The sequence below is a fragment of the Pseudomonas sp. FW305-25 genome (assembly GCF_017351415.1).
GTDB lineage: Bacteria > Pseudomonadota > Gammaproteobacteria > Pseudomonadales > Pseudomonadaceae > Aquipseudomonas > Aquipseudomonas chlororaphis.
In genome coordinates, this window is the sequence record NZ_JACNDE010000029.1 from 1 (window position 1) to 56418 (window position 56418).

Below are 56418 nucleotides of genomic sequence, written 5' to 3' on the forward strand. Positions count from 1 at the left end.
TCCGATAACCACCGCCAAAGCCAGCCCTGGCGGGCTTTCAGGGCTTATCAGACAAATCTGATGTCATTTCAGTTGCTGACGCCTCGAACCGGCCTTAGACTGCCGCCCCTCGTAAATTGAGTGCCGGGTGGCGCTTGGAATGTATGGCGCCTTTCCGATGCCCCGAAAGGGGGCACGGAAAACAGCTTTAATTCGCCTTAATGCACGTATTTTTTATAGAGAAATCAATGACAAAGGAAAAGTTGCTGGCCATGCCGGCGGATGACTACATGAACGCCGAGCAGCTGGCTTTTTTCACTGAGCTGTTGCAGGCCATGAAGGTCGAAACCCACGAGCGCATCGAACAGAACCGAATCGCCATTGAGAGCCTGGACACCCCGGCCGACCCTGCCGACGCGGCTTCCGTAGAGGAAGAGCGGACCTGGCTGGTCAACGCTATCGACCGCGACCAGCGCATGCTGCCGCAGCTGGAGCAGGCCCTGGGCCGTATCGGCGACGACAGCTTCGGCTGGTGCGACGACAGCGGCGAGCCAATCGGCCTGAAACGCCTGCTGATCAGCCCGACCACCAAGTACTGCATCGAAGCTCAGGAACGTCACGAGCAGATCGACAAGCACCAGCGTCAGGCCTGATCGCCAAGACTTCTTCCCCTCGCGGGCAAGCCCCATCCCAAGGTCGTCGAGACGCCTGGGATCGGAGGCTTGCCCGCGAGTCGTTTGTGGGCATCTTTAAAGCCCGCGCATTTCTATTGATCTGCTGCAAAGCTGCGACTAATGGACCATGGATAATGGCTTTTTAGTGGCGTTCAATGCAGACCAAATAATTAGAAAAGCGTGGGGTAATCCAGATGACGCAAGACGGATCTTCGCCGGCTGCCATGGCGCAACCGCTGCCAACAGGCCAAAACACCCGGCGCTGGCAGGTTCCAACCCTGCAAAGCAGCGCCTTGCTGCTAGTGCTGTACGTCCTGTCCCAGGGGCTGCTTTCTTTCTACCTCGCCGTGCCGCTGATGCTGCTGATCGTCTGGCTGCCGCTCTTGCGCAGGTCCAAGGCAGCAGTGCCGGCGAGCAGCGTCGATAACCGCGAGATCGCCGCGCTGACGCGCGACCTGTCCTGCAGCACCAGCCATAACGCGCTGTCGGCCGCTGGCGTGGCCTATTCGGTCCGGCAACTGGCCGGGCGGGTGCAGTCGCAGCTGGACTCGGCGGCGCGCATCGTCAGCAGCGCCGAGGCGATGATCCACACCGAGCAACTGGCCGCGCAGCTCAGCCAGCAGGCCCTGAGCGCCGCCAGCGAAGCCCACCGCAGCAGCGCCGAAGGCAGCACAGTGCTGGGCGAATCGATCACCCGCATGCACCGCCTCAGCCAAAGCGCCAACGACAGCCGGCAACTGATCGAAGCCCTGAGCCAGCGCAGCGAAGACATCCAGCGGGTGGCGCTGGTGATCCAGTCGATCGCCAGCCAGACCAACCTGCTGGCGCTGAATGCCGCCATCGAGGCGGCGCGGGCCGGCGAGCATGGGCGCGGGTTCGCCGTGGTGGCCGATGAAGTGCGCGGCCTGGCCGGGCGCACGGCCACCGCCACCGACGAGGTCGGGGTGATGGTCGGCGATATCCAGCAGCGCACGGCCCAGGTGGTGGAGCAGATCCGCCAGCTGTCCAGCGACCTGAACACCGGGGTCGAGCAGGTCGAGTCCACCGGCCAGCACCTGCAGAACATTGCCCGGCTGGCGGCCGGGGTGGAAAGCCAGGTCGGCGAGATCGCCCGCGGCGCCGAGACCAATCGCCAGCAACTGGACAGCCTGTTCCATGCCGTGGAGCAGGTGCGCGGCGACCTGGCGGTGAGCGACCAGCAGACCCGCCGCCTGGCCGAGGCGGCGGTGCAGATGGAAGGGCAGGCGGAAATCATCAGCGAGCGCCTGGCCGAGGTCGGCCTGGACGACTACCACCAGCGCATCTACGACCTGGCCCAGGAAGGCGCCCGACGTATCGCCGAGCAGTTCGAGGCGGATCTTGCGGCCAACCGCATCAGCCTCGACGATCTGTTCGACCGCAGCTACCAGCCGATCGCCAATACCCAGCCGGTGAAATACCAGACCTGCTTCGACCGTTACGCCGATCAGGTGCTGCCGGCGATCCAGGAACCGTTGCTGGCGCGTCACGAAGGCCTGGTGTTCGCCATTGCCTGCACGCCCCAGGGCTACGTGCCGACCCACAACCAGGCGTTTTCCCGGCCGCTGACCGGCGACCCGCAGGTGGATACCCTGCACAACCGCACCAAGCGCAAGTTCGAGGACCGCACGGGCCTGCGTTGTGGCAGCCACCAGCAGCCGCTGTTGCTGCAAACCTACACCCGCGATACCGGCGAGCTGATGCACGATTTGTCGGTGCCGATCAGGGTCAAGGGCCGGCATTGGGGCGGCCTGCGCCTGGGCTACAAACCGGAGCAGACCGCCGCGGCCGCGCGTGGCTGAGCCTGGACAGGGGCCGGCCATTGTTACCGGCCCTGCAACGGAGCTGTGCCAGGGATGGCTTTTTCCCAGCATGGGAACTCATTAGTATGAGCGACATTGTTAGCTAGCTAACTAGTTACCAGGAGAAGTCCTCATGCAAAGCAAAGTCGATGTCGCAGTGATGATTGGTAGCGGTGTACCGGCCACCTTTCGCGCGGTCGGGCTGAATGTGTGCTGGGTCGTGCTGGTCAATGGCGAGCGCCGCGGCGCGCCGTTCGCCAGCCGCGACGAAGCCCTGGAGTGCCAGGCATCGTGGCTGGCCCAGCTGGCGCTGGACAGGGTCGGGCACCCGCTGTTCAGTCGTTCGGCCTGACGGCGCGGGCCCCCGCGCCTTCAGACCTCGCTGCCGATCACCGCGCTTTCGGCCTGGAACAGCGCCACCTGGGCCATCGACAAGGCGCTGCTGGCGGCCTGCGCCTGGGCCCGGGCGGCGGACAATGCCTGCATGTGCGCGTCGGTTGTGCGATGCCGGGCGGCGCTTTGCACCATCGCCAGGCGCTCGTTGGCCTTGCGCAGCCGTTGCTGCAGCTGTTCGATCTGTTTGCGCAGCAGCTTGATGCGTTTCTTTTTCGCTTCGAGCACGCCGTCGGGCGCGGCATTGGTCGCTCGGGTGATCGCGGTGCGCAAGTCAAACGGATCGCTCGCCGGGCTTTCGCTGGCCACCGCGCCGGGCAGGGCGAACTCGCCCAGGGAAGGCAGGCGGGCAGGTGGGTTGAGGTCGATCATCATGGCGCTCTTTATCGGAAGGCTCGCCAATATGTCGGTCGGGCGCGGCAATCCTTTATTGCCGTTCAGAGGTTCAGGGCACCCTGGTCGACGGCCTGCTTGAGGGCGCGGGCGGCGTCCTTGGCGGCGGCTTCGGCCAGTTCCGCGGTCTTGAACCAGCGGTCCTTTTCCACCTGGTGGCAGCGCACGGTGCGCAGCGGTGGCTTGGCGCGCATCACGATCACGGCCTGGAACTCGCCCTCGACATCCCGGGCCTCGCCATGGATGAAAAACTCGCCTATATCGAATTCCGTCACGTCCGACTTTCCCCTGGAAATTATGCTGGTGAAGCCTGGCCGGTGGCCGGCTTCAAGGTCGCGGCAGTATGGCAGTTGTTGCCGGTCGATGGCTGAGTTAAGTCACGCAAGTGGCTGACCGGCAGGGTGAAAGAGGTTTTTTCAGCGATTTGCTAACGCATGGGTTGCTCTGAATACATAAAGTTGCTCTAGAATTGCCCCGGCAGTCAGAGATTGATGTTTACCTGCAGCACTCCCGTCCCATTAAGGGTGACGAAAGGATCGTGAGGTTTTCCGATCGACAGTGAGTGCGCAGCTTTCTCGGCGGGCTGGAACCACTTCTTCTGCGCTTGATGCGGGCCAAACGGTCCGGTAGTCCTTCCGGTTTCTCTGGGGAGGGGCGCTCCGGTGTTTGCGCCTACGCGTTGGCGGGTGGTGCTTTTTCGGATTGTTTTCATGTGGAGTCACGGCGCCGGTTCGGCCGCCTTTTTCTGCTGTCCGTCGTTTACGCGGGCAGAGTCATTTTCAGTTTCGGGGATCTTTCCTTGGCAGTAAGTAATCTTGATATGCACGCGTTGTTCGTCCTGGGCGACTTGCGCGCAAAGTTGGTCAAACAGTTCCAGTCGCGTTTCGTCTACATCACCGAACAGACGCCGGAAGGCATTTACGTCGCCGAAATCGACACCGAGACGGCGCTGGTCGTGGACGACAAGCCGCGCCTGGAACTCAAGGTCGGCGACCATTTCCGCGCCGCGGTCCTGCCCAGCCGTGAGGGCGGCAAGTTCGAAATCCGGTTTCGCGAGATCAAGCTGGCCGTCTACGGCCTGGGCGAATACGCCTTTGTCAGCACCGCCGACGGCCACGCCATCCTGTTCAAGGAAGGCCACAGCGTGGTGACGGTATTCGCCGCCAACCAGCAGTTGCAGGAAGGCCTGACCAAGACCCTGAAAGCCGTGACCGGCAAGGCCGCCAAATGGCGCAAGGGTGAACTGGTGAGCTTCAAGGCCAGCGAGTGAGCCGCGCCGAATTTCACCAGCAGCATCTTGCGCGCGCCCGCGCCGAGGCCCAGCGCCTGTTCGAACGCAAGGCCGTGCTGCAAGGCGCCTGGCTGGCCTGGGTGGCCTCGCAGCTGTATGTCCTGAAGCCGGCGGAATACGCCAGCATGGTGCGCCGCGAGTTGCAGCGCCTGCAGGAGCAGGGCGAAAACTGAAGTCCCCGTCGAAAGCAGGAACCTCTACTACAGTCAGATGACTCAATTAGTCAGAGGCTTGCGGTCCCAAACCGCGAGACCATCCTGCAACGCTGTGAACAGCCAAAGGGGCACAGGCATGAAAGGACTGCGGACACTGCTGGGCGGCGCGCTGCTTGGCTTGGGTATTTTGCTGGCGCCCGCCGGCGCCTCGGCGGCACCGTCGGTACAGCCGGCACAGGCGCCGATCCACTTCGCCGACCTGAACTGGGAAAGCGGCAGCCTGATCACCGATATCCTGCGCACCATCGTCGAGAAGGGTTACGGCCTGCCGACCGACACCTTGCCGGGCACCACCATCACCCTGGAAACCGCGCTGGCCAATAACGATATCCAGGTCATCGGCGAAGAGTGGGCCGGACGCAGCCCGGTGTGGGTCAAGGCCGAGGCCGAGGGCAAGGTGGCGGCCCTGGGCGACACCGTGAAGGGCGCGACCGAAGGCTGGTGGGTGCCGGAATACGTGGTCAAGGGCGACCCGGCCAAGGGCATCAAGCCGCTGGCGCCGGGCCTGCGCAGCGTCACGGACCTCAAACGCTACAAGGACGTGTTCAAGGACCCGGAAAGCCCGGGCAAGGGGCGCTTTCTCAACAGCCCCATCGGCTGGACCTCGGAAGTGGTGAACAAGCAGAAGCTCAAGGCCTATGGCCTGACCGACAGCTATGTGAATTTCCGCAGCGGTTCCGGCGCGGCGCTGGACGCCGAGATCACTTCATCGATCCGTCGCGGCCAGCCGGTCCTGTTCTACTACTGGTCGCCGACCCCGTTGCTCGGCCGCTTCAAGCTGATCCAGCTGGAAGAGCCGCCGTTCGATGCCGAGGCCTGGAAAACCCTGACCGACGCCGAGCACCCCAACCCACGCCCCACGCGTTCGCTGGCCTCGAAGCTGTCGATTGGCGTGTCCACACCGTTCCAGCAGCAGTACCCGCAGATCGCCGAGTTCTTCGGCAAGGTCGACTTGCCGATCGAAGCGCTGAACAAGGCCCTGGCCGAGATGAGCGAGAAGCACACGCCGCCCCGGGAGGCGGCGCGGGCATTCCTCAAGGCGCATCCGGACGTGTGGCGGGCGTGGTTGCCCGGGGATGTGGCGGACAAGGTGAGTGCCAGCCTGGATTGAGAGATTGAGGTGAGAGTGAGATCGCTATCGCGAGCAAGCTCGCTCCTACAGGGTTACGCGAACTGTAGGAGCAAGCTGGCTCGCGATGCCTTTAGAAGCGGCTCTGCACCGCCAGCTCGAAGGTCCGCGGCGTACCCAGGTAGTAAGCCGGCGACACATGGGCGAACTCGGCGTAGACCTCGTTGGTCAGGTTGCGCACCCGCCCGGTGATCGAGGTGTGGCTGTCGAGCTGGTAGGTCAGGAAGGTGCCGTACAGGGTGTAGGAAGGCACGGTCATGGTGTTGGCCGTGTCGGCGTACACCGAGGCCACATAACGCGCATCGACCCCGGTCTGCCACTGCGGCGCCAGGTCATAGGTCAGCCACAGGTTGCCGACCCGGTCCGGCACGTTGGTCGGGGTATTGCCCTTGCGGGACACCACCACGCCCGCGGCGTTCTTCTCGGTGAACGCGTCGTACTGCGCATCGACCCAGGCGAAGTTGCCCTCGAGCAGCAGCTTCGGGGTGACCCGCAGCGAGCTGGCCACCTCGATGCCCCTGGAGGTCTGCTGGCCCACCGGGATGCTCAGGGTCGGGTCCAGCGGGTCGGTCACCGCGAAGTCCTTGCGCTCGATGCGGTAGGCCGCCAGGGTCGCCGAGCCGCGGCCGTCCAGGTAATCGAACTTGCTGCCCACTTCCCATTGCTTGCCCGTGGAGACATCGAAGTCCTGGGTGGCGCTGTTGGGCTGTTCGGCGGCAGTGCTGTATTGCACGTAGACGTTGGCGCTGGGCAGGAACTGGTAGGCCAGGCCGACCCGGCCGGTGACCGGCTCCCAGCTGCGCTTGAGGTGCCGCGGGTTGCTCGCCGTCACCTGGCGATGGTTGGTCACGTCCAGGTCGATATGGTCGTAGCGCAGGCCGCTGAGCAGGGTCAGCCGGTCGGTCAGGGCCAGGCGATTCTCGACGAACAGCGCCTGGGTGGTGACCTCGTTGGTCTTGTCGGCGACAAAGCCCTGGCGGGTGCCCGGCAGGTCGTAGAAATGCCCCGGCTGGTAGTTGTTCGGGTCGACGCTGTTGGCCGCCTTGACGTTCAGCGGCGAGTTGGTGGTGCGGTTGACCTTGTACTCGAAGCCGCCGGACCAGGTTGTGTCGAGGCCGAAGAGCGAGCTGTCGTGGCGCAGTTCGAACTGGTTGCCGTTCTGCTCGCCCTGGTGCCGCACCTGATAGGCCGTGGAGCGGTTCACCGCGCTGTTGTCAGCGTTGTACTGGTAGGTTTCCAGGTTACGGTAATCGCGCTGGCTGTCCAGGTGATAGAGGGTGTTGCGCAGGCTGGTGCTGTCGTTGATCCGGTAGTCGACGATCGAGCGCACCCAGATCGTGCGCTGCTCGTAGCGGCCGTCCTCGACGTTGTAGTTGTTGAAACGGTTGTGCTTGTCGATCTTCAACTCGCCGGCCTTGGGGTTGAGCACCGGGGTGCCCCAGTACGGGCTGTCCTCGTGTTCGTCCTGGTATTCCACGGCCAGGGTGTGGGACAGGTTCGGCGTCAGGTCGCTGAGCAGGGAAAACGCCAGGCTCCAGGCATCGCGCTGCTGGCGGTCGATGTAGCCGTTGCTGGTGTTATGGCTGACGTCGAGGCGGGCGTAGTGCTGCACCTCGTCGCCGGCCTCGCTGAGGGCGTGGTTGAGGCCGAAGGCGGTTTGCGTGGTGTCGTAGCTGCCGTAGCTGACCCGGCCCTCGATGGCCCGCTCCTGGCGATCGGCCAGCTTGGTCACGTAGTTCAGCGAACCACCCACGGAGCCTGCGCCGTTGACCAGCGAGGAGGGGCCGCCGAGCAGTTCGACCCGGTCATAGATCCAGGCGTCCACCGGTCGCGCCAGACCGCTGGACACGTTGATGCCGTTGAACATCTGGGTGATCTGGCTGTTGGTGAAACCACGGTACGAAACAAAGCCGCCGAACCCCGGCGGGGCGCTGGCATTGACCCCGGGCAGGCTGTTGGCGGCGTCCTGGAAGTTCTGCGCGCCGCGCCGCTCGATATCGTTGCGGTTGGCCACCGCCACCGAGGCCGGGGTTTCGCGGACGCTCAGGCCCAGGCGCGAGGCCATGCCGCTGGACTGGTCGAGGGCCAGGCCGGGTTCGGCGGGTTGCTCGCCGTCGATGGTGATCGGCGCCAGGTCGACGCTGGATTGCGCCCAGGCGCTGACGGACAGGCAGCCGCACAGGCTGGCCAGCAGGGGAATGTGTTTCATCGGTAGATCCTGAATTCTTGGCTAGGAAGCAGCCCACGAACAAACACCGTGGGTTAAGGCACGGGGCGGGCTGATGACAAGGGCGAAAGACTCAGGCGAAGGCGGGCGGCGCGCGCGGGTGGGCCGCGGGCCAGGTGAAGCGGGTGGGGACGTCGGCGGTGGCGCGCGGCGGCAGCGGCGGGCTGTGGTGCTGCGGCAGGATCGCCAGGGTCAGGCTGGAGTTGAACGCCGGGCCCATGCCGCCGGTGGAGCACAGCGGGCAACCGAAGGCCTTGGACAGGGTCGGCAGCGATTCGTCGACCGGGTTGGAGGAGGCCGGCGCCTGGGTGCGCGGGTCCACCGTACAGAACTGGCCGCCGATACCGTTGAGCTGCTGGCCGACCATTTGCCCGTGGCCGATGCTGCAGGCGAACACGTTGAACAGGACGCAGCAATAGAGCATCCAGGCAACGAGCGAGCGATCGGTTCGGGTTAATTTCATGGGGCGGCACTTTACCATCGCAGGCGACGAACGTACTTACAAAAACGTGCGGGTGGGTCCATTCTTCAGCGACATTTTTTTGCCATGGACGTTTGCATATGAATGTTTTGATCGCGCAAGGGATGGCCGGAGCCTTCCTGCTGATCAGCCTGATCCACCTGTACTGGGCCGCCGGCGGCAAGCGTGGCAGCGACGCGGTGATCCCCCAGGTGCCGGGCAGGACGCCGGGCAAGCTGGAGCCGGCGTTCAAGCCCTCGGGGTTCGCCACCTTGCTGGTGGCGGTGGGCTTGCTGCTGATCGCGATGCTGGTGTGCCTGCGGGTGGGCCTGTACCTGCCGACGGTGAGCCACCCGGCGCTGCAATGGGTGATCAGCGCGATGGCCTTGCTGATGTTCGCCCGGGCCATCGGCGACTCGAACCTGGTGGGGTTCTTCAAGGAGGTCAGCGGGTCCAGGTTCGCCCGGCTCGACACGCTGTTCTATTCGCCGCTGTGCGTGGTGCTGGGGGCGGGGTTGTTGGTGGTGGCCTGGAACTGAGTACCCTGTAGGAGCAGCCGGTCGATGCTCGATTGCTCGCGATAGCGGCGCCCCTGACACTCCGCAGGGCCTGCATCGCCAGCAAGCTGGCTCCTACAGATGTATTGCGATCTGGCAGTGGATCAACTGCCGCTTTCGCTGCGTCGGCTGCTGACCTCCGCCGGTACATCGTGGCCGGCCATGCGCTTGCGGAACAGCGCCGCCCGTGCCAGCAGCAGGGTGGTCACCGGCACGGTGATCGACAGGAGGATCGGGATCAGCCAGGCGTGCAGCACCGGCCCCGACTTCATCCCCGAGAAATACAGGATCGACGCCAGGGCCACGCACCAGGCGCCCAGGGTCGAGGCCAGGGCCGGCGGGTGCATGCGCTGGAAGTAATCCTTCATGCGCAGCATGCCCAGGGCGCCGATCAGCGCGAAGCTACTGCTGAGCACCAGCAGGATCGCCACCGGTATCTCTATCCACCACGACAGTTCACTGACGGCATTCATTCGATCACCTCGCCACGCAGGAGGAATTTGGCCAGGGCGAAGGAGCCGACGAAGCCGAACAGGGCGATCAGCAGCGCCGCCTCGAAGTAGGTGTCGCTGGCGTAGCGGATGCCCAGCACCAGCATCATCAGCATCGCCAGGATGTACAGGTAGTCCAGGGCCAGGACCCGGTCCTGGGCCGAGGGGCCCTTGAACAGCCGGACCAGGGTCAGGACCATGGCCACGGAAAACAGGAACAGGCTGAACAGGATCGCGTTCGTGAGCAGGGCACTCATTCGAAGATCTCCATCAACGGACGCTCGTAGGTCGTCTTGAAGTGCTGGATGAAAGCCGCTTCGTCGTCCAGGTCGAACACATGCAGCAGCAGGATGCTGCGGTCCAGGGACAGCTCGGACCACACCGTGCCCGGCACCACCGTGGTGATGGTCGAGAGCGCGGCCAGGCCGTTGGCGTCGCGCAGCTCCAGGGGGATCTTGACGAAGCGCGAGCGCGGCGGACGGCGCCTGGCGTTGAGTACGCCCCAGGCCACGGCCAGGTTCGACAGCAGCACATCGCGGCCGACCACCAGGAGCAGGCGCAGGATGGTCGCGGGGCGGCGGATACGGATCGGCAGCGGGCGCAACGGCCGCATCATCAAGGGCGCGCAGAACCCCAGCAGCGCGCCGAGCAGCAGGTTGCCGGGGCTGACGGACAGGTTCAGCACCAGCCACAGCAGCCACAGCGCCAGCGACAACCAGGGGGCGGGGAACAGGCGCTTCATGGCTGTACCTCCTGCAACGCCGCCTGGGCCTCGGGGCTGGGGACCGCCCGGGTGCCGAGCACGGCCATCACATACTGCTGCGGATCGTTGAGGTTGTCGGCGGCGGCCTGGGTAAAGCGCAGCAGCGGCTCGGCCTTGACGGTCAGCAGCATGCACAGCCCGAGCAGGGCGATGATCGGCACGCACTCGAAGCGCCTCAGCAGCGGCGAGGGCCGTTCTTCCGGGGCCCAGAAGCGCCGGATGCCCAGGCGCGAAAAGGCGATCAGCGACGCCAGGCCGGAAAGGATCAGCAAGGCCAGTAGGCCCCAGGCGGCGCCGGACAGCGGCGCATCCGTGGCCTGGCCCAGCCCCAGCGGGTTGAGCAGGGCGCCGATCAGGCTCAGCTTGCCGATGAAACCCGACAGCGGCGGCATGCCGATGATCAGCAGCGCGCAGGCGATGAAACTCAGGCCGAGGAAGGCCATGGTCCAGGGAATCACCTGGCCGACCACGGCTTTGCGCTCGTCGTCGAGGTTGGTGCCCGGTGGCGGTTGCAGCGACTCCTGGGGCCGAGGCAGGGTTTCGACTTCATCCTCCAGGGGGATCTCGTTGGCCGAACGCGAACGCTCGATCAATTCGGCCAGCAAAAACAGCGCACTCAGGGCCAGGGTCGAGCTGACCAGGTAGAACAGCGCGCCGGCAATCAGCCTGGGCTGGGCGAAGCCGATCGCCGCCAGGAGGATCCCGGCCGAGACCAGGATGCTCAGGCTGGCCATGCGTTCCAGGCGTTGCGCGGCGAGGATCGCCAGGGCCGCGCCGACGATGGTCGCCATGCCGCCGTAGATCAGCCAGTCGCCGCCGAAGTAGGCCGAGGCCCCGGCCTGGCCGGAGAACAGCAGGGTCCACAGGCGCAGCAGGGTGTAGACCCCGACCTTGGTCATGATCGCGAACATCGCCGCTACCGGCGCGCTGGCCGAGGAGTAGGCCGGCACCAGCCAGAAGTTCAGCGGCCACATGCCGGCCTTGGCCAGGAACGCAGTGGCCAGGATCGCCGCGCCGGCGTGCAGCAGGCCCCGGTCGGCTTCCGGCACCAGCGGGATCTTCAGCGCCAGGTCGGCCATGTTCAGGGTGCCGGTGACGCCGTAGATCAGCGCCGCGCCGATCAGGAACAGCGACGAGGCCAGCAGGTTGATCGCCACGTAGTGCAGGCCGGCGGACACCCGCGCCCGCCCCGAGCCGTGCAGCATCAGGCCGTAGGAGGCGGCCAGCAGCACTTCGAAGAACACGAACAGGTTGAACAGGTCGGCGGTCAGGAAGGCACCGTACAGGCCCATCAGCTGGATCTGGAACAGCGCGTGGAAACTGGCCCCGGCGCGGTCCCAGCGGGCCATGGCGAACAGCAGGGCGCTGACGCCGATGATCCCGGTGAGCACCAGCATCAGCGCCGACAGGCGATCGACCACCAGCACGATGCCGAACGGCACCTGCCAGTTGCCCGGCAGGTACACGCCGACGGAACCGGGCACGCCGGTCTGCTGGGTCCAGCACAGCAACAGCACGGAAATGCCCAGGCCGAGCATGCTGGAGAACAGGTTGATCCTGGCTTTGAGCGGGCGATGTTTCTCGCCGAGCATCAGCATCACCGCGGCGGTCAGCAGCGGCAGCAGGATGGGCGCGACGATCAGGTGCGGCATCAGGTTCATTCCTTGGGCTCCCGGCCATCCACATGGTCGGTGCCGGTCAGGCCCCTGGACGCCAGCAGGACCACCAGGAACAGCGCGGTCATGGCGAAGCTGATGACGATCGCCGTGAGCACCAGCGCCTGGGGCAGCGGGTCGGTGTAGTGCAGCAGGTCCTGGGGCACGCCGTCCTTGATGATCGGCTCCTTGCCGATGAACAGGCTGCCCATGCTGAAGATGAACAGGTTGACCCCGTAGGACAGCAGGCACAGGCCCATCACCACCTGGAAGGTCCGTGGCCGCAGCACCAGCCAGACGCCGGAGGCCGCCAGCACACCAATGGCGATTGCAATGACTTCTTCCATCAGGCGGCTCCTGGCTTGGCTTGGGGTTTGACTTGGGCACGCACCGACTGGTGCGCCAGCGCGGTGAGGATCAGCAGGGTCGAGCCGACCACCACGGCATACACGCCAATGTCGAAGAACAGCGCGCTGGCGATATGGATATCGCCCAGCAGCGGCAAGTCCAGGTGCAGGGTATGGGTGGTCAGGAACGGGTAGCCGAACGCCAGGGCGCCGAGCCCGGTCAGGGTGGCGAACAGCAGGCCGGTGCCCATCCAGCGCAGCGGCCGCAGGCTCATCTGGGCCTCGACCCACTGGGTGCCGGCGACCATGTATTGCAGGATGAACGCCACCGACATCACCAGGCCGGCGACGAAACCGCCGCCCGGCAGGTTGTGGCCGCGCATGAACAGGTAGAACGACACCACCAGGGCGATCGGCAGCAGCAGGCGCACCAGTACCGCCGGCACCATCATGAAGCCCAGGGCGGTGTCGCTGGCCTGGCGCGGGTTGACCAGGTCGGTGACCACGTCGGGCGCCAGCAGGCGCTGCTGGGCCGGCAGCTGCATGCTTTCCTTGGGCGGGCGGAAGCGTCGCAGCAGGGCGAACACGGTCAGGGCCACGGCCACCAGCACGGTGATCTCGCCCAGGGTGTCGAAGCCGCGGAAGTCCACCAGCATCACATTCACCACATTGCTGCCGCCGCCTTCCGGCAGGGCGCGGCTGAGGTAGAACGAGGAAATGTCGTTGGGGGTCTGGCGGGTCAGCATGGCGTAGGACAGCACGGCCATGCCCAGGCCGACGGCGATCGACAGCAGCAGGTCGCGCAGGCGGCGGGCACGGGCCTTGGGCAGGCTGCTGGGCAGCGGCGAAACATCCTCGATCCGCCGGGGCAGCCAGCGCAGGCCGAGCAGGATCAGCACCGTGGTCACCACTTCCACCACCAGCTGGGTCAGGGCCAGGTCCGGCGCGGAGAACCAGACGAAGGTCACGCAGGTCATCAGCCCGCAGACGCTGACCATGGTCAGGGCCGCCAGACGGTGGTACTTGGCTTGCCAGGCGGCGCCCAGGGCGCAGGCGATGGCCAGCAGCCAGAGGGTGACGAAGACGATGGAGCCCGGGATCTTCGGCCGGTCGCCCCAGCTCAGGCTGCTGTAGAGCATCGGGATCAGGCCGGCCAGCACCGCCACCAGCACCAGCAGGAACAGCTGGGTCTGCAGGCGCTGGGTGCTGATCCGCCGTTCCAGGCGCCGGGCCAGGCGCATCATGCTCACCAGGCTGCGCTCGAACAGGCGCTTGCCGTTGAAGCGGCCGATCAGCGGCGGATGGGCGAAATCACCGCGCACCAGCGGGGCACGCAACAGCAGGTAGAGCACGATGCCGCCGGACATGGCGATCAGGCTCATGATCATCGGCGCATTCAGGCCGTGCCAGATCGCCAGGCTGTACTCCGGCAGCGTGCCGCCAACCACCGGCTGGGCGGCCGCGGCCAGCAGCGGGCCGACCATCTGCGCCGGGAAGATCCCCACCAGCAGGCAGGTGAACACCAGCAGTTCCACCGGCGCGCGCATCCAGCGTGGCGGCTCGTGGGGCGTGTGCGGCAGGTCTTCGGCCGGTTTGCCGAAGAACACATCCACGGTGAAGCGCAGGGAGTAGGCGACGCTGAAGGTCCCGGCGATGGTGGCGATCACCGGCAGGGCGGCCTCGACCCAGGCGGTGGAATTGATGAACACGGTCTCGGCGAAGAACATCTCTTTCGACAGGAAGCCGTTGAGCAGCGGCACGCCGGCCATGGAGGCGCTGGCGACCATGGCCAGGGTCGCGGTGAACGGCATCAGCTTGATCAGGCCGTTGAGCTTGCGGATGTCGCGGGTGCCGCTTTCGTGGTCGATGATGCCGGCGGCCATGAACAGCGAGGCCTTGAAGGTGGCGTGGTTGAGGATGTGGAACACCGCGGCCACCGCGGCCAGCGGGCTGTTCAGGCCCAGCAGCAGGGTGATCAGGCCCAGGTGGCTGATGGTCGAGTAGGCCAGCAGGCCCTTGAGGTCGTTCTGGAACATCGCGCAGTAGGCGCCCAGCACCAGGGTCGCGGCCCCGGCGCCGCCGACGATCCAGAACCATTCCTCGCTGCCGGACAGCGACGGCCAGAGGCGGGCGAGGAGGAACACCCCGGCCTTGACCATGGTCGCCGAGTGCAGGTAGGCCGAGACCGGTGTCGGCGCGGCCATGGCGTGGGGCAGCCAGAAGTGGAAGGGGAATTGCGCGCTTTTGCTGAGGGCGCCGATCAGGATCAGCGGCAGGAGAATGGGGTAGAGGGCATGGGCTCGGATGAGATCTCCGGCAGCCAGGACCTGGTCCAGGTCGTAGCTGCCGACCACATGGCCGAGCAGCATGACCCCCGCCAGCAGGCACAAGCCCCCTGCGCCGGTGACCATCAGCGCCATGTAGGCCCCGCGCCGGGCATCGGAGCGGTGGTGCCAGTAGCCGATCAGCAGGAAGGAGAACAGGCTGGTCAGTTCCCAGAAGAACACGATCTGGATCAGGTTGCCGGAAATCACCAGGCCGAGCATGGCGCCCATGAAGGCCAGGAAAAACGCGAAGAAGCGCGGCACCGGGTCTTCCGGCGACATGTAGTAACGCGCGTACAGCGACACCAGGGTACCGATGGCCAGCACCAGCATGGAGAACAGCCAGGCGAAGCCGTCCATGCGCAGGACGAAGTTCAGGCCCAGGCTGGGCAGCCAGTTGAACTCTTCACGGATCACGCCGCCATGGGCGATCTGCGGGTACATCGAGGCCACCGCCACGCTACCGGCCAAGGCGACCAGGCCTGCCAGCAGGGACTCGGTGTTACGCGCGTTGTGCGGCAGCAAGGCCGCCAGACAGCTGCCGATAAAAGGCAGAAGCAGTAGAACTATCAGGGACATAGGCTTCTAATCTGCGGGAAATTGTGATGCATCATACGTGCCGACTCTGTGATCACCAACCTTGAAGCTGTGGCAGGATCCTACAAAACCCCTTCGGCCAGCCGTCAAGGCAGGGGATAAGAACCGGCTTGGCCGAAAGCCCTGGCAGTTTGCCCGGGGTGAATGACAACAAAGCGCTGCGCGCGGTGTTATGGTCGCGCCCCTCGGCAACGGACCCGCTTGAAAGGAAGCAGACAGACCCCTTATGACTCTCGCAACCTTTACCCGCAAAACCCTCGCCAGCCTGCTGTTGATGGCCTTCGGCGGCTGGATCGTCTGGCTGTGGCTGACTCTGGCCGGGCCCACTGCCGGCATGAGCCGCTTCAAGACCCTGGAACCCTTGTCGATCGAGGGGCAAGCGGCGGCGGCCTTGCCCGCCGGCACCGTGCTCTATTACGACACCGGCTTTGCCGAGGGCCATGGCCGTTACCTGGCGTACTTCTATCACAAGGGCGTCATCGCCCAGGAAGCCTTGCCCAAGGCCTTCTGGCCGGGGCAGGAGCAGATCAGCCCCTTGTGGTTGTGGAATATCGATCCCGAGCAGGTCCCGGATAAAACCATGACGCGAGAGGACATTGTCGCCGCCGTACAGGCCGGCCAGCTCTCCCGGCAGGAGCTGGCGGCCATCCTCCAATCGTTGCCGCGCTAGGCTCTGTACGAAAAGTGGCTGCGCGCTGGGCGCCTTCGGCGCTACGCAGGCCATGCTGCGTTAAAAACAGGCTCAGCGTTGCGAGTCCGCCGTTTCATCCAGCCGATCCGCCTCGACCACTTCGCCGCTCTTACCCTTGGTCTTCAACTCGCTGACGATCACCGCCGCGACGATCAGCGCGCCGCCCAGCAGGGCCAGGGCCGGCAGGCGTTCGCCGGCGATGCGCCCGACCAGCCCGGCCCATACCGGTTCGCCGGCGTAGATCAGGGTGGCGCGGGTCGGCGAGACGCTTTTCTGCGCCCAGTTCATCGCCACCTGGATCGCCGCGCTGGCGGCGCCCAGGCCCAGGGCGCTGGCCAGCAGCAGCCAGGAAAAGTCCGGGATGGCTTCCTGGGTCGGCACCACCATCAGGAACGACAGCACCGAGGTTGCGGCCAGTTGTACTACTGTGACCCGGCGCACATCGACCTGGCCGGCGTAGGTGCTGATCAGGATGATTTCCGCGGCGATGGCCACGGTGCTGATCAGGGTGGCGATTTCTCCCGGGCTGAAGTCCAGCGCGGCGCCGCTGGGCCCGGAGAGCAGCATCAGGCCGGTGAAGGCCAGCATGATGCCGATGCTCGGCATCAGCCCCGGGCGCTTGCCCATGAACAGCCATTGCAGCAGCGGCACGAAGGGCACGTACAGCGCGGTGATAAAGGCCGACTGGCTGCTGGGAATGCTTTGCAGGCCCACGGTCTGCAGGCCGTAGCCGAGCATGATGGCGGTGCCGATGAAGACCCCGGCCTTGAGTTCGAACAGGGTCAGCCCGCGCAGGCTGCGCAGGGAGAACAGCCCGACGATGCAGGCCGCCGCGGCGAACCGCAGGCCGACGAAGAACATCGGGCCGCTGACGGTCATGGCGTGCTGCACCGTGAGAAAGGTGCCGCCCCAGACCATGGTGATCAGCACCAGCACGCACTCGGCTTTGCTCAGTTTGAGGAAGAAGGAAGAAGATTTGCAGGAGTTCACCGACGTCATGCCCTTGCGTGCTACCCGGGGCGGCCGCACAATGCGCCGCGAAGTTGGGCAGTATACTGCGCAAACCCATACAGTGAGCAATATAGTGCACAAAGATCCTGGGCAGCGCGCTTCCGTGCTGCAGCATGTCAGTCACAACGTCCGGCGCCTGCGCCACGCCGCCGAGCTGAGCCAGAGCGCCCTGGCGGAAAAGTCCGGGGTCAGCCGGCGCATGCTGGTGGCCATCGAGGCCGGTGAGAAGAATGTCAGCCTCAGCACCCTGGACCGGGTGGCCGAGGCCCTGGACGTGGCCTTCAGCGACCTGATCCAGGCCCCCGATGCCCGCGACCCGAGCCGGATCAACGAGCTGGCCTGGGCCGGGCTGATTCCCGGGAGCAAGGCGGTGCTGCTGGCCAAGGCCAACGCCTGCCGCGAAGTGGAGCTGTGGGAGTGGCGCCTGGAGCCGGGCGAGCAATACCTGTCGGAACCGGACGCCGAAGGCTGGAGCGAGCAGCTGTATGTCTTCGAGGGTTGCCTGACCCTGGTCCTGGGTGAACAGGAGCGGCGCCTGGACAGCGGCGAGTTCTTCATGTTCGCCAGCAACCTGCCGCATGCCTATCGCAACGATGGGGCGGTGGCGGTGCGTTTCGTGCGCAACGTGGTGATCTGAGCACTGTTGCCTGGGCAACAGTGCTTGAACATTTTGCCTGTTTTCAATTGATGCTGCTTCTTATGAACATCAATCAACTTACTGATTTGTAAGACTTATAGTCTTCGGCACGACTTCTGCAATCTCCAGGTCAGAACGGATCTTCCGCATTCGACAGGACCTGGAGTCGGCCATGACAGCCACTGCTCAACCCACCCGAACCGCCCACATCATCCACTCCGACGCCGAGGCCATCGCCGTCGCCCGGACCCTGGCCGAGCGTTTCGCCGTCGAGGCCAGCGTGCGCGATCGCGAGCGGCGCCTGCCGTTCGCCGAGCTGGACGAGTTCTCCGCCAGCGGCCTGTGGGGCATCACCATTCCCAAGGCCTACGGGGGCGCCGGGGTGTCCTATGTGACGGTGGCGGAGGTGATCAAGATCATCTCCGCCGCCGACTCGTCCCTCGGCCAGCTGCCGCAGAACCACCTGGGCGTGCTCGACATCCTGCTGCAGACCGCCAGCGAGGAGCAGAAGCGCTATTACTTCGCCAAGGTGTTGCAGGGTTATCGCTTCGGCAACGCCTTCTCCGAAGCCGGCAGCAAGCATGTCGGCGCCTTCGAGACCCGCATTCGTTTCAACGCCGACGGCGCGCGGATCGACGGCGAGAAGTTCTACTGCACCGGCGCCTTGTTCGCCCATATCGTGCCGGCGGTGGCGGTCGACGAAGAGAACAAGGCGTTCATCGCCTTTATCGAGCGGGACAACCCCGGCCTGACCGTGATCGACAGTTGGGACGGTTTCGGCCAGCGCACCACCGCCAGCGGCGGGGTCACCCTCGACGCGGTGCAGGTGCCGCTGAGCGCGGTGATCCCGGCCCATCGCGCATTCGACGAGCCCACCGCCGACGGGCCGATCTCGCAGATCATCCAGGCGGCGGTGGACACCGGCCTGGCAGTCGGCGCCCTGGAAGAAGCCAAGCGCCACGCGCGCCAGTCGCGCCCCTGGATCGATAGTGGCCAGGATCATGGCTGGCAGGACCCGTTCACCATCGCCGCCATCGGCGACCTGGAATGGCGGGTGCACGGCACCGAGGCGATCCTGGAAAAAGCCGGCCTGGCCATCGACCAGGCATTGCGCGACCCCAACGAAGACAGCGTGGCCCAGGCCTCGGTGGTGGTGGCGCAAGCCAAGGTGTTGTCGGCACAAAGCGCCTTGCTTGCCAGCAGTAAGCTGTTCGAGCTGGCCGGCACCCGCTCGGTGCTGGGCAAGTACAACCTCGACCGCTACTGGCGCAACGCGCGAACCCACACCCTGCACGACCCGGCACGCTGGAAATACCACCTGATCGGCAACTTCCTGCTCAACGGCGTCAAGCCGGCCCGCCACGCCTGGAACTGAGGAACCGCCCATGAACGCATTGAGCCAAGCCACCACCCATGAAACACCCGCCGATGAACAGGCCGAGCACAGCCACCACGACCTGCGCCGCGCCCGCGAACTGCTGCAATCGACCCTCAAGTTTGTCCGTGAGCAGGCCAGGCCCTGGCCCGGCAGCGGCCTGGCCCGAGCCAGCGACGACCCTTATGTGATCAGCCGCTTTGGCGACCTGCTGATTCGTATCGAAGTCGCCGCCGCCCTGCAGGAACGGGCGCAATCGCTGCTCGCCAGGGAGCACGACGTCGCCGAAATCGGCGTGGCCCAGGCCGAGGCGGCCATTGCCAGCCGCGAGGCCTTGCTCGCGGTGAGCAACGCCGAGTTCGAGCTGACCGGCCAGCGCAGCCCGCTGCCCGCCGCGCAGGGTGAACCCTTGCGCTGGAAATACCCGTTGATCGGCAACTATCGCCTCAATGGCGTGGTGCCGCCCAGTTTCAGGAGTGCGGTTTGATGGCCCGGGAAATCCGTCTCAACGCGTTCGACATGAACTGTGTCGGCCACCAGTCGCCGGGCCTGTGGGCCCACCCCCGGGATCGCTCCTGGCAGTACAAGGACCTCGAATACTGGACCGACCTGGCGCGGATCCTCGAACGCGGCAAGTTCGACGGCCTGTTTATCGCCGATGTGCTGGGCATCTACGACGTCTACCAGGGCAACGGCGAGGCGGCGATCCGCCAGGCGGCCCAGGTGCCGGTCAACGACCCGCTGCAACTGATCCCGCCCATGGCCCTGGTCACCGAACACCTGGGCTTCGGCCTGACCGCGTCGCTGTCGTTCGAGCATCCCTATCCCTTCGCCCGGCGTCTTTCCACGCTCGACCACCTGACCCGCGGCCGCGCCGGCTGGAACATCGTCACCTCCTACCTGGAAAGCGGGGCGAAGAACCTGGGGCAGAAAGCCCAGACCGAGCACGACGCCCGCTACGACTACGCCGAGGAATACCTGCAGGTTTGCTACAAGCTCTGGGAAGGCAGCTGGGAAGAGGGCGCGGTGCTGCGCGACCGGGAACGGCGGATCTTCAGCGACCCGAGCAAGATCCATGAGATCCGCCACGTCGGCCCACACTTCCAGGTGCCGGGCATCCACCTCTGCGAGCCTTCGCCGCAACGCACCCCGGTGCTCTACCAGGCCGGGGCGTCGAGCCGTGGCAAGCAGTTCGCCGCCGAGCAGGCCGAGTGCGTGTTTGTCGCCGCGCCGTCCAAGGTGCTGCTGAAGAAGACCGTGGCCGATATCCGCCGCCGGGCCGCCGAGGCCGGGCGCGATCCGGCGCAGATCCTGATCTTCAACCTGCAGACGGTGATTCTCGGCGAGACCGACGCCAAGGCCAGGGCCAAGTTCGAGGAGTACAAGTCCTGGGTCAGCTACGAAGGCGCCATGGCGCTGATTTCCGGCTGGACCGGCATCGACTTCAGCCAGTTCAAGCCTGATGAGCCGCTCAAGCATGTGCACACCAACGCCATCCAGTCGGCGGTGGAGGCCTTCTCCACGGCCGACCCGAACAAGGTCTGGACGCCCCATGAGCTGGCGGACTGGGTCGGCATCGGCGGCTTCGGCCCGCTGTTCGTCGGCAGCCCGGAAACCGTGGCCGACCTGCTCCAGGAATGGGTCGAGGACACCGATGTGGACGGCTTCAACCTGGCCTATGCGCTGACTCACGAGACCTTTGTCGACGCCGTCGAACTGCTGGTCCCCGAGTTGCAGAAGCGCGGCGTGTACAAGACCGAATACGCCCCCGGCACCTTGCGCGAGAAGCTGTTCGGCGCCGGGCCGCGCTTGCCGCAGAACCATCCGGGCAGCGCTTATCGCGATCTGGCGGCCTGGCATCGCCAGGAGCAGCAGGTGGCCTCCATCCGGATACCGTCCCTGTAGCCGCTGCCGCAGGCTGCGATAGGTCCGAAGGACCTTCAGCGTCAGTGTGATCGTCACGACCTGTCGGTCGATCGCAGCCTGCGGCAGCGGCTACAAAGGCGCAGTTGTCAGCTGCAAACCGAAAACCAGCCAGCGGACCACCGCACGCTTTTGCCCAAGGAATCGAGGTCAGTCCATGAGCGTGCATGAACTCAAGCGTTCACCCCCGGCGGACGCGCGAACACCGGAACACACTGTGCTGCTGCCCGCGGCCCTGGAGCTGTTGCAGCACTGGGCGCAGGTCAGCCCGCTGGCCAGCGCGTTGCGTCACAAGCGCCACGGCCATTGGTACAACTGGCGCTGGATCGATGCCGCGCGGGATGTCGAGCGCCTGGCCGACGGCCTGCGCCAACAGGGTTTCGACGAAGGCTCGCGACTGGCGTTGAGCGGCCTGTTCGAGCCCAACCTGCTGCTCCTGGCCCTGGCCGCGCAACGGGTGGGCGGCCAGGTGCTGACCCTGAGCGACGAACTCGACCCGCAAGCCCTGCGCCAGGCCCTGTGGAACCTGCGCCCCAGCCATGCCTTCGTGCATTCGCGCCAGCAGTTGCTGCGCTGGGTCGCGGCCGGTGAAAACAGTATTGCCCCGCAATTGTTGATTGCCCATCAGGCTGTTCCGCGCCTGCCGCAGGGTTCGCGCCAGCCGGTGCTGGCCTTCAGCGACCTGCTCGGCAGCCGGGAAAAGCCCCAGCGCCAGAACCACTGGCGGCATCCGGCCCATGCCGCGCAGCTGTGGAGCGAGGAGGGCACGCACTGGCCGGAAGGCCTGAGGGTCTTGCTGCACCAGTGGCTGCACAGCGGCCATAGCCTGGCCTTCCCGGAAAGCCGCGGTTCGGCCAGCCGCGACCGCCGCGATGCCGCCCCCAGCGGCCTGCTGCTCTCGGGCCCTTGCCTGCAACGCCTGGCCGACGACATCGAAAGCCGCCTGGCGCCCGTGGGCAGTTGGCGCCGCCGCCTGTGCGACTGGGCCATTGCCCAGCCGCACCGCCCCCTGCAACGGCTGCTGAAGAACCGGGTGCGCCGGCTCCTGGGGTTCCAGCGCCTGGATTACATCTGGCAGGCCCCCGGCAACCCCTCGACACCTTCGGCGCCGGTGTGGCTGGCCGAATTCAAACGGAATATCGCATGAGCGCCGCCGACCCCATCCTGCAAGTCAATGCCATCTCCCTGTCGTTCAAGGGGGTGAAGGCGATCAACCAACTGTCCTTCGCGGTCGCGCGCGGCGAGATCTGCGCGCTGATCGGACCCAACGGCGCCGGCAAGAGCTCCTTGCTCAATATCCTCAATGGCGTCTATCGCTTCGATGCCGGCTCGATTGTCTTCGACCGCGAGGCGTTCCAGCGCATCGACCCCTTGCAGGCCGCGCGCCGAGGCATCGGCCGCACCTTCCAGAACAACGCGCTGTTCAAGAAGATGAGCGTGATCGACAACCTGCTCAGCGGCCTGTCGCGGCACACCCGCGCCCGCTTTATCGAACAGGCCCTGGGGCTGCCCCGGGCGCGGCGCGAGGCCGAGGCTCATCGGCAGCTGGCCCAGGGCATTCTCGAGTTCCTCGAGTTGCAGGCGCAGCGCGATGTGCCGGTGGGCAACCTGGCCTACGGCCTGCAAAAGCGCGTCGAGCTGGGCCGGGCCCTGATCGCCGGGCCCAGCCTGTTGCTGCTGGACGAGCCCATGGCCGGGATGAACGCCGAGGAAAAACAGGACATGGCGCGTTTCATCGCCGACATCAACCGCGACCTGGGCACCACGGTGGTGCTGATCGAGCACGATATGAACGTGGTCATGGACCTGTCCGACCATGTGGTGGTGCTGGACTACGGGCGCAAGGTCGGCGACGGCACCCCGGCCGAAGTGCAGGCTGACCCCGAGGTGATCGCTGCTTACCTGGGGGTGGTGCACTGATGAGCTTTTTCTTCGAAACCCTGCTGGGTGGCCTGCTGGCCGGCACCCTGTATTCGCTGGTGGCCATCGGCTTCGTGCTGATCTACAAGGCCAGCGGCGTGTTCAATTTCGCCCAGGGCGCGATGTTGCTGTTCGCCGCGCTGACCTTCGTCAGCCTGCACGACCAGGGCGTGCCCTTTGTCCTGGCGCTGCTGGCGACGGTGCTGGTGATGATCGCCGGCGCCTGGCTGATCGAGCGGCTGGTGCTGCGGCCGCTGGTCAATCGTTCGCAGATCACCCTGTTCATGGCCACCCTGGGCCTGTCGTTCATCATCGAAGGCCTGGCCCAGGGGCTGATGGGCTCCCAGGTCAGGGCGCTGGACCTGGGCATCGACGACGTGCCGCTGTTGCTCGGGCCGCTGATGCTCAGCCAGTTCGACCTGATCGCCGCGGCCACGGCGGTGGTGCTGGTGACAGTGCTGGCGCTGCTGTTCAACAAGACCCGGATCGGCGTGTCGCTGCGGGCGGTGGCGGACGACACCACGGCCGCGCTGTCGATCGGCATCAACCTCAACCGCATCTGGCAGATCGTCTGGGCCGTGGCCGGCATTGTCGGGCTGGTGGCCGGGCTGCTCTGGGGCGCGCGCCAGGGCGTGCAGTTCTCGCTGTCGCTGGTGGTGCTCAAGGCTTTGCCGGTGCTGATCATCGGCGGCTTCACCTCGATCGGCGGGGCGATTGTCGGCGGGCTGATCGTCGGCGCCGCGGAGAATCTGGCCGAGGTCTACATCGGCCCGCTGATCGGCGGCGGCATTACTCCCTGGTTCGCCTATGTGCTGGCCCTGGCCTTCCTTTATATCCGTCCCGCCGGCCTGTTCGGCGAGCGCGCCATCGAGCGAGTCTGAACCCATGTCCATTCCCCTGACCCAGGCCACCGCGCCTGTGCTGTTGATCCCGCGCCGCCTGCCCTGGGGCCTGGGCGGCCTGCTGTTGCTGGCCCTGGTCGGCGTGCCCCTGGTGGGCAACGACTATTGGCTCAACGCCATTCTGATCCCGTTCCTGGTGCTGTCCCTGGCCGGGCTCGGCCTCAACCTGCTCACCGGCTACACCGGCCAGACCTCGGTCGGCGCCGCCGGCTTCATGGCGGTCGGCGCCTTTGCCACTTATGGCTTCCTGCTGCGCCTGCCGGAGCTGGGCCTGCCCCTGGCGCTGCTCGGCGGCGGCTTGATCAGCGCGGCGGTGGGCTGGCTGTTCGGCCTGCCCAGTTCGCGGATCAAGGGCTTCTACCTGATGGTCACCACCCTGGCGGCGCAATTCTTCCTGGAGTGGCTGTTCGTCAAGTTTCCCTGGTTCTACAACTACGGCTCCTCGGGGACCATTTCGGCGCCCCGGCTGAGCCTGTTCGGCCATGACCTCAATACCCCGGTCGGGCGTTACCTGCTGACCCTGGCCTGCGTGCTGCTGTTGACCTGGGTCGCGCTGAACCTGGTGCGCAGCCAGGTCGGGCGCAACTGGATGGCGATTCGCGACATGGACACCGCGGCGGCGGTGATCGGCATTCCGGTGGCGCGCTACAAGCGCCTGGCGTTCGCCGTCAGTTCCTTCTACCTGGGCATCGCCGGCGCCCTGTGGGCCTTCGCCTACCTGGGCACCGCCAGCGCCAGCAGCTTCGATATCAATCGTTCGTTCCAGATCCTGTTCATCATCATTATCGGCGGCATGGGCAGCGTGGCCGGCAACTTCGTCGGCGCGGCCTTTATCAGCCTGCTGCCGATCCTGCTCAGCCACGCCGGGCAAGCCCTGTCGGGCGGTGCGGTGGATGCCGGGCAGTTGCAGAACCTGCAGAAAATCATCTTCGGTGTGCTGATCATCCTGTTCCTGATCAAGGAGCCGGAGGGCCTGGTCCGCCTGTTGGGCAATCTCCGTCAACGGCTGGGTCACTGGCCGCTGCGCTTCTGAATTCCACTCCTGAGTAGAGAGAAGATATGCGTGCATCCTTGAAACGTTCCCTGGCCGGCGTCGCGGTGGCGCTGGCGATCCTCGGCGGCGCGGCGCCCGTGGCGCAGGCCGCGGCGGACCAGCAGTTCTTTCCGCTGGCCACCTACCGGGTCGGCGCCTATGCCTCCAGCGGGGTGCAGGTGTGGGCCGGCATGATCGACTACCTGAACTACATCAATCAGGTGGAAGGAGGGATCAACGGGGTCAAGCTGGTCTGGCAGGAGTGCGAGACCGAGTGGACGGCGGAGAAGGGCATCGAGTGCTACGAGCGCTTCAAGAACGGCCTGGATGGCGCGCCGGTGGCGGTCTACCAGCCCAACGGCGCACCGGCGGCCTATGCCCTGAGCGAGCGCGCCGAGGTCGACAAGATCCCGCTGATCACCCTGGGTTACGGCCGTACGGAAGCCACCGACGGCACGGTGTTTCCCTATAACTTTCCGGTGATGCTGACCTTCTACAGCGAGGCGTCGACCCTGGTGAACTACATCGCCGAGCGCGAGGGCGGCTTCGACAAGCTCAAGGGCAAGAAGATCGCCACGGTCTACCACGATTCGGCCTATGGCCGGGAAACCCTCGGCCCGCTGAAGCTGCTGGCGGAAAAATACGGCTTCGAGAACATCCAGATTCCGGTGGCCGATCCGGGTAACGAGCAGTCGGCGCAATGGCGCCAGGTGCGCCAGCAGAACCCCGACTGGGTGTTCCTGCGCACCTGGGGCGTCTCGACCCCGGTGGCGGTCAAGACCGCCGCGCGCTTCGGCTTCCCGGTGGACCACATCATCGGCGACATCTGGGCCAGCTCCAGCGAAGACGTATTGCCGGCCGGCGCGGCGGCCAAAGGCTACCTGGCGTTGACGCCTTATCCTGCGGGAAGCGATTTCGAGATCCACCGGCGCCTCAAGCAACACATCCTCGACCAGGGCAAGAGCGACCTTGCGGACCTGAAGAACTTCGGCAGCGTGTACTACAACTCCGGGCTGGTGAACGCCGCGGTGGCGGTCGAGGCGATCCGCACCGCCCAGGGCAAGTTCGGCCAGCGCCCGCTCAATGGCGAAGAAGGCCGCTGGGGCCTGGAGCACCTGAACATCGACGACGCCCGGCTCAAGGACATGGGTTACCTGGGGTTGATGCAGAACCTCAAGCTGTCCTGCCGCGATCACGAGGGCGGCGGTTCGGCGCGGGTGCAGCAGTGGGACGGCGCCCACTGGACCCTGATCAGCGACTGGATCGCCGCCGACCGCGCCTTGCTGCGGCCGCTGATCGACGAGAAGTCGGCGGCCTTCGCCAAGGAGAAGAACCTCACGCCACGCAGCTGCACCGGGGATGAATGAAGCATGAGCCAGACCGCTCCGGCCGCCACGGCCGACGACCTGTTGCAGGTGCGCGATATCGAGGTGATCTACGACGGTGCGATTCTCGCGGTGGCCGGGGTCTCCCTGAGCGTGCCCGAGGGCGGCATCGTCGCCTTGCTGGGGGCCAACGGCGCCGGCAAGAGCACCAGCCTCAAGGCGATCTCCGGGCTGCTGCGCGCCGAGCGGGCCGAGGTCAGCCGTGGCTCGATCGCCTTTCTCGGCCAGGACAGCGCCGGCGTCGATCCCAGCCAGCGGGTGCGCCAGGGCATGGTCCATGTGCTGGAGGGGCGCCATGTGTTCCCGCAGTTGACGGTGGAGGACAACCTGCGCAGCGGCGGTTTTGTCCGTGGCTTGAGCCGCCGGGAACTGGCCGCCGACCTGGAACGCATCTACGCCTGGTTCCCGCGCCTGAAGACCAGGCGCGGCACCCGCGCCGGGCTGACCTCGGGCGGCGAGCAGCAGATGGTCGCCCTCGGCCGCGCGCTGATGACCCGGCCGCGCCTGGTGCTGCTGGACGAGCCGTCCATGGGCCTGGCGCCGATCATCGTCCAGGAGATTTTCGAAATCGTCGCGCAACTCAATCGCGAGGCGCGAGTGAGCTTCCTGATCGCCGAACAAAACATTAATGTGGCGCTCAAGTACGCCTCCAGGGCCTACGTGCTCGACACCGGGCGCGTGGCCTGGTCCGGCACCACCGATGAACTGCTGGCCCGGGGCGATCTGCAGGACTTCTACCTAGGCAGGCACTGAACCGTGAGAACCCCATGAGCCAAACACCCAACGGACAGGCGAGCGGCGCCACCCGTGATGCCGATGTGCTGATCGTCGGTGGCGGCCTGAGTGGCGCCTTGCTCGCCGCCCAACTGCTGCGCCTGCCGGGCCGGCGCCAGGTGCTGGTGATCGAGCCGCGCAGCGAGCTGGGGCGCGGCGAGGCCTACAGCGCTGTCGAGCTGGGCCACACCCTGAACGGCAACGCCGCGCGCATGAGCGTCGACCCGGACAACGCCGATGATCTGACTCAATGGCTGACCGATTACATCGCCGCCGGCGGCTGGCCGGAATCGAAGCAGCAGCCTGTGCCCATCAGTGAGCTGTTTCCTCCGCGCGGAATCTTCGGCCTGTATGTCCAGCAGCGGCTGGCCGAGGCCCAGGCGATGGGCGCCTCGCAGGGTTCGACGGTGGCGCATGTGCGCGCCGAGGTGGTGGATTTGCAGGCCGACGCCGAGGGCGCCTTGCTGACCCTCAACGACGGCCAGCAACTACGCGGCGCCTTTGCCGTGCTGGCCACCGGCATGTTCCCGGCGGCGCGTACGCCGCAGACCCAGTCCAGCGGCCTCAATGCCGCCGCGCTGGACCCCTGGGACGTTTCGGCCATGAGCCGGCTCGACCCGCAGGCCACGGTGCTGATCATTGGCTCCGGGCTGACCATGGTCGACGCCGTGGTGTCCCTGGAGCAGGCCGGGCATCGCGGGCCGATCGAGGTGTTCTCGCGCCACGGCCTGTTGCCCCATGTGCGGCGCCAGCCACCGGCCTGGGTCGACTTCCTCGCCGAGGATCCCAGCCTGCGCAGCCCGCGCCAGTTGCTGCGCGAGCTGCGTCGGCAATGTCGCCAGGCGCTGGCGGATGGCGTGGACTGGCAGGCGCCGCTGGACACGGTGCGCGCCCATATCGGGCGCTTGTGGAGCCAGGCCACGGACGTGCAGCGCCGGCAATTCGTGCGCCATGTGCGGCCGTGGTGGGAAAGCCATCACCACCGTTCGCCGCCGCTGAGCGCCGAGCTGGTGGCGCGTTTGCACGGGGAAGGGCGGTTGCGCATCCAGGCGGCCTCGTTCAAGGGCCTGGAGCCTTCGGCGGATGGGCGCCTGGCGATTTGCATCCGCCGCCGCGGCGAAGCGCAAACCCGCTGGGTCGCGGGGGATGCGCTGATCAACTCCAGCGGCATCGAATACGACTGGCGCCGGGTCGCCCGACCGTTGCCGCAGCAACTGCTGGCCCGTGGCCTGATCACGCCGGGGCCGCTGGCCCTGGGGATTTGGGCCGATAGCGATGGCGCGGTGGTGGATGCCGAAGGGCAGGTTGCCCGCCGGCTGTTCGCCATGGGCCCGCCCTTGCGCGGCATGTGGTGGGAAAGCACCGCGGTGACCGACGTGGCCAGCCAGGCCAAGGCGTTGGCGGCACGCCTAGCGGCATTACCCTTGTAGCCGCTGCCGCAGGCTGCGAACGGCTGCGCAGCAGACGCCGCGATCCTGAGGCCGCCAAGCAAGCTCCTGCGGACCTTTTCGCAGCTTCGCCTTGGCTCAGCAGCGGCTACAGGGTCACCCAGCGCTGTTCGGCGGCGGCAAGGCGAATCGCCGCCGCCAGGCGCTCGACCTGCCAGGCCTCGGCGAAATCGGTCCCGCCTTGCCCCTGGCCGCCCAGCGCCATGATCAGCTCATGCACTTCCAGGGTCTTGAGCTCGTTGTAGCCCAGTTGATGCCCCGGGGCCGGGCTGAAGGCGGCGTAGCCGGGCAGGGCGGGCCCGGCCAGCAGGCGTTGGAAGCCGCTATCGCCGGCCCGGTACAGGCGCAGTTCATTGAGGCGTTCCTGGTCGAAGGCCAGGGTGCCGCGGGTGCCGCTGATCTCGAAACTCAGGTGGTTCTTGTAGCCGTGCTTGAGCCAGCTGCTGCTGAACGTACCGCGGGCACCGCTGGCGAAACGCAGCAGAGCATGGGCCTGGTCGTCCACGGCGATCGGACGCTGCTCCTGGCTGCCGGCGCTGGCCGGGCGTTGGTGGTGCACGGTCTGGCTGTCGGCGCAGACTGCCTCGACCTCGCCCAGCAGATAACGCGCCATGGCCAGCAGATGGCTGCCCAGGTCGGCCAGGGCGCCGCCGGCGTGCTGCGGGTCGCAGCGCCAGGAGAAGGGCGAGGCCGGGTCGGCCATGAAGTCTTCGCTGAACTCGCCCTGGAAGCTGACGATCTGCCCCAGTTCGCCGCTGTCGATCAGCGCCTTGGCCTGCACGATCACCGGGTTGTGCTGGTAGTTGTAGCCGACCCGGGTGACCACCCCGGCGGCCTGGGCCGCGTGCTGCATTTGCTGCGCCTGTTCGACGCTGACCGCCAGGGGCTTCTCGCAATACACCGCCTTGCCGGCCTTCAGGGCGGCCATGGCCATGGGGAAGTGCAGGTGATTGGGCGTGGTGATCGCCACCAGGTCGACCCTGGGGTCGTCGATCAGCCGTTGCCAGTCGCCGTGGGCCTGGGCAAAACCCCAGGCCGCCGCGCAGTGCTCGGCGCGCTGGCGGTCGGCATCGGCCAGCGCCGCCAGGTGCAGGCGCACCGGCAATTCGAATACCGCGCTGACATTACGGAACGCCAGCGCATGGGCCCGGCCCATGAAGCCCGTGCCGATCAAGCCTATTCCCAGTTCACCCATCGCCGACCCCTTGCAGAATTGTTGTTGTAAGGAGTGCTCTTTATGGAATAAAAATTCCGTAATTGCAATCTGTGGAATAAATTTTCAGCAGCGCGCCGCTGCTGCTCGGCAACCCGGCCGGGAAAAGCCGAAGGGCGCAAATAAAAAAGGGTGCAATGAACAGTCATTGCACCCATGGGCCGATCACCTGGGCAGGGTCAGAACTGGAAGGTGAACCCCAGGTTGACCGAACTGCCACCGCCATGGCCGGATACCAGCCCGGTGTAGTTCAGCGACACCTGGGTGTCTTTGCTCATGGCCATTTCCGCAGCGGCCTTGACCACCGCGCCATCGCGAGACACCGGCACGCCGTTCACCGCAAAGGCCGCCGCACTGCCGGCAAATTTCAATGAGGTTTCACGATCCAGGTCGCCGTACTGGTGTTCCCAGCCCAGCTCGCCACGCAAGGTCACCGAGCGGGTGGCGCTCACCGGCAATTGCGTATGACCTCGCAGGCCAAGGGTCGAGAGCGTGGCGTCCTGGCTTTGCTTGCTGGCATGCAAGGCTGCTGCACCGCCGCGTTCCTTGAACGAGTCGTTCTGGAAGTTGATGTAGCTGAGGTTGGCGAAGGGCTCGAAAGCCGCCCACCGGGTGTAGCCGATTTCGCCGAACACCTGATCGGTACGTGCGTTGTAGTTGGCTTTTTCATGGCTCGACTGGTTGCCGTACGTCACGTCACGGGAAGTGTCGAAGCGGTGCCAGGTGGTGGCTCCGCCGAGGCGCAGGGCGATGCTGTCGAAACGTTTGCCGCCATAGATCGACAGGTGATAGTTGTCGCTGTCGGCGGAAGTCCTGGAGGCTCCGTTCAGATCGGTCCTGGTGTAGCCGGTTGCCGCACCGACGCGCCAGCCATCGCCGACGTCGGTGTCCAGGCCGAGCAGGACGCCGGTGGTGGAAGTGCTGTAGCGCGTGGCGTTGTGATCGGCGTCGACTTGCCTGTGGCCGCCGAGCAATTGCACCCAGCCACCATTGCTGCTGGCCTGGATATCCATATCGGTATCCAGGACCTGAGCCTGTTGCAGGCGGCCGTTGACTGCGTCGCGCAGGTAACGGCTGTCAGCGATCTGCGCAGCGGCGATGTCGGAGTGCACCTGGCCATCGAGCTGGTTGAAGGCTTGTCGCGCCAGTTCCGCCGAGTCGGAGGCCAGGATGCTCTCGTACACCGGATTACCTGCGCTCAATGTGTCGATGGCGCTGGCGACGGCACGCTCGTTACGGGTCAAGGCTACGCTGGCGAACGCGGTCTGGTTGCGGTAGATGCCCAGGTTCAGCTGGTTCGGCTGGTAGTTCAGGCGGGTGTCAAGGAACAAGAAACTGGGGGCGACGGAAGCGAACTGGCCGTTGATACCCTGGCTGGCGCTGAGGATGTTGAACTGCTGGCCCAGGTAGCTGCTAGCCTGGGCCGCAGACAGCAGGTTGGGGCTGTTTTCCATAGAGAGGGTGACCTGTCCGCCGTTGAGAGTCGCCACGCCCGTGCTCTGGATGGTGTCGGTCTGCCCGTTGGCGGCGACTTCCACCGCGTACACCGAACCCGGGTTGAACGTGACGTCGCCGGTGTGCAGGGTGCCGACCGAATGGCCGGGGGCCACGGTACCGCCGTTATTCACCAGCAGGGTGCCGATGCTGCCGTTACCCGCCAGGGTGCCGCCGATACGGGTGACCACCTGGTTATTGGCATCGACGGTGCCCACGGCGCTGCCATCGACCGTCACGCTGGAGGTCAATCTGCCGTCCACCGAGAGCTTGCCGCCACGGACCCAGGTACTGCCCGAATAGCTGCTCTGGCCGTCGAGTACCAGTTCCCCATCCCCGGACTTTGTCAGGCTGCCGACATAGGTCTGGCCGGTCAGCGGGTCCAGGCCGCGGGTCAGCGTTGCCTGCTCCCGGGCCATGCCGATCTCGTACTGGAATTGATCGTCCGCCGAGGCCCCGGCCGGTAGACCGTTGACCCAGCCTTTGTGCTGCTTGATCGCGCTCCAGGTGGCCTGTTCGGCAGCGTCTTCGCTGCGCCGGGCACGGATCGCTTCGTCGGAGATGTCGTTGGCCCAGATATCGCGGGTGCCGGCGGGCAGCGCCACGGCCAGTGCACCGACGAACTGTCCCGGGCCCTGCATGGCCTTTTTCAGGTTGGGCAGGCCCCAGCCGTTGACCACCCCTGGCACCTGTGGGGTGCCGGGAGCGGCGTCGTGCACCGGTTGCAGGTTGTCGTAGGTGCGTCCGCCCGTCCGGTCGCCGACCGGGGTGTCGGGGCCGTCCGGGGTTTGCAGGGTGGAGGTGGTCAGCAAGACATCGCGGGCCTGGCTCGCGGTCATGTAGGGAAAGCGCTGGATCACCAGGGCCAGGGCGCCGGAAACGCTGGGGGCGGCCGCCGAGGTGCCATTGGCGTTGGGGATGATCTCGCCTTCCGGTCCTGCGGACGGAATGCCGGAAACCCCCATGACGCACCACCACTTGGAGGTGCCGCAGCGGTTATAGACCTGGGCGCCGCTCTCGTCATAACCGGTGATGGACAGCCACTTGGATTCCAGGTCCGGCTTGAAATAGGGGAGGTTGGCGTTGGTGTCCGGGTTGGCGCCATGGCTGTCGTTGCCGGCGGAGATGATCTGGATGAACGAGTACTGCCGGCCGGCGTCGGCCATGGCATCCATCCAGGTCTTCTGGCCCGCGTGGGCCTTGTCCCAGAACGGCCGGTATGCGGCGGTCATGTCCCTGAGGATATCCTGCGGGCTGTCGCCGACAGTGCCGAAGTGGTTCTCTACGTCATTACGCGAGTTCTGCCCCCAGCTCTGGTTGACGATCGACACTTTTTTCGCCGCCAGCGCATCGTAGCTGGCCATGAAGGCGTTGTAGTCGAGGTCGTTGGAGCCTTGATAACGGTCGTTGTCGCTGCCGCCGGTGTTGGCCACGAACAGATTGGCGTCGAAGGCGATGCCGTGCATGCCGGTACCATTGCGACTGGCCGCCAGTACTCCGGACATTTCCGTGCCGTGGCCGTCGTTGAAGCTCGGGTCGTACTCACCCGCAATACTGAAGTGCTCACCTTTGTGGAACTCGCCGGCAGGCACCTCCAGCCGATAGCGCGGATGGGTTGCGTAGTATTCGCCGGTAGAGGTGACTGCCTGCACACGGTTTTCGCCTGCGGCGTTCTTGCCCTGGAATTCCGAATGTTCACTGAGGATGCCCGAGTCCAGCACGCCGACGTTTACCCCTTTCCCGGTGATACCCAGGGCATAGGCGTAATAGGCGTTGGTCCGGTCCAGGCCGGAGTTGACCTGGGCTTCCGGAGTCTTCCAGGTTTGCGCGTTATTGCTCCAGTTACCGGTCGCGGCGGACCATGACTGTCCGGCATTGAGTTGTTTGTGCAGGTCCGTGGCCACACCCGGCTCTATATAGGTATAAGGTTGGGCCGCCGGCAGGTTGGCAATAATCGCTTTGGCGAAGTCGAATATGTTCTGGGTATAACGGCCGGAGTTGCTGAACAGGCGGCTTTTATAGCGATCCAGATTGTTGTTGTAATCAAGTGGCTTGCTCGTATCGCCGAGCATTGCACTGATCGACAGGTTTTCCGCCTGCAACTCGTAGTTCTGCTGGAGCAACGAGTCGAACTTTGTCGATTGTGCGGCAAACTCTTTGGCTGCCAGGTCCAGGGTATTGCCTACACCAAAACGCAAGTTGGTATACACGGCGCTGCCCGGCGCGAATGACGCAGCGGCTTTCCTGAATGCAGCCTCCAAGACCTGGGGTGTATAGGGCGAGCCGGTGGGCGGATTATCTGCCAGAGCCATCTGGCCCTGACCCAGCCACAAGGCGATGGCCATTGCGACAGGGCTCAGGGAAGCTGGTTTTAAGCGGTTGCTGCGTTTGTCTGAATCGATACCTGCTACGTCCATGTTCCTTTTCCTTGAGATATGTCCTTGGTCGAAACTGATGTTTCGATCTCTTGTAATAGGCAGGGCTTAAATGACGGGCTGAAACAAAGGTGCTGTTTAGAAGCACGTGGTGTGCTTATTGTTTTTACTGAGCAATAGCAAGTTCAGTCTCGGTTATCGTTACTGTATCGCTTGATACTCACTAGGTGGTACATATTAGGAAGTCGACAATCAACGAATGGTCAGTTGTTGATCCCCAAGTTGTTTTTCTTTAAGACACACATCAACCTCCGCTGTTTTCAAACAATGGTTTTTCACATGAGTGGTGTTGCAGAAAAATAACTGCGAGAGGGTTATAGCATGACAAATGAGCTTGTAACAAAATATTTATAGAGTGCTACGAGCTTGATACCAGAACTGTGACAGGCTTGGTTTTCTGTTTGAGAAAGGTTGGGGGCGAGGTGTGGGTGCCGGGCAATAAAAAGGCAGCCCGCAGGCTGCCTTTGTTGTACGGCGAAGGTCGATCAGGACAGGAAACCGCCGTCCACGTTCAGCGATACGCCCGTGGTGTAGCTCGAGGCGTCACTGGCCAGGTAGAGCACGGCGCCGGCCATTTCGCTCGGGTCGGCCACGCGCTTGAGGGGGATCTGCGCCAGGGCGGTCTTGAGGATGGCGTCGTTCTTCACCAGCGCCGAGGCGAACTTGGTGTCGGTCAGGCCCGGTAGCAGGGCGTTGCAGCGGATGCCGAACTGCGCGCATTCCTTGGCGAAGACCTTGGTCATGTTGATCACCGCCGCCTTGGTCACCGAGTAGATGCCCTGGAAGATGCCGGGGGACACGCCGTTGATCGAGGCCACGTTGATGATGCTGCCGCCGCCGTTGTCGCGCATCAGCTTGCCGGCTTCCACCGACATGAAGAAGTAGCCGCGGATGTTGACGTCGACGGTCTTCTGGAAGGCGCCCAGGTCGGTGTCCAGCACGTTGCAGAACTGCGGGTTGGTGGCGGCGTTGTTGACCAGGATGTCCAGGCGCCCGAACTGTTCGCGGATGCCGGCGAACACCTGGCTGATCTGCTCCATCTCGCCGATATGGCAGGCGATGGCGGTGGCCTTGCCGCCGGCGGCGACGATGGCGTCGGCCACATGCTGGCAGCCTTCGAGCTTGCGGCTCGAGACAATCACATGGGCGCCTTGCTGGGCCAGTAGCTTGGCGATGGCTTCACCGATGCCGCGGCTGGCGCCGGAGACGAAAGCAATCTTGCCGTCGAGGTCGAACAACTGAGTCTTGGACATGGTTTTTCCTTATTGTGTGCCTGGCGCGTCGGGACGATCAGAGGCTGGATTTCTTGATGACTTGCAGGCTCATCTGCTCCAGCAACTTGTTCATGTGAATGAACTGCGCGAAGCGTTTGTCCTGGGTCTGGCCATGGAAGAAGCGGTAGTAGATCTGTTGCACGATGCCGGCCAGGCGGAACAGGCCGTAGGTGTAGTAGAAGTCGAAATTGCCAATCTGGATGCCGGCGCGTTCGGCGTAATAGTCGACGAACTGCTGGCGAGTCAGCATGCCCGGGGCGTTGCTCGGCTGGCGGCGCATCAGTTGCACCGGCGCCGGGTCGCCCGCTTCGATCCAGTAGGCCAGGGTGTTGCCCAGGTCCATCAGCGGATCGCCGAGGGTGGTCAGTTCCCAGTCCAGCACGCCGATGATCTGCATCGGGTTGGCCGGGTCGAGGATCACGTTGTCGAAGCGGTAGTCGTTGTGCACGATGCTGGAGGTCGGGTGATCGGCCGGCATCTTGTCGTTGAGCCAGGCCTTGACCGCTTCCCACTTGGGCGCATCCGGGGTCAGGGCTTTCTCGTAGCGGTCGCTCCAGCCCTTGATCTGGCGTTGCACGTAACCTTCGGGCTTGCCCAGGTCGCTCAGGCCGCAGGCCTTGTAGTCGACGCGGTGCAGCTCGACGAACTTGTCGATGAAGCTCTTGCACAGGGCTTCGGTCCTGGCCGCGTCGAAACCCAGCTCCGGCGGCAGGTCGGAGCGCAGGATGATGCCCTTGACCCGCTCCATCACATAGAACTCGGCGCCGATCACCGATTCGTCGGTGCAGTGCACATAGGCCTTCGGGCAATACGGAAAGCCGTCCTTGAGCTGGTTGAGGATGCGGTATTCGCGGCCCATGTCGTGGGCCGACTTGGCCTTGTGGCCGAAGGGCGGGCGGCGCAGGACGAATTCCTGTCCCGGGTATTCCAGTAGGTAGGTCAGGTTCGAAGCGCCGCCCGGAAACTGGCTGATCTGCGGGGTGCCGGTCAGGCCCGGAATATGCGCCTTGAGGTACGGGTCGATCAGGTTGGCATCGAGTTCCTCGCCGGAGCGAGTACGGGTGGACTGGTCAGTAAGCGCCATGCTTATCCCTTCTGCTTATTCTGGAGGCCAGAGATTATTGGCTAATCTAATGCGCCCACCTGAGCGCCACAATCGCCGCAGGCCTTTATAGGTGAGCGTGTTGCCGGGCAATCATTGCTTTTGATACAAGCGTTTGAATGGGCCCGGCTTCACTCTAGTCCAGTTCGCCGGGCCTGAATGAGCATTCCGACCGGAGCGGCGCACGGCACCGTTTCTGCCTAGCGCCGAAGGCGCCCAGCGCGGGGCATGGCCTGCGTGGCGTCTGTGGCCATGGCGCCTGATTCAGTTCGGGGCAGGCAGGGCGATGGGGGTCAACAGCGGCTGGCCGCTGAAGTGGGCGACGAGGTTCTTGCCCACCAGCTCCACCGTGGCCTGGGTCGCTTCCGGCGACAGCCCGGCGACGTGGGGCGTCAGCACCACATTGTTCAGGGTCTTCAAGGCGTCCGGTACCCGCGGTTCGTCGTCGAATACGTCCAGGGCCGCGCCGGCGATGCTGCGTTGCTCCAGGGCCTGCAGCAGGTCGGCGGTGTTCACCACGCTGGCGCGGGCGATGTTCACCAGGAAACCCTCCGGCCCCAGGGCCTGCAGCACGGCTTTGTCGATCAGCTGGCGAGTGCCTATGCCGCCAGGCGTGGCGACCACCAGGAAGTCCGAGTGCCGCGCCAGTTCGGTCGGGGTCGGGCAGAAGCTGTAGGGCACGTCGCTGCGGATCTGCCGGTTGTGGTAGCTGACGCTCATGTCGAAGCCGTTGGCGCAGCGCTTGGCGATGGCCAGGCCGACGGCGCCGAGGCCGAGGACACCCAGGCGCTTGCCGGCCAGGGACGGGCGCATGACTTTCGGCCATTCGCCACGCCGCACGGCGGCATCGGCACGGGGGATGTCACGCACCAGCGACAGCAACAGGGCCATGGCATGGTCGGCCACCGACGAGGCGTTGACCCCGGCGCCGTTGCTCACCGCTATGCCACGGTTGCTCGCCGCCTGCAGGTCGACCTGCTCGTAGCCGGCGCCGATCACACAGATGATTTCCAGGTGCGCCAAGGCGGCGATTTCTTCGGCGCTCAGGCCCAGCGGGCCGCGGGTGAGCACCGCGTTGATCTGCCCGGCATGGGCCTTGATGGCGGCCGCCCGTTCGCTGGGCGTCGGCGCGAGGATCAGGTGGAAGCCCTGGTTTTCCAGAATCCACAGGTAGTCATTGATGGTTTCGACGAGGACCAGAACGGTGGCGGGCATGCGTGTCTCCTGAAGGACTGAAGAGGGACGGACGGCGTACGGCGCAGCGATGACAACCGGCGTACGGCTCAGGGAGCTGCTGTACCGTGATAAACCACTCAAGCGCTCAAGATTGCGGATTGCAGGGCACTTTGGCAAGGCGCGGTCGCGGGTTTTTCCTGCGACCCCGGCCTGGAGAGCGTCGCCGCATTCAAGGGCCTGATCGCCAGCAAGCTTGGCTCCTACAGAAGCAGCGGCGTGCCTGACACTGCTCCTACAAAGAGGGCATTCAGAAGCGGATATCGGCGGTTTTCACTCGCCGGACAAAGGCGCCGTCCAGGGTCGCATTGTGGTGGTCGATGATCGCCCGGGCCGGGAGCGCCGGGGTGTCCATGCAGGTATGGGCATCCTCCGCCAGCACGGCGGCGAATCCCAGGTCCAGGGCGGCGCGGCAGGTGGCGTCGATGCAGTACTGGGTTTTCATGCCGACGATCACCAGCTCATCGACCTGCGCCGCCTGCAGGTGTTCGGCCAGCCCGGTGCCGACAAAACAATTGGGGCGGGTTTTGTCCAGCCGCCGATCGCCGGCCTCGAGCTGCAATTGCGCCAGCAGTTGCCACGGCGCGCTGCCGGCGGCGATGGGCGAACCTTGCGGGCCGGTATGGCGCACGGCGATCACCGGCGCGCCGGCCTGCCGGGCGCGGTGGATCAACTGGTTGATATTGTCGAGCACGCGCTGCCCCTCGAAGGGCTGCTCTGGTCCGTGAAACAGGCCGACCTGCATGTCGACGATCAGCAGGGCGGGGCGCTGGGCCTGGGGTGACGGCATGGTGTTTCTCCTTGTGAGCCAGCTGGACGGAGAAACAAAAGGCCCCGTCCATTGCTGGCGGGGCCTTGGGTTCGACTGCGCTGTTGTCAGCTCATGCAGCGACCACACGACCCGCCGGAAGCGGTCGTGGTGGTCGTGCGGGTGAGGTGGCGCGGGAAAAGATTCATGGCGCCGATCTTGGGGTCGGGGTCAGGTACTGTCAATGCGCTGTGAGGCTTGTCTGCAAAGTCCAGGGATCCAGGCAGCCCACGGCGGTGCGCAGACTCAAACGATGGAGCGGGTTCATCCGGTGCTCATTTTCGGTTTTTCGACAAGTTGGATGAGCTTGAGGCAAGAAGCGTCATTGCGTGCGCATGCGTGGATTGCATTGTAAGTATTCATTGAATGCATTGGTCGGAACATTCTGGTTTATGAAATATTTGTGACAGCTCTGGGGTGAGTCAGAAGGATCTGTAATGCGTGGTTCCAAACACAAGGAAGCGTCGAGCGGTTTGCTTTCCGAGCGTTTTATGGCTTTTAAGCAATCGATGGCTGCTGTTGTGTTTTATCTTTTGCCATTCGTTGATCGAGTCAATACGCGAGCAGGCATATATGACCGTGGATGAACGAGCAAATAATATGCTGCTGTTGGCCTTGTCCGCCGGTATGGCGTCGATAGATGAGGATGAAACAAGAGGTTATGTCGAATATCTTCTGAGCTGTATCGACAGGCTCTGGTTGAATGAAAATCAGGAGCTTGTTGTGCAGTTCATGCACAAGACGAAGATGGTGTCGTTTGTCGACAGTATTTTTCCATTCGTTGAAAGTTGTCGGCTTTTCAAATTGGTGAAACTTTATCATGCGCTGGTTGCCGTGACCGCCGTCAGGCGTTCAATGCTGGAGCCGGTATTCAAGGCTCTCAAGTCTCGCAATGTTGACGTCATGCCTTATAAGGGTGTGGACTTTATTTATAACTACCGTAGTCGCGCGGCCCATCGCTTTATCTCCGATGTGGATTTGATCGTCAGACGTGATCAGTTGCCTCTTGCGCTTGACGTGTTTGAAAACCAGGGTTTTTTCCAGGCTCAGGTCAGCAAAAACAAGTTGTCGCCCGATGGGCAGTCCTTATATGTACAGCCATGGGCGTCGAAGTCCTTGGTCGCATGGCGGAACGAGCAGGATATCCGACCGTATATCAAGGTGGCGAAAGTAGAGGCTTTGCAAGTCCATCAGGAAATACTTTCCGAATATACGGTTATTTATCTGTCGGGGCAGCCGATGGTGATTGCCTATATCGATCTGGAGTTTTCCGTGCTGCCGGGGGGCGATGAACTGGATGTCTGGAGGCGGACACGACATGCCAGGGTCGCCGGCAATGCTTACCCCGGGCTTTGCCGCGAACTCTATGTTTGTTCATTGCTCCAGAGGGCCTGTAGCGTATCGAACATTCTAGAGGGGGCGGCTGTTTATCCCTTCGTGGATGCGCTGAGAGTGCTGGCCGCCGGAGGCATCGACTGGGATTACCTCTGGACGCTGGCGCAGCGATACCAGCTCGTTGTAGTCGTTTCTCGCGGCCTGATCGAAGTGGCCGGCATGGTGAGGTCCGCGATACCGGCGCACGTGTTCAGCCGATGCCGTAAAAACCTGCAAGCCCATGAAGCATCCCATGTTCCGCCGCTATTGGAATGGCTGGGGACGATCAATGCTGTCCGCTAGTTGATGGGGTCTGGTGTCCGGGGTACGGGTTAAACAACAAGGACGATGCGCACATGTGGATCAACACACCGAAGTCGAATGCCGGCCGTCTTTGCGTGATCGGAGGTACCGGTCAGGTCGGACAGTCTCTGATGTCATTGCTGGGAAGCTGCGAAAACTGGGAGGTGGTGTTCTATGTTGAAAGCCATGAACAAGCCTGTCGGCTGGAATGCAGCTTTCAAGATCATCTGGCGCAGAACTGGAAGATATCCTTCGATCGGGCCTCCATAGCTAATAGCCATACCGTTCTTTTTATCGCCGGTACCAAAACTGCTGCGCAGGGCAGTAAAAATGATTTGTTTGCCGACAACAAGAAGATTATCGATCGTTATCTGGAGTTGATGCGTGGGAAAAATATCATCCTGGTGACGAATCCCTGCACTCGGTTGGGTTGGTATGTCGAATCGACTATCGATGCTTTCACCATTGGCGTCGGCGTACAGAACGACTATAACCGCTTGTCTTATCAGAAACCTGATATCGATTATATTTTTGGGGCGCACAATATACAGGAGCAAGTGTTCTACGATGTTCGAGAAGAGTGCGTGTTCGACGGATTTTCCAATGCGCAGCTCTATAGGTATCATCGTGAAACTCAAGATAAATATGTGAGCGCGCAACTGTTTGATTTGCTCAGGGAGGAACTGAGCCAGGATGAATATTTTAAATGGTGGAAGATGCAGCGCTATCACTCGATTGCGAATCTCTCCAGTTATTCTTGTGCTCGCGCGATTGTTCAAACGCTCGATTATATCGGCGGGGCTCGAGCCACAAAGATCCATGGGGAAGTCAGGGTGAGACTGGCTTCGGGTGACAGCGTCTTTGTCGGTGTGCCCATTTGCAATGACCAACTTTATTGCACTTCTCGATCACTTGAATCGTTTTTAAAGGCCAAGGACGAATACTTTGAGAAATACAGGCTGGCGTGAGTTCGATTTGAATTACTATGGTTTGGTCGACTTGAGGGTCTGCTGTACGGGCCAGCAGGATGCCGAACTATTCGAAGGCGTCCTTAAGGATTATCTGCTGCCGTTCCTGCAGTTGAAGCAACCTGCTGGCCAACCTCATTACACAATTGTGTTGCGCCAGGGGGGGGTTACTCAGGTCGGACCCGATTGGCAGCCCATGACGTTCTTGTTGGATGACGCTGTTTCGGACTTTCGTTTTGGCAAGATAAAACAGTACTCCCCGTCAAGGCGCGACATATTCAATCCTCTGAATGGAACGCTATTCAGCATTTCCGGCACCCAGATCGAGATTGTTTATGTGACCGAGGAGGCCTTGATCAAGGATGTTCAGCGGGTCATCAAACAACTGCTGATCACTGAAATAGAAAACACCGGCGGTGCCGTGCTGCATGCCTCCGCTTTTTCGTTGGCCGGTAGAGCCATTTGTTATGTCGGAGAGAAGGGGCAGGGCAAGACTACTTGCTTGTTGGAATCGCTGAAGGCCGAGGGTGCCCGGTACATCACCAATGACCGTTTGCTCCTCATACCGATTGCCGGGGCGTTCCATGTATTGGGGTGGTTCGAGGAGCTGCGGCTGGTTCAGCCCTCTGGCGGCAGGAAGAAGAAGGTAAGGGTCTCGCAACTGTGTGAGCCCTCGCAGATAGAGACGTGGCCGGTGCTGCCCAAACTTATCGTATTGCCCGACTGCCAGAGCAGGCTGGCGGGCGAGAGTGACGATCGGAAGGTGATAGCAGGGCAGTTGTTGACGCCTGTCGATCCACAGCGTCCGAAGTGGCTTGGATATTCGAAGTCGCTGAGCTTTGACAGCAATGCCTTGCTCGACCCCCTCCCGGTAAAGCGTCTTGAGTGGCAATTCGAGGAGCGAGAGACGCTGCTCAACAAGATCCGAGAGGTTGTTGCCAGTGTATGACCTCGTGCTGGTCGTCGGTCCTTGTAGGAGCGGGACTACTTTTGTCTTCAACGCTTTGTCGCACAGCGACTTCGTGGGTTTTTTCCAACCCTTGAAGCATCAGATCCGCTGCGCCCTCAGCGGGACGTCGAGCGAGACGCGACTGGAGCGTTATGCAGGGAGGCGCGTTGTGGTCAAGGAGGCATTTGGCCCCTACCGCCTGGAGGAGGCGGACTACGACCCGGTTCGCAAGGCTATCGATATTTTCCAGGCCGAAAAAGTCTTGCTCGTGCTGGTCTTGCGTTCGCCGGTGCAATGCCTGGCGTCATGGGAAAAAGCCTTTTATCCCGACAGCCCTGTCAACGATCAAGTGTTCAACCAGGCCTATCTGAACACCCTGCGACTGCAGCGTAAGTATGCGCAGGTCTTGGACGTTGAAACCCTGATCCTGGAGCAGGAACAACCCTTCATTCGCACCCTGGACGAGATCAGGGCCAGGCTCGGAGGCACGGATGCGAGCCAGCGTTATAGCGACTATGTGAAACCCCGGGACCCGCGTCGATACGAGGTTCGTGGCCTGCTGGACAAGGCGCTGCAGGGCAAGGACTACAACGCCGCTTACGTCTCGAAAGAGGCGGCAAGCGTGGACATGTCGCGAATAGCCGTGGCGTTGCAATGCTACGGCACCGCCCAGCGTGGCTGGAACGAACCGAGCGAGAACTTTCATGAGCTATGAAGTGCTGCATAAGCTGTTTCCTGAGCGTCGCCAAGGGATTCGTGAGAACGAACTGTTTATCTTTGCCGGTCCCTGCGTGGTCGAAAATGAAAGCGTCACGTTCCGGATTGCCGAAGAACTGGCGCAAGTTCGCCAGGCCTGCGGGATTGATATCGTATTCAAGGCGAGTTTCGTGAAGGCGAACCGAACCTCCAAGGACAGTTTCACCGGGCTGGCTCTGGACCAGTCGCTGAGCATCCTGCAGGCGGTCAAGACCCGCTTTGGCTTGAAGGTCCTGAGCGACGTGCACGAGTACACCAACCTCGACGAGATAGCCGACGTCGTCGATGTGTTGCAGACCCCGGCCTTTCTGGTGAGACAGACCGAATTCCTGAGGCGGGTAGCCGCTGCCGGTAAACCGATAAACATCAAGAAGGGCCAGTTCCTGAGTCCGACGGAAATGATCAGTGCCGTCGACAAGATCCTGTCCTTTGGTAATAGCGACTTGTTGGTATGCGAGCGCGGCAGCTCATTTGGCTACAACTACCTGGTCAACGATTTTCGAGGGATGCAGCAGTTGATGCAGAGGGCGCAACCATTGGTATTCGACGCCACGCATTCCGTTCAGCGCCCCGGCGCTTTGGGTGACAGTTCCGGTGGGGACGCCAGGTACGCGCCGAGGCTGGCCAAGGCGGCAGTGGCGGCGGGTGTGGATGGCATCTTTATGGAAACCCACCCGGACCCCGCCGCGGCGCTGAGCGACGGTCCCAACATGATCCCTTTGGCTCTCGTCAAGCGCTTGCTGGGCGAGTTGAAGGAGCTTCATCAAGTGGTCAAAGGGCAATCTGCCTATATCTGATACAGGTCTGATCGTACCGATCAATCCAGCAAAAGGAGCTCGCTGTGAATTGGCAAAGTTGGCATGAGAACTACCGGGATTTTTCGCCACTGCAAGCGCGACTTGTGGAAGTCAGTCGGCAGGTCGCGGAGGCGATCGACTCGATGGCGTCACCGCATGTGCAGATATTGAGTCTGTGCGCAGGCGATGGGCGTGATCTATTGCAGGCCTTGTCGTCGGTGCAGGCGGGCAAAGCGGTGGACGCGACCTTGATCGAGTTCGATCAGGCGTTGGTTGACCAGGGCCGAAGAGCATTCGCCGCTCAGGGGTGGGGCGACAGCGTGCGGTTTCGCTGCGCGGACGCGACGTTGTTTTCCACCTACCGGGATTTGCCCAAGGTCGAGCTGGTCATGGTGTGCGGAGTATTCGGCAATGTACGCAACGAGCATGTGCAGAGGCTGATAGGTGCGTTGCCGGGGTTTTGCCGTCCCGGGGCCCGGGTCGTGTGGACCCGAAGCCTCAATGAATTCGACGATGGGGAAGCGGCCGCAGACCACATAAGGCGCTGTTTTGCGCACTCTGGTTTTCGCGAGGCGGTGTTCGCGCGGACCCCGGAAGGTACATTTGCCGTCGGCAGTTTCATTTATGAAGGGGAGCAAGAATGTCTGCCGGCTACGGGGCAGATATTCGAGTTTTCTGCATTCTGGGATCGGCACTGATGGCGGATAGACAGATGCTCGCTCAGAACCTGACCTGGCACCGCAGCTCGGTAACGCCCGAGATGCGGGCGGTATTGTCGGCGCAACGCCCTTTGACGCTGTGGTTCACCGGATTGAGCGCCGCGGGCAAGAGCACGCTGGCCTTCAATCTGGAGAGCTTGCTGGTCGCCAAACGCATTCATTGCTGCGTCCTCGATGGCGACAATGTCCGTCATGGCCTGTGCCGCGACCTGGGTTTCGACAGTCAGGGCAGGACTGAAAATATACGGCGGGTGGCGGAAGTCGCGCGGCTGATGAACGACGCCGGGCTGGTCGTCATGGCGGCTTTCATTTCTCCCTATCGGCGGGATCGGGAGCTGGCCAGGAGCATTATCGGGGTGGAGCGCTTTCAGGAAGTGCATGTCAGCGCCCCGCTTCATGTCTGCGAAAGCCGGGACCCGAAGGGGCTTTACAGGAAAGCACGCAGGGGCGAGCTAAGTGGCTTTACCGGTGTCGATGACCCCTATGAAGTACCGGACTGTCCGCACGTTTACCTAGACACCTCCCGTACTTCCTTGTCTGACTGTCTCGAACGGCTGTCCGGGTTGGTAACCGTTCGTCCGCACCACGACGCGCAGGGATAAATGCTGTGGCTGCGGGCACTTGGCCACGGAATGGGGCAGGCATCTGATTGATTGCGTTCGTATTGTTTTGGGCTCAGTTCCTGGTCGTTGGCAATCTCCTCATCATGCCGGTGTTATTGCTGGGCGTGCGTGACGGGTTTTCCCTGGACGCCTGTTCAATGGGGCTGTTGCTGGCTGCGTTTCCCTTGATGGCATTGATTGGCAACCTGTTCGTCGGGCGGTTCATCGATAAAGTCGGTCGGCCCCTGAGCCTGCAACTGGGGCTCTGCATGAGTGCTGCCTGCTTTCTCCTCATGTTCTTTGCCGAGAACGGCAGCGCCGCCATTGTCTCGCGGGGCCTGACAGGTCTGTGCATGCCCCTGATAGGGGCGAGCCTGTATGCGGTGATCGCGGATGTCTATGCCGGCCAGGCGCGTCGGCGAGTCACCGCTCTGGTCAGCACCGCCGCTTCATTGGCGGGACTGGTCATTCTGCCGCTGGGGATAGGGTTCTCTACCGCGGCGAGATGGCATTACGTTTTTCTGGCGTTTGCCATGGCCAGCCTTGGCCTGGGAGTGATCAGCTACTTTTCATACTATCGCCGCTATGCCCCCGCGCGGGCGGAGGCGGCCGGTGTCAGGCAAGGTGCCGCGAGGCTTTATCTGGATGATGGGGTATTACGCAGCTATGCCTTGTTGTACTGGTTTCAGGGCTTTGCCTATTTCGCATTGATTTCATGGATGCCGTCATATTTTCAACGGCTGCTGGACGACGGCGAGTCGTCCATGGCGCTGTTTTTCGGCGGAGCCGGGGCTGTGCTGGGGGCATGGTGCCTGACGGCGTTGGCAGGCAGGCGAGCGAAGATGTTCTACGTGGTGCTTGGGATCAACGGTATCGCCGTCCTGAGTCTTGCAGCTTCCACCCTGGGCTTGTGGGCCGCCTGTGCGGCCTGGTTCGTCTACAACGCCTGCCGCCAGTTGTTGTCCGCGCATATCCTCTCGGGAGCGAACGCGCATTGCGGCAATTCCGACCGCGGGACCTTGAACGCGACGATGAACGTGGGATACCAGGCGGTGGGAGCCGTTGCCGCATTCGTCGTCGCGCAACTGCCTTTCGTGCCTGATTCCATTTCGATCATTTGCATCATGGCGACGCTGATGTTGTTGCCGGGTTTTTACTTTTATAAAAGCCTCGGCCGTTCGGATGCATTGTGAATCATGAAGGGCTGCATGTGAGGGGGTGAGAGATATGGCACCCAAGGCAACGGGTGGGAAGAATACGGAAGTCGCCGGATAAAACAGGATGGCCCCCAAGAATACTGGGCTTTATGAGGCTATTCGGGGGGCGAGTTTCTTTCGGTGCCAAACACGTTGCAGGATGCATACTCAAGAAGAATGAGCGGATGGCTCGTTTCTCGTGGGCTGTTTGGCATTTCGACTACGCGCTAGTCGTTTGCATGGAGTAGCCGGTTTCAAAGGATTACATGTCTATTTGGCGATTCAGTTTGCTATCTGGACGTGGGTCATAGCAAACGAACAAAGGCCGAAGCGCTCGCCGGTCCGGCTCGGCCTATTAAAGCGCTGCATCAGCGAGCCCGGCGGACGGGTAATCGATGGCCCCGTGGACTACGCTGAGCTGGCTTCAGTTTCTGGAACTGGGTCGGGTCAGCGCTCCCGACCAGCAGGTCGCTTTCAGGACACGATGGGTCGCCTGGGTGCAATCGCCGGACCATGGCGATGGGCAAGCTTCCAGGATGCCCCGGACCCGGTGCGCCAAGACACTTGGCCGGAGAGCAAGAATGGCGACCGACAATCCACGCCTCCGTGACGTGGCCGGGCGCTGCAGCCGAAGACTCCGGACGGCTACCGCTATATAGCGATGTCGTTCGAGATGCCGAGGTACGTTTATGTCTGATGACACGCTTCACCTGCCTCTGATTCACAGCGTGTTGGAGCGCGAAAAGGACACTCCCGGTGCCTTGTTGCCCATTCTCCACGCCATTCAGGACGGTTGCGGGTACATCCCCGACACCGCCATCCCCGAGATCGCCCATGCCCTCAACCTCAGCCTGGCTGAAGTGCACGGCGTGATCAGCTTCTACCACGATTTCCGTACCACGCCGCCCGCGCGCCATACCCTGCGCCTGTGCCGGGCCGAGTCCTGCCAGAGCCGGGGCGCCGAACGCCTGGCTGCGCAGCTGCGCGAACAACTGTTGCTGGACGACCATGGCACCACCGCCGACGGCAGTATCAACCTGCGACCGGTCTACTGCCTGGGGGCCTGCGCCTGTTCGCCGGCCCTGGAGCTGGACGGCGAGCTGCACGCCCGGATCACCCCCGAGCGCCTGCGCCAGCTGGTGAGTGGCTGCCTGGAGGATGGCGCATGCTGACGCTCTATATCCCCCGCGATTCGGTGGCCCGTGCCGTGGGCGCGGACAAGGTGGCCGTTGCGCTGGTGCGTGAGGCCGAACGTCGACAATTGCCGTTGGAGCTGTGCCGCACCAGCTCCCGCGGCCTTTATTGGCTGGAGCCGCTGCTGGAAGTGGACAGCGCCGACGGCCGCCTGGGTTTCGGCCCCCTGACTCCGGAGGACGTGCCGAGCCTGCTCGACGCCCTGGCGGGCGACCCCGGCAGCCATCCGTTGGCCCTGGGGCCGGTGGAGCAGATCCCTTATCTGCAGAGCCAGCAGCGCCTGCTGTTCGCTCGGGCCGGTATCACTCAACCGCTGTCCCTGGACGACTACCGCGCCCAGGGCGGTTTCCAGGGCCTGGCCCGGGCCATCCAGATGGAGGGCGCGCAGGTGGTCGCCAGCGTGCTCGACTCCGGCCTGCGCGGTCGGGGGGGCGCGGCCTTTCCGGCGGGGATCAAGTGGCGCACCGTGCGCGAAGCCGCGGGAGCCCAGAAATACGTGGTCTGTAACGCCGATGAAGGCGACTCCGGCACCTTCGCCGACCGCATGCTGATGGAGGGCGACCCCTTCCTGTTGATCGAAGGCATGATTATCGCCGGCATCGCGGTGGGGGCCAGCAAGGGCTATATCTACGTGCGCTCGGAATACCCGGACGCCATCGGCACCCTGAACGAGGCCCTGCGCATCGCCCGCGACGCCGGTTACCTGGGGGCGAACGTCGGCGGTAGCGGCCGGCCCTTCGACCTGGACGTGCGGGTGGGGGCCGGTGCCTACATCTGCGGTGAGGAAACGGCGCTGCTGGAATCCCTCGAGGGCAAGCGCGGCACGGTTCGCGCCAAACCGCCGCTGCCGGCCCTGCAGGGCCTGTTCGGCTTGCCAACGCTGGTGCACAACGTGCTGACCCTGGCTTCGGTGCCGATCATCCTGGAGAAGGGCGCGCAGTTCTATCGCGACTTCGGCATGGGGCGATCCCTGGGCACCATGCCGTTCCAGCTGGCCGGCAACGTCCGCCAGGCGGGCCTGGTGGAACGCGCCTTCGGCCTGAGCCTGCGCGAGCTGGTGGAAGGTTATGGCGGCGGTACCGCCAGCGGCCGGCCATTGAAGGCGGCGCAAGTGGGCGGGCCGCTGGGGGCCTGGGTGCCCCCCGCGCAGTTCGATACGCCGCTGGACTACGAGGCGTTCGCCGCCATGGGCGCGATGCTCGGCCACGGTGGCGTGGTGGTCGCCGACGACAGCCTGGACATGGCCCACATGGCCCGTTTCGCCTTGCAGTTCTGCGCCGAGGAGTCCTGCGGCAAGTGCACGCCGTGCCGGATTGGCTCGACCCGTGGAGTGGAGGTGGTGGACCGCTTGATCGCCAGCACCGACGCCGCGGCCCGTGAGGAACAGGCGCTGCTGCTGCAAGACCTCTGCGACACCCTGCAATACGGCTCGCTCTGTGCCCTGGGCGGGATGACTTCCTACCCCGTCGCCAGCGCCCTCAAGCACTTTCCCGCCGACTTCGGTCTGGCGACCACGGAGGCCGACCAATGATCAATATCTTCGACCCTACCAGTGATATCGACCTCGGCACCCCGGCCCGCGAAAGCGCGGTACAGGTCAGCCTGACCATCGACGGCCGGGAAATCAGTGTCGCTTCCGGCACCTCGGTGATGCGCGCCGCGGCGTTGCTCGGCACCACTATCCCCAAACTCTGCGCCACCGACAGCCTGGAAGCCTTCGGCTCCTGCCGCATGTGCCTGGTGGAGATCGAGGGCATGCGCGGCTATCCGGCCTCCTGCACTACGCCTGTGACCGAGGGCATGGTCGTCCACACCCAGACTTCCAAGCTCGCCAGCCTGCGGCGCAACGTGATGGAGCTGTACATCTCCGACCACCCGCTGGACTGCCTGACCTGCTCGGCCAATGGCAACTGCGAGTTGCAGACGGTGGCGGGGCAGGTGGGCCTGCGGGAAGTGCGCTACGGCTACGAGGGCGCCAACCACCTGGACGAACAGAAGGACGTCTCCAACCCCTATTTCGACTACGACCCGAGCAAGTGCATCGTCTGCAACCGCTGCGTGCGCGCCTGTGAGGAAACCCAGGGCACCTTCGCCCTGACCATCAGCGGGCGCGGCTTCGATTCCCGGGTGGCGGCGGCCGGCGGCGACAATTTCCTCGACTCCGAGTGCGTGTCCTGCGGCGCCTGCGTGCAGGCCTGCCCGACCGCCACCCTGATGGAAAAGAGCGTGGTGGAAATCGGCCAGCCCGAGCGCAGTGTCATCACCACCTGCGCCTACTGCGGCGTGGGCTGCTCTTTCCGCGCGGAAATGAAAGGCGAGCAGCTGGTGCGCATGGTCCCGGACAAGAACGGCCAGGCCAACCACGGCCATTCCTGCGTCAAGGGCCGCTTCGCCTGGGGCTACGCCACCCACCCGGACCGCATCACCAAGCCGATGATCCGCAAGCACATCAGCGATCCGTGGCAGGAAGTCAGCTGGGAAGAGGCGGTCACCTACGCGGCTAGCGAGTTGCGCCGCATCCAGCTGAAATACGGGCGCGACTCCATCGGCGGCATCACCTCCAGCCGTTGCACCAACGAAGAGACCTACCTGGTGCAGAAACTGGTGCGCACCGCCTTTGGCAACAACAACGTCGACACCTGCGCCCGGGTCTGCCATTCGCCCACCGGCTACGGCCTCAAGCAGACGCTGGGCGAATCCGCCGGCACCCAGAGTTTCGACTCGGTGATGCAGGCCGACGTCATCCTGGTGATGGGCGCCAACCCCACCGACGCGCACCCGGTATTCGGTTCCCAGCTCAAGCGCCGCCTGCGCCAGGGCGCGCGGCTGATCGTCATCGACCCGCGGCGCATCGACCTGGTGGATTCGCCCCATGCCCGTGCCGACCTGCATTTGCAGCTGCGTCCGGGCACCAACGTGGCGATGCTCAACGCATTGGCCCATGTGATCGTCACCGAGGGCCTGGTCAACCAGCCTTTCGTCGATCAGCGCTGCGAAGCGGCGGACTTCGCCCGCTGGCGCGATTTCGTCAGCCTGGCGGAAAACTCCCCCGAGGTCCTGGGGCCGATCTGCGGGGTGCCCGCCAGGCAGATCCGCGACGCCGCGCGGCTTTACGCCACCGGTGGCAACGCGGCCATCTACTACGGCCTGGGCGTCACCGAGCACAGCCAGGGCAGCACCTCGGTGATGGGCATCGCCAACCTGGCGATGGTCACCGGCAACATCGGCCGCGAGGGTGTCGGGGTCAACCCGCTGCGCGGGCAGAACAACGTCCAGGGCTCCTGCGACATGGGGTCCTTCCCCCACGAGCTGCCTGGCTATCGGCATATTTCCAACGAGGCGGTGCGCGCCGAGTTCGAACGGGCCTGGAACGTGACCTTGCAACCCGACCCGGGCCTGCGCATCCCCAATATGTTCGAGGCGGCCCTGGACGGCACCTTCAAGGCGCTCTACTGCCAGGGCGAGGACATCGCCCAGAGCGACCCCAACACCCAGCACGTGACCGCCGCCCTGACGGCCATGGAGTGCGTGGTGGTGCAGGACATCTTCCTCAACGAGACGGCCAAGTTCGCCCATGTGTTCCTGCCGGGCAGCTCCTTCCTCGAGAAGGACGGCACTTTCACCAACGCCGAGCGCCGTATCTCGCGGGTGCGCAAGGTGATGGAGCCGCTGGCCGGCAAGGCCGACTGGGAAGCCACCATCGCCCTGGCCGAGGCCCTGGGCTACAAAATGCAGTACAACCACCCATCGGAGATCATGGATGAGATCGCGCGCCTGACGCCGACCTTCCACCGCGTCAGCTACACCGAGCTGGACCGGCACGGCAGCCTGCAATGGCCGTGCAACGATGCCGCGCCGGACGGCACGCCGACCATGCACATCGATGAGTTCGTGCGCGGCAAGGGCCGCTTCATGCTCACCGGCTACGTGCCCACCGAAGAGAAGGTCAACAGCCGCTACCCGTTGCTGCTGACCACCGGGCGCATCCTCAGCCAGTACAACGTCGGCGCCCAGACCCGGCGCACCGACAACGTGGCCTGGCACGAGGAGGACCGCCTGGAAATCCACCCGACCGACGCCGAGAACCGCGGCATCGTCGATGGCGACTGGGTCGGCATCGGCAGTCGCGCCGGGCAGACAGTGCTGCGGGCCAAGGTCAGCGAGCGGGTGGCGCCGGGGGTGGTCTACACCACCTTCCACTTCCCGGAATCGGGCGCCAACGTGATCACCACCGACAACTCCGACTGGGCCACCAACTGCCCGGAATACAAGGTGACGGCGGTAGAGGTGGTGCGGGTCAACCAGCCTTCCGAATGGCAGAAGCGTTATCAGGCGTTCAGTGATGAACAGGGGCGCCTGCTGCGGGAGCGTCGTCACGCCGAGAAAGCCGAGGTGCGCCGATGAGCAGCGAAAGCCTGATCAAGATGGCCAACCAGATTGCCCAGTTCTTCGCCAGCGAACCGGACAAGGCCCAGGCAGTGCGTAGCGTGCGTCAGCACCTGAAAAGCTTCTGGACGCCGGCCATGCGCAGAGAGTTGACCGCCTGGGAGGTGACACACCCCGGCGCGGTGCTGCACCCCCTGGTGCAGGCGGCGTTGAAGGAAGAGGAAACGCAAGGGCAGACCTAGTGTTTGCCGATGGCGGGCACACCTTGAACCGGACCGCCTCGTTGCAACCAACCAGAAGCCAGGGCCTTGCCCTGGCTTCTGCGTTTGATGGGCACACCTGCTGTCTTCAGGGGCATGCCGATGGGGATGATGATCCGCGCGCCCGGCACGCAGGTCAGCCGAAACCCGGGGCCAGCGCTTGCCACAGATCAATGAAACCTTGTGCCCGACCCCGCAAAACCGCGCTCCAGACATCTGCACCGGCAAACCGTTCCTCAGCTAAGTCTTTGCTTCTGGTGAGTAATCCCGGACAATCGCGCCCCTGTTTCGGCGAGGGCTCTGTCTGTCGGGTACTCCGACGCGCCCTGGCCGAGTGGCAAATGACCGGAATGTGGAGATCCCACCGGATGAATGATCAGGCCAACAGCGTTGATCAACGCTTTGAAGCGGCAGCCCCAGCGACCCTAGCTAGCTGGAATCGCCAAGACACTACCTGGATGCTGGGCCTGTTCGGCACCGCCATCGGCGCGGGCACCCTGTTTTTACCGATCAACGCCGGCCTGGGTGGCTTCTGGCCGCTGCTGGTCCTGGCGCTGCTGGCGTTCCCGATGACCTTCTTCGCCCACCGTGGCCTGACCCGCTTCGTGCTTTCCGGGCGTGACGGCGCGGACATCACCGAAGTGGTGGAAGAGCATTTCGGGATCAAGGCCGGCGCCCTGATCACCTTGCTGTACTTCTTCGCCATCTTCCCGATCCTGCTGATCTACAGCGTGGCCCTGACCAATACCGTGGGCAGCTTCATGGAGCACCAGCTGCACATCATGCCGCCGCCGCGCGCCGTGCTGTCGCTGGTGCTGATCCTCGGCCTGCTGGCCGTGGTGCGCTGCGGCGAGCAGGTGATCGTCAAGGCCATGAGCCTGATGGTCTACCCGTTCATCGTCGCCTTGCTGTTCCTCGCGGTGTTCCTGATTCCGCACTGGAACGGCGGCATCCTCAGCACCGCCAGCACCCTGCCTGAACCTTCGGCGTTCCTGCACACCCTGTGGCTGGCGATCCCGGTCATGGTGTTCTCGTTCAACCACTCGCCGATCATCTCGGCCTTCGCCGTGGACCAGAAGCGCCGGTATGGCGCCCACGCCGAAGAGCGCAGCTCGCAGATCCTGTCCCGCGCCCACCTGCTGATGGTGGCGATGGTGCTGTTCTTCGTCTTCAGCTGCGTGCTGACCCTGTCGCCGGCCCAGCTGGCCGAAGCCAAGGCGCAGAACCTGTCGATCCTGTCGTACCTGGCCAACCACTTCAGCAACCCGACCATCGCTTTCGCCGCGCCGTTGATCGCGTTCGTGGCCATCGCCAAGTCGTTCCTGGGCCACTACATCGGCGCCAGTGAAGGCCTCAAGGGGCTGATCGTGAAAAGCGGCCGCCGCCCGGGCGCCAAGGCCCTGGACCGCATGACCGCGGCCTTCATGCTGGTGGTGTGCTGGATAGTCGCCACGCTCAACCCGAGCATCCTCGGGATGATCGAAACCCTGGGCGGCCCGATCATCGCGGCCATCCTGTTCCTGATGCCGATGTACGCCATCCGCAAAGTGCCGGCCATGGCCCGCTACCGCGGCCAGGCCTCCAACGTGTTCGTCACCCTGGTCGGCCTGGTGGCCATCACCGCGCTGGTCTACTCCCTGAGCGCCTGACCCGCCGGCAGCCCACCGCGCGTTGGCGGTGGGTTGCCGCGCAGAAATGCCTGATTCAGCGAAGCCACGGCCGCTGACTGCGTATAAAGCGCGGCGCGGCCGTTTTTCTGGTAGGCCGCAAAGTCCAGGGCCAGCAAGTGGTCGCGGTTGACCCGTTGCGGCTGGCCGAGCCGGCTCAGCGCCACGCCATGGCGCAGGAAATAACGCTCCAGCGCCGGCGTGGTCACCGCCACCACCGAGTTCGCCCCCAGGGTCCAGGCGGTGTGCAGGGTGTGCCAGAACACCCGCATCGGCAGCTTGCCGCCTTCCAGCGCCGAGGCGGCGAAACGCGAGATTTCCCAGGTGTCGTGCTGCCGTGGCAAGGGCCGGTCGCAGAGAAAACCGAACACGTCCGCCAGCAGATAGGGCTGGGTGGTCGGCAGCAGCCGGGCGCAGCCGTGGATCTTTTCCTCGCTGTCCAGCGCCAGGGTGTAGCGGGTGTCGGCGTGGTCGAACTGATCGAGTTCCTGCCCGCATTGGCTGGCGCTGGAGGGCAGTCGCCAACCCAATTGCTTGATGAAGACCGCATGGCGATAGCGGCCGAGGTCGTCGCGCAGGGCCGGCGAAAGCTGGCTTTCATGCCGTGAAATCACAGTGATCATGGGGCGATATCCTTATCGTCGGGTGAAGCGTCAGATCAGCCCCAGGACGGCGGCGTAGGCGGCGGCCAGGGTCTTGTTGGCCGCGCCGAATTTCTTCTGGATGACCTTGAGGTGGAAGTTCACGGTATTCACCGAGATGCCCAGGATCAGGGCGATCTCCCCGGAACTCTTGCCGTCGGCCGTCCATTGCAGGATTTCCCGCTCGCGCGCGCTCAGTTCCAGCTGTTCGGCCTGGCTGCTGGGGTGCCCGAGTTCGCCGAGGCGCACGGTCGCCAGTTCGATGATGCAGCGCAGGCGCAGGCGGATTTCTTCCAGTTCCACGGCGCTGATCGCCGTGCATTCCCGGGCCACCGACAACACGCTCAGGGCGCTGTCGGGCGTGTGGATGGGCAAGGTGGCGCCCACCCGCAAGCCCCATTCCCGGGCCTCGCCCCACAACACCGAGCCTTTGCCGAACAAGGCGTCGCTCCAGACCACCATTTCCGTGGAGCGCAGGCCGTTGAGGATCGTCGGGTCGATCGCGGCGTAGTTCTGTTGCTGGTAACGCTCCACCCAGGCTTGCGGATAAGAGCCATAGATGTCGATTTTCGGGCGGGTGAAGGGGATCGAATGCCTGACTCCGTAAGCGTAGAAATCAAACCCCAGGGACCGGACCTCCCGTTCCAGCAGCGCAAAGACCTGTGCGCTCTCCTGTTGCTTGAGCATCTCCATGCGCAGGTCGTTCCACCAGTGCATGAAATCCTGTCGTTTCTCCATGGCGTTCGCCTTGATTCCTTGCACGTCAGGGAATCTAGTCCAGGGCAATACGCTGTCAACATTCATGAAATTCATAGAAAACCCCGCAGTTGCCCTGATCCGGCGCCCGGCACCAGGCCATCCGGGTCCGGGGCCGGCAATTGGGGCGGTGGTAGGTGTGGAGGGGGCTCATGGCCAAGGCTGGCCTGCGGTGCTATGTCACTGTGTAGCGGGGTGCCGCAAAGGCACTGGCCTGGCCGATAAGGGCAAAAGACGTCCCCGGCAAAACCGCTGGCGAGCATGCGCATAACTCTTTTCCTTGAGTGTTCTGGCCGTCTCTGGCCAAGGGGCAGGGGACAGCTTCAGGCAAAGCGCAGGCGGGTGATGGGTTCCACAGCGGTGGCTGGCTCGCGGGCTGCGCGGGCGCGGTGCACGCCGTTGGCGGCGGTTCTCGATTCCAGGTCGAGAAAATGCCCGCTGCCCTCGATCACCGCGAAGCTGCGATCGCGCACATGAGTCTTGCGCTGCGGGTCGTTGCCCGGTTGTTCGACGTGCCCAGGGTAGTCGTTGAACGCGTTCTCGATCACACAATGGTTACGCCACATAGCACACCTCCATTTGTTGCTTTTGACGGGGCGAAAGAATCCGCGGCAGCTGAGATCCAGCTGTCGTGCGCGGAATGTTTTTATAGTCGTGTGAGCGCTTCGAACGATCGGCGCGGGTTGACAGCTGTCATCCCAAGGCCGTGGCAAGCAGGCAGCGTTCGACATTCGGGCGAGCGTCGGGCGCCGTTGGCAGTGGCGTGATTTTTAGCAAGGGCGGGGGAGGGCTAACAACTACCAGATCTGGTAGGTAAAGACGCCTGGCGTTCTGCCGCCAGAGCGACTAGCGAGCGGATCGCCGGGATAAAAAAAACGCCGCGTATCGTCGTGGGATACGCGGCGTTCTTCATTGCCTTGCAGCCTTAGGCTTGAACCACCGGAATCTTGGCGTTCGCGGCAGCCTCACGGAACTCGGCGATCTGGTCGAAGCTCAGGTAGCGGTACACGTCCGCTGCCATGCTGTCGATCTTGCCGGCGTATTCCATGTACTCCTCGACGGTCGGCAGGCGACCCAGGATGGACGCAACGGACGCCAGCTCGGCCGAAGCCAGGTAGACGTTCGCGCCGTCACCCAGACGGTTCGGGAAGTTACGGGTCGAAGTCGAAACCACGGTGGAGTTCGGTTCGACGCGGGCCTGGTTACCCATGCACAGCGAGCAGCCCGGCATTTCCATGCGCGCGCCAGCCTTGCCGTAGATGCCGTAGTAGCCTTCTTCGGTCAGCTGGTGAGCGTCCATCTTGGTCGGCGGCGACAGCCACAGACGGGTTGGCAGCTGGCCCTTGACCTGATCCAGCAGCTTGCCGGCAGCGCGGAAGTGACCGATGTTGGTCATGCAGGAGCCGATGAACACTTCGTCGATCTTCTCGCCAGCGACGCTGGAGAGCAGGCGAGCGTCGTCCGGGTCGTTCGGCGCGCAGAGCACAGGCTCCTTGACGTCGGCCAGGTCGATCTCGATGACTTCGGCGTACTCGGCGTCCTTGTCGGCTTCCAGCAGCTCAGGGTTGGCCAGCCAGGCTTCCATCGCCTGGGCGCGACGCTCCAGGGTACGGGCATCGCCGTAGCCTTCGCCGATCATCCAGCGCAGCAGGGTGATGTTCGACTGCAGGTATTCGGCGATCGACTCTTTGGACAGCTTGATGGTGCAACCGGCAGCCGAACGTTCGGCCGAGGCGTCGGACAGTTCGAAGGCTTGCTCGACGGTCAGGGTTTCCAGACCTTCGATCTCCAGGATGCGGCCGGAGAAGGCGTTCTTCTTGCCTTTCTTCTCGACGGTCAGCAGGCCTTTCTGGATCGCGTAGTAAGGGATGGCATGA

The 56418-nt window shown here is 63.9% G+C and carries 53 protein-coding genes and 1 pseudogene (1 of these 54 only partly in view); 33 read left to right on the forward strand and 21 right to left on the reverse strand.

Going from position 1 to position 56418, the window contains the following annotated elements:
• Positions 1 to 227 precede the first annotated feature (227 nt).
• The 3 genes from J4E58_RS22925 to J4E58_RS22935 all read left to right on the forward strand — a co-directional run bounded on the left by J4E58_RS22925 (position 228) and on the right by J4E58_RS22935 (position 2825).
• Complete coding sequence (locus tag J4E58_RS22925; protein WP_007923643.1) at positions 228 to 632, forward strand: TraR/DksA family transcriptional regulator; 405 nt, start codon at positions 228 to 230, stop codon at positions 630 to 632.
• A 215-nt stretch (positions 633 to 847) separates the two neighbouring features.
• Entirely contained in the window at positions 848 to 2473 is a 1626-nt protein-coding gene (locus J4E58_RS22930; protein ID WP_087087924.1) for a methyl-accepting chemotaxis protein, read from the forward strand.
• Between the two features lie 133 nt (positions 2474 to 2606).
• Positions 2607 to 2825 (forward strand): hypothetical protein, encoded by a 219-nt coding sequence (locus J4E58_RS22935; RefSeq protein ID WP_087087922.1) that lies wholly within the window; start codon positions 2607 to 2609, stop codon positions 2823 to 2825.
• A gap of 20 nt (positions 2826 to 2845) precedes the next feature.
• On the opposite strand, the gene J4E58_RS22940 is transcribed toward J4E58_RS22935, so the two are convergent.
• The gene (locus tag J4E58_RS22940) at positions 2846 to 3238 is read right to left on the reverse strand and encodes a hypothetical protein (protein ID WP_172963046.1); all 393 of its coding nucleotides are present in this window, start codon (positions 3236 to 3238) and stop codon (positions 2846 to 2848) included.
• A gap of 65 nt (positions 3239 to 3303) precedes the next feature.
• Positions 3304 to 3534, reverse strand: coding sequence for a hypothetical protein (locus J4E58_RS22945; protein ID WP_007923647.1), 231 nt, complete (start codon positions 3532 to 3534; stop codon positions 3304 to 3306).
• Between the two features lie 545 nt (positions 3535 to 4079).
• On the opposite strand from J4E58_RS22945, the gene J4E58_RS22950 reads away from it, so the two are divergent.
• From J4E58_RS22950 to J4E58_RS22960, 3 genes are all read left to right on the forward strand, one after another.
• Complete coding sequence (locus tag J4E58_RS22950; protein ID WP_007923648.1) at positions 4080 to 4529, forward strand: hypothetical protein; 450 nt, start codon at positions 4080 to 4082, stop codon at positions 4527 to 4529.
• A complete protein-coding gene (locus J4E58_RS22955) occupies positions 4526 to 4723 on the forward strand; it encodes a hypothetical protein (protein ID WP_087087918.1) in 198 nt (65 codons plus the stop codon). Before J4E58_RS22950 ends, J4E58_RS22955 begins: the two co-directional genes overlap by 4 nt.
• Positions 4724 to 4841: 118 nt before the next feature.
• Positions 4842 to 5876 (forward strand): ABC transporter substrate-binding protein, encoded by a 1035-nt coding sequence (locus tag J4E58_RS22960; protein WP_007923651.1) that lies wholly within the window; start codon positions 4842 to 4844, stop codon positions 5874 to 5876.
• A 91-nt stretch (positions 5877 to 5967) separates the two neighbouring features.
• Here J4E58_RS22960 and J4E58_RS22965 read toward each other — a convergent pair whose 3' ends face one another.
• Positions 5968 to 8103, reverse strand: a complete 2136-nt coding sequence (locus J4E58_RS22965) for a TonB-dependent siderophore receptor (protein ID WP_087087916.1) — start codon at positions 8101 to 8103, stop codon at positions 5968 to 5970.
• A gap of 91 nt (positions 8104 to 8194) precedes the next feature.
• Entirely contained in the window at positions 8195 to 8584 is a 390-nt protein-coding gene (locus J4E58_RS22970) for a DUF2946 domain-containing protein (RefSeq protein WP_087087914.1), read from the reverse strand.
• 98 nt (positions 8585 to 8682) lie between these two features.
• Here J4E58_RS22970 and J4E58_RS22975 point away from each other — a divergent pair, with 98 nt between their 5' ends.
• Positions 8683 to 9120, forward strand: coding sequence for a DUF3995 domain-containing protein (locus J4E58_RS22975; protein ID WP_007932795.1), 438 nt, complete (start codon positions 8683 to 8685; stop codon positions 9118 to 9120).
• Between the two features lie 122 nt (positions 9121 to 9242).
• Here J4E58_RS22975 and J4E58_RS22980 read toward each other — a convergent pair whose 3' ends face one another.
• Genes J4E58_RS22980 through J4E58_RS23005 form a run of 6 tightly spaced genes read right to left on the reverse strand, consistent with a single transcriptional unit; the run spans position 9243 to position 15297 of the window.
• Positions 9243 to 9611 (reverse strand): Na+/H+ antiporter subunit G, encoded by a 369-nt coding sequence (locus tag J4E58_RS22980; protein WP_053260743.1) that lies wholly within the window; start codon positions 9609 to 9611, stop codon positions 9243 to 9245.
• The gene (locus J4E58_RS22985) at positions 9608 to 9886 is read right to left on the reverse strand and encodes a K+/H+ antiporter subunit F (RefSeq protein WP_007932799.1); all 279 of its coding nucleotides are present in this window, start codon (positions 9884 to 9886) and stop codon (positions 9608 to 9610) included. The genes J4E58_RS22980 and J4E58_RS22985 overlap by 4 nt, the downstream gene beginning before the upstream one ends.
• Complete coding sequence (locus J4E58_RS22990; RefSeq protein WP_007932801.1) at positions 9883 to 10371, reverse strand: Na+/H+ antiporter subunit E; 489 nt, start codon at positions 10369 to 10371, stop codon at positions 9883 to 9885. Before J4E58_RS22990 ends, J4E58_RS22985 begins: the two co-directional genes overlap by 4 nt.
• A complete protein-coding gene (locus J4E58_RS22995; RefSeq protein ID WP_087087912.1) occupies positions 10368 to 12053 on the reverse strand; it encodes a monovalent cation/H+ antiporter subunit D in 1686 nt (561 codons plus the stop codon). Before J4E58_RS22995 ends, J4E58_RS22990 begins: the two co-directional genes overlap by 4 nt.
• Complete coding sequence (locus tag J4E58_RS23000) at positions 12050 to 12394, reverse strand: Na+/H+ antiporter subunit C (RefSeq protein WP_003202835.1); 345 nt, start codon at positions 12392 to 12394, stop codon at positions 12050 to 12052. The genes J4E58_RS22995 and J4E58_RS23000 overlap by 4 nt, the downstream gene beginning before the upstream one ends.
• Entirely contained in the window at positions 12394 to 15297 is a 2904-nt protein-coding gene (locus J4E58_RS23005; protein ID WP_087087910.1) for a monovalent cation/H+ antiporter subunit A, read from the reverse strand. Before J4E58_RS23005 ends, J4E58_RS23000 begins: the two co-directional genes overlap by 1 nt.
• A 244-nt stretch (positions 15298 to 15541) precedes the next feature.
• Here J4E58_RS23005 and J4E58_RS23010 point away from each other — a divergent pair, with 244 nt between their 5' ends.
• Positions 15542 to 15985 carry a hypothetical protein gene (locus J4E58_RS23010; RefSeq protein ID WP_087087908.1) on the forward strand — a complete coding sequence of 148 codons (444 nt, stop codon included), beginning with the start codon at positions 15542 to 15544 and terminating at the stop codon, positions 15983 to 15985.
• 72 nt (positions 15986 to 16057) lie between these two features.
• On the opposite strand, the pseudogene J4E58_RS23015 reads toward J4E58_RS23010, so the two are convergent.
• Positions 16058 to 17075 (reverse strand): annotated as a pseudogene (locus J4E58_RS23015) (DMT family transporter).
• A gap of 15 nt (positions 17076 to 17090) precedes the next feature.
• On the opposite strand from J4E58_RS23015, the gene J4E58_RS23020 reads away from it, so the two are divergent.
• The 11 genes from J4E58_RS23020 (at position 17091) to J4E58_RS23070 (ending at position 28396) form a co-directional block, all read left to right on the forward strand.
• Entirely contained in the window at positions 17091 to 17654 is a 564-nt protein-coding gene (locus tag J4E58_RS23020) for a helix-turn-helix domain-containing protein (RefSeq protein ID WP_009043403.1), read from the forward strand.
• A 172-nt stretch (positions 17655 to 17826) separates the two neighbouring features.
• A complete protein-coding gene (locus J4E58_RS23025) occupies positions 17827 to 19029 on the forward strand; it encodes an SfnB family sulfur acquisition oxidoreductase (protein WP_087087906.1) in 1203 nt (400 codons plus the stop codon).
• A gap of 10 nt (positions 19030 to 19039) precedes the next feature.
• Positions 19040 to 19516, forward strand: coding sequence for an acyl-CoA dehydrogenase (locus tag J4E58_RS23030; RefSeq protein WP_087087904.1), 477 nt, complete (start codon positions 19040 to 19042; stop codon positions 19514 to 19516).
• A complete protein-coding gene (locus J4E58_RS23035) occupies positions 19516 to 20934 on the forward strand; it encodes an LLM class flavin-dependent oxidoreductase (protein WP_087087902.1) in 1419 nt (472 codons plus the stop codon). Before J4E58_RS23030 ends, J4E58_RS23035 begins: the two co-directional genes overlap by 1 nt.
• Positions 20935 to 21109: 175 nt before the next feature.
• On the forward strand, positions 21110 to 22099 hold the full coding sequence (locus J4E58_RS23040) for an AMP-binding protein (RefSeq protein ID WP_087087900.1): 990 nt from the start codon (positions 21110 to 21112) through the stop codon (positions 22097 to 22099).
• Positions 22096 to 22872, forward strand: coding sequence for an ABC transporter ATP-binding protein (locus J4E58_RS23045; RefSeq protein WP_087087898.1), 777 nt, complete (start codon positions 22096 to 22098; stop codon positions 22870 to 22872). Before J4E58_RS23040 ends, J4E58_RS23045 begins: the two co-directional genes overlap by 4 nt.
• Positions 22872 to 23753 carry a branched-chain amino acid ABC transporter permease gene (locus J4E58_RS23050; protein ID WP_087087895.1) on the forward strand — a complete coding sequence of 294 codons (882 nt, stop codon included), beginning with the start codon at positions 22872 to 22874 and terminating at the stop codon, positions 23751 to 23753. The genes J4E58_RS23045 and J4E58_RS23050 overlap by 1 nt, the downstream gene beginning before the upstream one ends.
• 4 nt (positions 23754 to 23757) lie before the next feature.
• Positions 23758 to 24807 (forward strand): branched-chain amino acid ABC transporter permease, encoded by a 1050-nt coding sequence (locus J4E58_RS23055; RefSeq protein WP_053260754.1) that lies wholly within the window; start codon positions 23758 to 23760, stop codon positions 24805 to 24807.
• A gap of 26 nt (positions 24808 to 24833) precedes the next feature.
• Positions 24834 to 26174 carry an ABC transporter substrate-binding protein gene (locus tag J4E58_RS23060; protein WP_087087893.1) on the forward strand — a complete coding sequence of 447 codons (1341 nt, stop codon included), beginning with the start codon at positions 24834 to 24836 and terminating at the stop codon, positions 26172 to 26174.
• Positions 26175 to 26177: 3 nt separating this feature from the next.
• The gene (locus J4E58_RS23065; protein ID WP_007923885.1) at positions 26178 to 26945 is read left to right on the forward strand and encodes an ABC transporter ATP-binding protein; all 768 of its coding nucleotides are present in this window, start codon (positions 26178 to 26180) and stop codon (positions 26943 to 26945) included.
• A gap of 14 nt (positions 26946 to 26959) precedes the next feature.
• Entirely contained in the window at positions 26960 to 28396 is a 1437-nt protein-coding gene (locus J4E58_RS23070) for an FAD/NAD(P)-binding protein (protein WP_087087891.1), read from the forward strand.
• A gap of 106 nt (positions 28397 to 28502) precedes the next feature.
• On the opposite strand, the gene J4E58_RS23075 is transcribed toward J4E58_RS23070, so the two are convergent.
• The 6 genes from J4E58_RS23075 to J4E58_RS23100 form a co-directional block, all read right to left on the reverse strand.
• Entirely contained in the window at positions 28503 to 29609 is a 1107-nt protein-coding gene (locus J4E58_RS23075) for a Gfo/Idh/MocA family protein (RefSeq protein WP_087087889.1), read from the reverse strand.
• A gap of 197 nt (positions 29610 to 29806) precedes the next feature.
• Positions 29807 to 33538 carry an autotransporter domain-containing protein gene (locus J4E58_RS23080; RefSeq protein ID WP_087087887.1) on the reverse strand — a complete coding sequence of 1244 codons (3732 nt, stop codon included), beginning with the start codon at positions 33536 to 33538 and terminating at the stop codon, positions 29807 to 29809.
• Between the two features lie 503 nt (positions 33539 to 34041).
• Complete coding sequence (locus tag J4E58_RS23085; RefSeq protein WP_007923881.1) at positions 34042 to 34809, reverse strand: SDR family oxidoreductase; 768 nt, start codon at positions 34807 to 34809, stop codon at positions 34042 to 34044.
• Positions 34810 to 34846: 37 nt separating this feature from the next.
• Positions 34847 to 35914, reverse strand: a complete 1068-nt coding sequence (locus J4E58_RS23090; RefSeq protein ID WP_009043417.1) for a phosphotransferase family protein — start codon at positions 35912 to 35914, stop codon at positions 34847 to 34849.
• A 282-nt stretch (positions 35915 to 36196) separates the two neighbouring features.
• Complete coding sequence (locus tag J4E58_RS23095; RefSeq protein ID WP_053260761.1) at positions 36197 to 37147, reverse strand: 2-hydroxyacid dehydrogenase; 951 nt, start codon at positions 37145 to 37147, stop codon at positions 36197 to 36199.
• A 268-nt stretch (positions 37148 to 37415) separates the two neighbouring features.
• A complete protein-coding gene (locus tag J4E58_RS23100; RefSeq protein ID WP_087087884.1) occupies positions 37416 to 37955 on the reverse strand; it encodes a cysteine hydrolase family protein in 540 nt (179 codons plus the stop codon).
• Between the two features lie 455 nt (positions 37956 to 38410).
• Between J4E58_RS23100 and J4E58_RS23105 the strand changes: the two genes are divergently transcribed.
• From J4E58_RS23105 to J4E58_RS23170, 14 genes are all read left to right on the forward strand, one after another.
• Positions 38411 to 38560, forward strand: coding sequence for a hypothetical protein (locus J4E58_RS23105; protein WP_156376434.1), 150 nt, complete (start codon positions 38411 to 38413; stop codon positions 38558 to 38560).
• 13 nt (positions 38561 to 38573) lie between these two features.
• On the forward strand, positions 38574 to 39650 hold the full coding sequence (locus J4E58_RS23110; RefSeq protein ID WP_087087883.1) for a nucleotidyltransferase family protein: 1077 nt from the start codon (positions 38574 to 38576) through the stop codon (positions 39648 to 39650).
• Positions 39651 to 39703: 53 nt separating this feature from the next.
• Positions 39704 to 40618, forward strand: coding sequence for a hypothetical protein (locus J4E58_RS23115; RefSeq protein WP_125738017.1), 915 nt, complete (start codon positions 39704 to 39706; stop codon positions 40616 to 40618).
• Positions 40596 to 41567, forward strand: a complete 972-nt coding sequence (locus J4E58_RS23120) for a hypothetical protein (protein WP_256580952.1) — start codon at positions 40596 to 40598, stop codon at positions 41565 to 41567. The genes J4E58_RS23115 and J4E58_RS23120 overlap by 23 nt, the downstream gene beginning before the upstream one ends.
• Positions 41560 to 42282: a sulfotransferase family protein gene (locus tag J4E58_RS32030; RefSeq protein WP_238437511.1), complete on the forward strand. Its 723-nt coding sequence runs from the start codon at positions 41560 to 41562 to the stop codon at positions 42280 to 42282. The genes J4E58_RS23120 and J4E58_RS32030 overlap by 8 nt, the downstream gene beginning before the upstream one ends.
• Positions 42272 to 43120, forward strand: coding sequence for a 3-deoxy-8-phosphooctulonate synthase (gene kdsA / locus J4E58_RS23130; RefSeq protein WP_053260763.1), 849 nt, complete (start codon positions 42272 to 42274; stop codon positions 43118 to 43120). Before J4E58_RS32030 ends, kdsA begins: the two co-directional genes overlap by 11 nt.
• Positions 43121 to 43164: 44 nt before the next feature.
• On the forward strand, positions 43165 to 43818 hold the full coding sequence (locus J4E58_RS23135) for a class I SAM-dependent methyltransferase family protein (RefSeq protein WP_158245996.1): 654 nt from the start codon (positions 43165 to 43167) through the stop codon (positions 43816 to 43818).
• Positions 43819 to 43832: 14 nt separating this feature from the next.
• Positions 43833 to 44441 carry an adenylyl-sulfate kinase gene (gene cysC, locus J4E58_RS23140; RefSeq protein WP_256580950.1) on the forward strand — a complete coding sequence of 203 codons (609 nt, stop codon included), beginning with the start codon at positions 43833 to 43835 and terminating at the stop codon, positions 44439 to 44441.
• 47 nt (positions 44442 to 44488) lie between these two features.
• A complete protein-coding gene (locus J4E58_RS23145) occupies positions 44489 to 45634 on the forward strand; it encodes an MFS transporter (protein WP_087087877.1) in 1146 nt (381 codons plus the stop codon).
• Positions 45635 to 46326: 692 nt separating this feature from the next.
• Entirely contained in the window at positions 46327 to 46809 is a 483-nt protein-coding gene (locus J4E58_RS23150) for a formate dehydrogenase subunit gamma (protein WP_007923877.1), read from the forward strand.
• Positions 46803 to 48362, forward strand: coding sequence for an NADH-quinone oxidoreductase subunit NuoF (locus J4E58_RS23155; RefSeq protein ID WP_087087875.1), 1560 nt, complete (start codon positions 46803 to 46805; stop codon positions 48360 to 48362). Before J4E58_RS23150 ends, J4E58_RS23155 begins: the two co-directional genes overlap by 7 nt.
• Positions 48359 to 51235, forward strand: a complete 2877-nt coding sequence (fdhF, locus tag J4E58_RS23160) for a formate dehydrogenase subunit alpha (RefSeq protein WP_087087872.1) — start codon at positions 48359 to 48361, stop codon at positions 51233 to 51235. Before J4E58_RS23155 ends, fdhF begins: the two co-directional genes overlap by 4 nt.
• On the forward strand, positions 51232 to 51459 hold the full coding sequence (locus tag J4E58_RS23165; RefSeq protein ID WP_053268810.1) for a formate dehydrogenase subunit delta: 228 nt from the start codon (positions 51232 to 51234) through the stop codon (positions 51457 to 51459). Before fdhF ends, J4E58_RS23165 begins: the two co-directional genes overlap by 4 nt.
• Positions 51460 to 51845: 386 nt before the next feature.
• The gene (locus J4E58_RS23170; protein ID WP_007923872.1) at positions 51846 to 53126 is read left to right on the forward strand and encodes a serine/threonine transporter; all 1281 of its coding nucleotides are present in this window, start codon (positions 51846 to 51848) and stop codon (positions 53124 to 53126) included.
• Here J4E58_RS23170 and J4E58_RS23175 read toward each other — a convergent pair.
• The 4 genes from J4E58_RS23175 to acnB form a co-directional block, all read right to left on the reverse strand.
• Entirely contained in the window at positions 53108 to 53767 is a 660-nt protein-coding gene (locus J4E58_RS23175) for an acyl-homoserine-lactone synthase (protein ID WP_087087870.1), read from the reverse strand. The genes J4E58_RS23170 and J4E58_RS23175 overlap by 19 nt on opposite strands.
• 30 nt (positions 53768 to 53797) lie before the next feature.
• A complete protein-coding gene (locus J4E58_RS23180) occupies positions 53798 to 54523 on the reverse strand; it encodes an autoinducer binding domain-containing protein (RefSeq protein WP_087087868.1) in 726 nt (241 codons plus the stop codon).
• Between the two features lie 341 nt (positions 54524 to 54864).
• Positions 54865 to 55107 (reverse strand): hypothetical protein, encoded by a 243-nt coding sequence (locus tag J4E58_RS23185; protein ID WP_087087866.1) that lies wholly within the window; start codon positions 55105 to 55107, stop codon positions 54865 to 54867.
• 359 nt (positions 55108 to 55466) lie between these two features.
• Positions 55467 to 56418, reverse strand: partial view of a bifunctional aconitate hydratase 2/2-methylisocitrate dehydratase gene (gene acnB / locus J4E58_RS23190; protein ID WP_007923866.1) — the final stretch only. Its footprint extends 1649 nt past the window's final position; only the last 952 of its 2601 coding nucleotides appear in the window; the start codon falls outside the window, past its right edge — the gene reads right to left on this strand; it ends in the stop codon at positions 55467 to 55469.

Coding starts and splice junctions, on each gene's coding strand:
- J4E58_RS22970 (WP_087087914.1), bottom strand. CDS start 8,584: ATGAAATTAACCCGAACCGATCGCTCGCTCGTTGCCTGGATGCTCTAT.
- J4E58_RS22940 (WP_172963046.1), bottom strand. CDS start 3,238: ATGATCGACCTCAACCCACCTGCCCGCCTGCCTTCCCTGGGCGAGTTC.
- J4E58_RS22950 (WP_007923648.1), top strand. CDS start 4,080: ATGCACGCGTTGTTCGTCCTGGGCGACTTGCGCGCAAAGTTGGTCAAA.
- J4E58_RS23170 (WP_007923872.1), top strand. CDS start 51,846: ATGAATGATCAGGCCAACAGCGTTGATCAACGCTTTGAAGCGGCAGCC.
- J4E58_RS22980 (WP_053260743.1), bottom strand. CDS start 9,611: ATGAATGCCGTCAGTGAACTGTCGTGGTGGATAGAGATACCGGTGGCG.
- J4E58_RS23095 (WP_053260761.1), bottom strand. CDS start 37,147: ATGCCCGCCACCGTTCTGGTCCTCGTCGAAACCATCAATGACTACCTG.
- J4E58_RS23075 (WP_087087889.1), bottom strand. CDS start 29,609: ATGGGTGAACTGGGAATAGGCTTGATCGGCACGGGCTTCATGGGCCGG.
- J4E58_RS23155 (WP_087087875.1), top strand. CDS start 46,803: ATGCTGACGCTCTATATCCCCCGCGATTCGGTGGCCCGTGCCGTGGGC.
- J4E58_RS23035 (WP_087087902.1), top strand. CDS start 19,516: ATGGCCCGGGAAATCCGTCTCAACGCGTTCGACATGAACTGTGTCGGC.
- kdsA (WP_053260763.1), top strand. CDS start 42,272: ATGAGCTATGAAGTGCTGCATAAGCTGTTTCCTGAGCGTCGCCAAGGG.
- J4E58_RS23025 (WP_087087906.1), top strand. CDS start 17,827: ATGACAGCCACTGCTCAACCCACCCGAACCGCCCACATCATCCACTCC.
- J4E58_RS22995 (WP_087087912.1), bottom strand. CDS start 12,053: ATGAACCTGATGCCGCACCTGATCGTCGCGCCCATCCTGCTGCCGCTG.
- J4E58_RS23010 (WP_087087908.1), top strand. CDS start 15,542: ATGACTCTCGCAACCTTTACCCGCAAAACCCTCGCCAGCCTGCTGTTG.
- J4E58_RS23055 (WP_053260754.1), top strand. CDS start 23,758: ATGTCCATTCCCCTGACCCAGGCCACCGCGCCTGTGCTGTTGATCCCG.
- J4E58_RS23150 (WP_007923877.1), top strand. CDS start 46,327: ATGTCTGATGACACGCTTCACCTGCCTCTGATTCACAGCGTGTTGGAG.
- J4E58_RS22925 (WP_007923643.1), top strand. CDS start 228: ATGACAAAGGAAAAGTTGCTGGCCATGCCGGCGGATGACTACATGAAC.
- J4E58_RS23165 (WP_053268810.1), top strand. CDS start 51,232: ATGAGCAGCGAAAGCCTGATCAAGATGGCCAACCAGATTGCCCAGTTC.
- J4E58_RS23005 (WP_087087910.1), bottom strand. CDS start 15,297: ATGTCCCTGATAGTTCTACTGCTTCTGCCTTTTATCGGCAGCTGTCTG.
- J4E58_RS22965 (WP_087087916.1), bottom strand. CDS start 8,103: ATGAAACACATTCCCCTGCTGGCCAGCCTGTGCGGCTGCCTGTCCGTC.
- J4E58_RS23070 (WP_087087891.1), top strand. CDS start 26,960: ATGAGCCAAACACCCAACGGACAGGCGAGCGGCGCCACCCGTGATGCC.
- J4E58_RS22935 (WP_087087922.1), top strand. CDS start 2,607: ATGCAAAGCAAAGTCGATGTCGCAGTGATGATTGGTAGCGGTGTACCG.
- fdhF (WP_087087872.1), top strand. CDS start 48,359: ATGATCAATATCTTCGACCCTACCAGTGATATCGACCTCGGCACCCCG.
- J4E58_RS22975 (WP_007932795.1), top strand. CDS start 8,683: ATGAATGTTTTGATCGCGCAAGGGATGGCCGGAGCCTTCCTGCTGATC.
- J4E58_RS23110 (WP_087087883.1), top strand. CDS start 38,574: ATGCTGCTGTTGGCCTTGTCCGCCGGTATGGCGTCGATAGATGAGGAT.
- J4E58_RS23080 (WP_087087887.1), bottom strand. CDS start 33,538: ATGGACGTAGCAGGTATCGATTCAGACAAACGCAGCAACCGCTTAAAA.
- J4E58_RS22985 (WP_007932799.1), bottom strand. CDS start 9,886: ATGAGTGCCCTGCTCACGAACGCGATCCTGTTCAGCCTGTTCCTGTTT.
- J4E58_RS22960 (WP_007923651.1), top strand. CDS start 4,842: ATGAAAGGACTGCGGACACTGCTGGGCGGCGCGCTGCTTGGCTTGGGT.
- J4E58_RS23000 (WP_003202835.1), bottom strand. CDS start 12,394: ATGGAAGAAGTCATTGCAATCGCCATTGGTGTGCTGGCGGCCTCCGGC.
- J4E58_RS22990 (WP_007932801.1), bottom strand. CDS start 10,371: ATGAAGCGCCTGTTCCCCGCCCCCTGGTTGTCGCTGGCGCTGTGGCTG.
- J4E58_RS23180 (WP_087087868.1), bottom strand. CDS start 54,523: ATGGAGAAACGACAGGATTTCATGCACTGGTGGAACGACCTGCGCATG.
- J4E58_RS23175 (WP_087087870.1), bottom strand. CDS start 53,767: ATGATCACTGTGATTTCACGGCATGAAAGCCAGCTTTCGCCGGCCCTG.
- J4E58_RS22930 (WP_087087924.1), top strand. CDS start 848: ATGACGCAAGACGGATCTTCGCCGGCTGCCATGGCGCAACCGCTGCCA.
- J4E58_RS23045 (WP_087087898.1), top strand. CDS start 22,096: ATGAGCGCCGCCGACCCCATCCTGCAAGTCAATGCCATCTCCCTGTCG.
- J4E58_RS23105 (WP_156376434.1), top strand. CDS start 38,411: ATGCGTGGTTCCAAACACAAGGAAGCGTCGAGCGGTTTGCTTTCCGAG.
- J4E58_RS23085 (WP_007923881.1), bottom strand. CDS start 34,809: ATGTCCAAGACTCAGTTGTTCGACCTCGACGGCAAGATTGCTTTCGTC.
- J4E58_RS23050 (WP_087087895.1), top strand. CDS start 22,872: ATGAGCTTTTTCTTCGAAACCCTGCTGGGTGGCCTGCTGGCCGGCACC.
- J4E58_RS23065 (WP_007923885.1), top strand. CDS start 26,178: ATGAGCCAGACCGCTCCGGCCGCCACGGCCGACGACCTGTTGCAGGTG.
- cysC (WP_256580950.1), top strand. CDS start 43,833: ATGCTCGCTCAGAACCTGACCTGGCACCGCAGCTCGGTAACGCCCGAG.
- J4E58_RS23090 (WP_009043417.1), bottom strand. CDS start 35,914: ATGGCGCTTACTGACCAGTCCACCCGTACTCGCTCCGGCGAGGAACTC.
- J4E58_RS23060 (WP_087087893.1), top strand. CDS start 24,834: ATGCGTGCATCCTTGAAACGTTCCCTGGCCGGCGTCGCGGTGGCGCTG.
- J4E58_RS23100 (WP_087087884.1), bottom strand. CDS start 37,955: ATGCCGTCACCCCAGGCCCAGCGCCCCGCCCTGCTGATCGTCGACATG.
- J4E58_RS23030 (WP_087087904.1), top strand. CDS start 19,040: ATGAACGCATTGAGCCAAGCCACCACCCATGAAACACCCGCCGATGAA.
- J4E58_RS23115 (WP_125738017.1), top strand. CDS start 39,704: ATGTGGATCAACACACCGAAGTCGAATGCCGGCCGTCTTTGCGTGATC.
- J4E58_RS23185 (WP_087087866.1), bottom strand. CDS start 55,107: ATGTGGCGTAACCATTGTGTGATCGAGAACGCGTTCAACGACTACCCT.
- J4E58_RS23040 (WP_087087900.1), top strand. CDS start 21,110: ATGAGCGTGCATGAACTCAAGCGTTCACCCCCGGCGGACGCGCGAACA.